Origin of the sequence: Solwaraspora sp. WMMD406, from assembly GCF_029626025.1 — a bacterium.
Classification (GTDB): domain Bacteria; phylum Actinomycetota; class Actinomycetes; order Mycobacteriales; family Micromonosporaceae; genus Micromonospora_E.
In genome coordinates, this window is the sequence record NZ_JARUBF010000001.1 from 460,946 (window position 1) to 518,616 (window position 57,671).

A 57,671-nucleotide genomic window follows, 5' to 3' on the forward strand; every position below is an offset into this window, starting at 1 on the left:
TACGGTTCGACGAAGCGCCGGTACCCGACCTGAGTGCCGTCGATCTCACCGACGCGCTCTTCCTGGGTTGCTCGTTCCCGTCCGCCGATGTCGAAGCGGACCTGGTCCGGCGCGGCGCGCACGTCGTACCGCCGTTCGCCGGGCTGCCGTACCCGACCCATCCACCCCGCCTCTACACCCCCGCCGACCTGGCCGCCGGCTTCGCCGAGCACGGCGCCGACGGCATGTACGACAACCTGGTCTACCAGCACTTCCGCGCCCACGGCGGTGCCCTGCCCGAGATCCGGGAGGCGCTCGCCCAACGGCTGCACGACCACGCCATCGACAACGCGCTCGCCGACGCCACCCGGGACTGGATCGGCGCGTACGGGGCGGCCTCGGTGATCGGGGTGATGGGCGGGCACGCCGTACGCCGCGGTACCTCCGCGTACCGGCTGGCCGCGACCCTCGGCTGGGAGCTGGCCCGCGCCGGCCGCCTGGTCGTCACCGGCGGCGGACCCGGCGTGATGGAGGCGGCCAACCTCGGTGCCTACCTGAGCGGCCACGACGCCGACGACCTGGCCGCCGCGATCGACCTGCTCGGCACCGCACCCGACTACGCCGACCAGCAGCCGTACACGGCCGCCGCGCTGACGGTCCGACAGCGGTACGCCCCGGCCGACGCCGCCGCGACTGGTGCCGACGCCGACCGCTTCGGCTGGGCGCGGGCCGGTGGGCTGGCCATCCCCACCTGGCTGTACGGGCACGAGCCAGCGAACCTGTTCGCCGGCCGGATCGCCAAGTACTTCTGCAACGCCGTCCGGGAGGACACCATCCTGCGGCTGGCCCGGGGCGGGATCGTGTTCGCTCCCGGCCGGGCCGGCACCGTGCAGGAGGTGTTCCAGGCGGCGACGAAGACCTTCTACGGCACCGACGGCGCCAGCGGCCCGTACGTCTTCCTGGACCGCTCCTTCTGGACGCAGACGCTGCCGGTGGAGACCGTCCTGGCGCCGCTGCTGGCGCTGTCCCCGGCCGGTGACCTGTCCGGGCTGATCCGGCTCACCGACGACGTCCACGAGGCGGTCTCGCTCCTCACCGCCACCCCGGTGCCGGCAGTGGTGCCGGCCCAGTCGCGACACTGACCCCGACCCGGCACGACGATCGACTATCCGGCGGTCGGTCCGATTCATTGGATAACGTCCCGTCAGCCGTGGTTGGTGTCTGGTGAGCTGACCGTGGCCAACCGTGGGCGGAATGCGAGGTTCGGCTCGCCGTCTGCCGGTCGTCGGTGCGGTTGCTGCCGAGGATTGCTTCGGTTGCGGCATGGGCAAGGATGGCTTGGGTGGTGGCGGGTAGTCCGATCCGGTTCCAGTGAAAGATCACGTGTTCGGTGATGATCGCGCGTAGTCCGCGGGTGAGTGAGCCGGTGGCGCGCAGGCCGGCAAGGGCGGTGCCGGCGTGCGCGAAGGCGGTGTGCCAGTCGCTCGTGGTGTGGGAGTGGCCGAGTAGCAGGTGGCGGATCTTGTCGGTGAACGATTCCCAGGTGGCGGAGTCGGTGCGGGTGGCTGGGTGGGGGGTGGTCGGGGCGATGTTGTGCGGCGCGGGCCCAGACGTCGGCTTGTTCGTTGATGTCGAGTCCGGCGGCGCGCATCAGTGCGGTGGTGAGGATGAGTGAGTGTTCGCGTCGGTTGGTGGGTTGGTCGTGGAGGTAGGTGAGGAGGTGGTGGCTGTCGTGGTGGAACAGGGTGTGGGCGGTGTTCATCGCGTCGGGGCCGCCGAAGGTGTGGGTTTCGGGTTCGTAGATGTCGTGGGTCCAGGGGACGTTCTGGGTGAGGAGGCGGTGTGCGGGGTCGGGGTGGTCGGTGGGTGTTGCGGGCAAGTAGCGGATGCGCCAGGGTCCTTTGCGGATGAACCACCATGCGGTGATGAGGCCGGCGGTTTCGGCGGCGGGCAGCACGCTGCGTAGGTGGGGTATGGCGTTGTGTTCGCGTTCGTGGCGGCTGCGGCCGGGGTAGTCGATGGTCACCTGTTTCCAGACGGTGTCCATGGCGGGCCTTTCGTCAGTGCAGATCAGTGCAGGAGGAGGCAGGCGTCCCACCCGGTCGTGGTGGTCGCTGCGGTGGCGAGTCGGGTGCCGCTGGTGCCCCCGAGAAGTCCGGCGGGCTCGTCGGCGTTGGTGGAGCTGGTGGTGCGCTGGTGCAGACGGGTCAGCGGCGTGACGGGTGTCGGGGTGAGCGCGTCGGCGGCGATGCGCCGGCCGACCGCGAGGAGGCCGGCGGTGCCGTGGCAGAGGCTGCGGTCGGTGAGTCGGCGGATCTGTTCGGGGTCGTTCACGCAGGTGGTGAACGCGGTGTCGGCGAGGTGGCGCCGGGGGGTGTCGTTCAGGGCGATGCCGGCCAGTTGCTGGGCGCGGGCGATGCCGGGGGTGCCGTAGCACCAGGAGGGCCGCAGTGGCTGTCGCTGCGCTGGTGTGCCCCGGTGTACGTCGTCGAGGGTGAGTGTTTGCGGCCACCAGGTAGCGCCGTCGGTGTGCTGCTGCCACCGGTCCAGCCAGTCACATATCCGCATGATCGCGGTGGTGTGTCCGTTGACGCTGATGCCGTCGCGGTGCGTGAGGGCGAGCAGTGCGAGGGCCCCGGTGATGCCATGGGCGAGGCCGTGGTTGGCGTGACCCCCACGCGGTGGCGGCTGGTGGCGGTCGGGTCCGTTGGCGCACCACCAGCCGGGAAGGCCGTCGACAGGTTCGGTGAGGCGGACCAGGTAGTCGAGGACGTGGCGGAGCAGGTCGTGATCGCCGAGGCGGCGCAGGGCGACACCGAGGCCGGTCACGCCACGGATGAGGTCGTACTCGGCGTAATGCGGCCGGCGGCGGGAATCGATACGGCGGTGGGCGGCGTCGAGCCGTCGGCGGGTCACGGTGGCGGTGCCGGACGCTGCGACGGTTCGGGCCCGCGCGAGCCGGGGGTGGTCGGCAGTGGCGAGGACGAAGGCGAGCGCGGGTGCGCCGTGGAAGAGGCTGGCGCCGTCGGCGATGCTGACGCCGTCGGCGGCGGCTTCCCGCAGGGCGGCGTACGCGGCCAGCCAGTCGCCGGTTTCCAGATGCAGCAGGGCGACCCCGGCCGCGCCGTCGGCGAGGGACTGCCCGCTGCTCATGAGGTCGCCTGGTGGGTGCGGGCGACGGCGCGGGCCAGCCGCAGGCAGTGCCGTTCGGAGGCGGGGTCGACGCCGATCATGCGGGCGTGGTGCAGGTGCAGCAGGTCAGCCAGCACCTGGTCGAGGTCGAGGCCGTCGGCGTGGGCGAGGTCCCGGTAGACGGACAGCGCCGCCGCACGATCATCGTCGCGATGTGGGGTGCGGACGAGGTCGAGTTGGGCGGGGTCGAGTCGCGGGCCGCTGCGGTGCGGGACGTGGTCGGTGAGCCAGCGTGGCCCGTCGCCGGTGAACGCGTCGGCGACGGCGATCATGCCGGCGGCGGTGACGGCCTGGCGGTCCGCACCGCAGACGCGGTCGCCGGTCAGCCGCCGTAGCGCTGTGCGGGAGTCAGCGGCGAACACGGCCTCGGCGGCGGCGAGCGTGGGTCCGGTGCCGTGGCGGGTCTCGGGCCGGTACGTATGCAAACTGTAGTCGTGCAGGACGCCGTCGTGTTCCAGGCGGTGTGTCCACTCGGCGAGGCGTCCGGCGATGCCGGCGAAGCTCGTCGCGTCGGGCAGTGGGATGCGTAGCCGCAGGTGGGGTTCGGGGTCGGGGTAGCGCAGGAACCACCAGCCCACCGGGAGCACGGGCGCGGTCTGTCGGGTGAGGTCGGTGAGGATGTCGTCGAGCCGCCCGTACAGCCGGGTTTCCAGCCACGGTGACGACGGCGCGGGCCGGTGCGCCACGGCGGTCACGGCCCGGACCGGCCTGGCGCGCTCGGTAGGGCGGGTTGCTGGTGGGGTGTCGGTGAGGGTGAGCAGGATTTCGGCGGGCCGGTCGTCGATCCAGCCGGCCGGGCCGGGCGCTTCGGTGACGACCGTCCGAGCATGTCGGTCGAGGTGGCGGCGCAGCACGACGAGGTGGGTGTCGTCGTCGAGGTTCAGGCGCAGCCGCACGTCATCGCCACCGCCGAGCAGGATCTCAGCCGGGAGCTGGTGGTGTTCGCGGTGCCGCTGCCAGGCGTCCCGCCACACCGGCCAGGGCACACCGGGTGGGAGGATGTGTCGGTCGATGACCCATCGAGCGGGGTGCAGCACGCTGCGTCCGCGCCGCACCCGGGGCAGGAACGGCAGGTCGTGTGCCTGTCCCCAGTCGAACCGGCTGCAGGGTGCCGTCCACGCCGTCGAGATCTCGGTCAGGAACCGTGTCAGCGGCTGCTGCAGGTCGGGCAGCAGCACGCTGTTGAACAGCAGCGGCTCGACCGTCCGGCCGGTGCTGCGGGAGACCAGCCACAGCCGGCGGCCATCGCCGGTCACGGCGAGATCCGCGACTGTGTACGGCGGGTCGGGGTGGAAGTCCCCGACGGGCAGGACGGGCAGCAGTTCAGGTGTCCGCGCGAGCGGGGTCAGACGCGGGTCCAGCGGCGGACCGGACAGCTGCACCGCGTCCGCGTCGGGCAGCACGGTCGGCAGACTCCGGTAGACCTGCTGGAACGACGACAGCTCGCCGGGGGTGAGCAGGTGCAGGAACCGGCCGGCAGACACCCCGGCATGGCGGGCGCCACTGGCCACGGTCAACGTGAACCTGCCCTGGTCCAGATCCCGTAGGGACGCGGCCGCGAGCGTGAACCGCAGCTCCGTGTGTGGCGTCGGCTGCCGGTCGTCGTCTCCCCGTAGCCGACCGACCAGGTCGTCGTCGAGGACGGCCTCGGCCCGGCCGTCCACCGCCGACCGCTGAGCCAGATGGGCGAGCAGCCGGTCACGGGCCGAGAACCCTGCCGGCACCCGCCGGATCGACCCCCGGTATCCGGCGGGAAAACCCAGCACGTTCACCACCTCCCGCAGCGGCACCGCCGCTCCCGGACCCCACCGCTGGATGAAGGCACCGTGATACTCCACCCACCCGGGCGTAGGAGGTGCCACCGCCGCCAACGTCGCCGCCGCCCGACCCGCCTCGCGCAGAACCCGCCGCAGGCAGCGTCACCGACACGTCCAGACGCACGTCGGCCGCGACCCTCCCGCCGGGGTCGGGAACCGTACCGTGGCGGGCCAGGTGGGCCACCGGGTCGGTGACCGTCATCGCCGGCCGCAGCGCCGACAGCAGCACCCCCGACCGCACCAGCGTGGCCAGCATCCGCTCGGCCGCAGCCACCCCCGCCGGCGACGGCCCGCCGACCCGCCCCGCCAACACCGTGAACGCGACCGGCCGGGCGGCGGCGTCGATCACCGCCCGCACCGGCCCGGTCAACCGGACCTCGACGTCCCGCCTGCGGTCACCGTCGGTACGGGCGCAGGGCACCACCCACACCCCGCCACGCCGGTACCCCACCACGTTCGTCACCACCGCGACACCCCGCAGGACGGTCACGTCCTGCTCCGCGCGGGCGGTGACCTCGGCGACGAACTCGCCGTCCGGGCGGACGACCACCCGGTGCGCCCCGCCCCACCGCACGCCCGCGTGGGCACCGAACTCGACCGGCGCCACCCCGGCGAAGACACCGAACGGCGTCGCCCGTGTCGTCCACCGCAGCAGGTACCGCACGACCGTCTCGACCAGGCGACGCCACCGGCGACCCGACATCGGCTCGCCGGCCGCCACCCGGCCGATCCGTTCGGCGAGCTCCGGCGTGGCGGAGGCGACCGCCGCCGCGAAACCCGGCAACGCCCACACCTGCACCAGCCAATCCCGCCACGGCTCCGGCTGCTCCGATGTCAGGTCGGGCCAGGCCGGCACGGTCAGCCCGTCCGGGTAGGCGGCGGCTCTGACCAGGGCCGCACCCGCCGCAGGAACCACGACACACCACCGGAAGAAGAGGGGCCCGGCGTCCGGGACGCCGGGCCCGAAACGGCGTCGAATCCGTGCTACTTGCCGCCGCCGGAGCAGGCGTTCGACCCGGTGTTACCCGAGCCGCAGTTGTCGTCGGTGTTGGTGGCGTACCCGCCCGCTGCGGGGCCGGCGTCGACCAGGGTGATGTCCAGGTCGAACTCCTCGATTTCCGTGGTCTCCACTCGCGTTTTCCCTTCTCATGCGGGGTTGAAGGTGAGGACGACACGGCTGTGCCGCTTGTCCAGCACCGTCCCGGCCGGCAGGTCACCGTCGGGAGTAGCCGCGGGCAGCACCTGCAACGCCGGGGCCGGCTCGCCGCCGTCCACCCAGTCGCGCATGTGCGCCACCATCCGCTCCGCCGCAGCGGCGGCGTCCGGCCCGTGAGCACACGCACCCACATCGAACCGGTCCCCGGTCCAGGCCAGCGCCGACCGGTAGGAGAACGTGCCCTCGTGCAACGCGGCCGGCGTACCGAACCGCCACGCGGGCGCCACCACGCCCGCGTCGACCGCTTCCTGCTGTGCCGACAGCACCACGAACTGATCCACCTCAGCGGACAGACGCACCGCCAGCCACAGATCCAGATCCGCCAGCACGGTACGGGGCGGCAGACTCACCCCGGCCCACACCTGCTCACGCGGCTGCGACAGCAACCCGGCGACCGACTCCGCCGACACCGGCTGGTCCTCGTCCAGCCGCAGATGCACCCCGTCGGCGATGTCGACATAGCGCATCTCGTGCGCACCGGCACCCTGCATCGACACGAACCCACACAGACGCTGACTGTGGCTCACCAGCCGGTCACCGACCCGACGCAACGCCCACGACCGGGTCATCCCGAACGTCCGCAACGGCACCACCAGCACCCCGTCCTCGGCGAGCTGCGCGACCCACGACTCCGGGACATCCCACGCCCCCGCCGTCACGATGATCAGGTCGAACCGGCGACCCGGCTCGATCGGCCGCTCGGCGTCGGCACACACCACCGTCACATCGCCGTAGCCCGCAGCCGCCAGACAGGCCACCGCCCGCTCCGTCACATCCGGATCGATGTCCACCGTCGTCACCGAACCCGACGGGCCCACCAACTCCCGCAGCAACGACGCGTTGTAGCCACCCGAACCGACCTCCAACACATGCCGACCGAGCAGGCCGCCATCGAAGGCATCAGCCGCCTGACCCAGCATCTCCGCGATCAACCACGGCGCCGACACCGAACTCACGGTCTCCGCACCCCGCCGCTTCGTGATGACCGCGCTGTCACCCCGATACGCCTCCTCCAACGGCACACCCGGCGTGTACAACTCACGCGGCACCACCCGCAACGCCGCCTCCACCTCCGGCCGCATCGTCAGACCCTTTGCCGCATGATCAGTGACCAACCCATCCACCATCGCCGCCCGCAGACCATCGCTGGTCACCATGTCGACACTCATCCGCTACGCCACTCCCCATCTGTCACGGCCGCCCATCCGGACGACCCGCTCGGTCGGATCGCTGCCCGGTCCTGAACACATCTTCGCGACCACCATCTGAAGCCCCACCGTTCCCAGCAGGTCGCGGTGATCGTGCGCCACAATCCCCAGACGCAGACAAGGCGCTGGATCAAAGGTTGGTCGCATCCACTCAACGCCTGAACGTCGATGTCGAACACCCTCGACACGAATCCTCGACAACGTCCCGCCACTCTGTTTGGGCCGGCCGGGATACCGCTGTGCGGGCCGGGTGTGACCCCGGTCTCGATTGTCGGCTAGTGTCGACGTGCCGTGAGGGGTACGTGGCGAATGGTGATCTGCACTGCGATGACGGTGGAGGGCTTCCTCGTGGATCCGCAGCAGCTCAGTGACGTGAAGCGGGCGCTTGGACGTCGGCTCGCCGGATGGCGTAGGACGCGCGGGCTCACCCAGGATGACGTGGCACGGCGGGTACACAGCACTCGCAGCACCGTGGGCAACGTCGAATGCGGCCGGCAGGTGGTTGACCGGGTCTTCTGGGTACAGTGCGACTCGCTCCTCGACGCCGGCAGCGAACTGATCTCCGGCTACGACGAATACCGGGCTCTCGAAGCACGGCTTAAGGAAGAGAAGGCCGAGGCGGCTCGTCAGGCGCGGTGGAAAGCTGTCGACCCCCGGGTGCTGGCGCAAGCGAGTCCAGCGGACGTGGTCCCCGGCGCTCGTGCGCTGGCGGCATCACCTGCTGGCGAGCGCCTCTCCCAGGGTGATGGTCACGACGGTGTAGGGACCGGCTCGTCGGTGGGTGGCGACGACGTTGAAGGGTTGCGTCGCTCGCTCAATGAGTTATTGAGTTCGGGATCGATGACCTCGGTCGGGCTGGACGAGTGGGAACAGGTCGTCGCCGGGCACGGCCGTGCGACGCGAGACCGCCCAACCGCTGTGCTGCTCGCCGAGTTCGTCGCTGACCTCGGCGAGTTGAGAGAGGTCATCGGACGTCATCCGTCGGCTTCCACCCTGCGTCGCGTGACCAGGATGGCCTCGCAAATGTCGGGTCTGATGTGCCTTGTTCTGTGCAGGGTCGATGACCGGTCGGCCGCCCACCGATGGGCACGCACCGCTCGGCTCGCCGCCGTCGAAGCAGGAGACCCGGTGACGCGCTCCTGGGTGCTCGCTCAGGAAGCACATGTCTACTACTATGGCGCGGACTTCCGGGAGACGATCGACCTCGCGCGGCACGCGCAGGAGATCGCCAGGCAGGCGTCGGTGGGAACTGCCTTGGCGGCGGCGGTCGAAGCACGGGCGTACGCCGCGACGGGACAGCGCGAGCAGACCCGGACCGCGTTGGGACGCGCCGAGGACATGCTGTCCCGCCTCGAAGGAGACGACCTCAATTCCTCCGCGTTCGGCTACAGCGAGGCCCAGCTGCGGTTCCATGAGCAGAACGCCTACACCCGTCTGGGCGATGTCGAGGCGGCACTCGCCGTCCAGGATCGGGCGCTGGAGCTCTGTCCACCCGCCGACTACACCGACTGGGCACTGACCCGACTGGATCGCGCCACTTGTCTGACTGTCACGGGCCATGCGTCCGACGCTCTGGACCAAATCGCGGACACGATCGGCAGCCTCGACGAGGCGAAGCGTCAGGGCATAATCGCCGAGCGGGCGCGTCATGTCCTTGACGCGCTGCCCGCGACGCAACGTTCCGCGTCGACCGCAGGCGACCTGCGAGCGCTGTTGACGACGGCCAGATAGGAAGGCTCAAGGTCCGTGACCCGCATAGCACCCGCCGATCCAGCCCACGTGGACGCGCTCGCCGCGCTCCTGCAGGAACTGGACACGTTCTACGGCGAGACCGCAGTCGAGCCGTACGAGGTGCGTATCCGCCAGATCAACGAGGCTCTGTTCGGTGACCCTCCCCTTGCCTACGCTGCACTCGCCTGGAACGCCCGGGAACTCGTCGGGCTCGCGACGTACTCCTTTCTGTGGCCGGCTGTCGGCCTAACCCGCTCCCTCTACCTCAAAGAGCTGTACGTAGCGGAAGCAGCCAGAGGCCAGGGAATCGGGAAGCAACTTATGGACCACCTCGTCAAGGTGGCGGTGGCGAACGACTGCAGCCGACTCGAGTGGACCACCGACCGGGACAACACCCACGCCCAGCGCTTCTACGCGCATCTCGGCGTCACCCGCAACGACAACAAAATCTTCTATCGACTCGAAGTCTCAACGTTGAAGACCTCGACAACCGGCTGGCCCGCCGACTACCGCCAGGACGAGGCGCTCACCTGAAACCGGCTCGCCCGGTCCTACGCCGCGACGAACCGGCTGGCCGAGGCGGGTGCCGAAGGCAGCCGCGCCCTAAATTTGGCCGCCGCGACCTCGGCTGCCAGGGCGATGACCTCCCTGCACCATCTCCACGGTCGGCTCGTAGGCGTAACGGGATCCACCGAGGTCGCCGATTTCCACAATGCCTTCTCCCTCGTCGCGTCAACGACCAGACTGTGATCATGGACCTGATCTCCACCGCGACCACCGCAGACGAGGCCAGCCGGGCCGCGAGCGTCGCCGTCCTCCCGTTGGGCAGCTTCGAACAACACGGCGCCCACCCCACTAATCACCGACACCATCGTGGCCTGCGCGATCGCGAAAGCCGCCGCGACCGTCTACGGCCTGCTGCTGCCCCCGGTGACGATCAGCTGCTCGCAGGAACACACCGGCTGGCCCGGCACCGTCAGCATCCGCTCCTCCACCCTGACCCACATCATCACCGACGTCGCCGAGTCGCTAAACCGGGACGGCGTCGACCGGTGGATTGTGGTCAACGGCCACGGCGGCAACTACGTGCTGTCCAACATCGTCCAGGAAGCCAACACCAGCGGACGGCGCATGGCCCTCTACCCGAGGAGGCAAGACTGGGAAACCGCCCGCCAGCACGCCGGCCTCGACAGCACCAGCCACGACGACATGCACGCCGGTGAGATTGAGACCTCCCTGCTCCTGCACCTGTGCCCCGAACTCGTCCGACCCGGCTACCAGACCGCCGACCACCTCACCGAACGACCCGACCTCCTAGTGCTCGGCATGCGCGGCTACACGCACACCGGCGTCATCGGCGCACCATCCACCGCCACCGCCACCAAAGGCAAGGCCGTCCTCGACAGCCTGACCACCACCTTCGCCACCAGCCTCGCCAACCTCCAGCAGCACACCCAACCCTGACCGGTCACGCCCCCAGCCCGCTGCGCCTCGCCGACCGCCGTAGCGCTCCAGCACAGAGCCGACGACACAAGACGGACCGCAGAGGGCTGGACTGGCGGGTGCAGCAAGATCACCGTGCACAACGTCCAACGATCCCGGCCGGTGTCGACCACCTGCAGCAGCTCGCCGAGCTTCCGGTCGAGCGATTGCTCCGCGCCCTGCAGCTGTCGTTGATCAACTTCGCGATGGTCTTTCGGCCGTGGCCGGTGCCGTCCAGTGGGAGCGGACACGTTCGTCCGTCGCTGTCGATGCCTCTCGACACCAAGGTCCCAGCACGACCCCGAGGCTAAGTGGTTCAGGTCGTAAGTCCTTCGGGGTTACGCGGCCTGGGCGTGTGCGGCGGGCTGGTGTTGGCAGTCGGCGTGTTGCTCGGGGTGTGGGTCTTTCCGTTCGTGTCGTTCGATCCGGGCCAGTAGGTCGGTGAGGTCGGTCGGGGTGAACTTCCATCTGAAGGGCCGGGCGGTCGCGTTGTAGCGCTGTTCGAAGGCGGCGAGGCGGTATTGCACCTGGTCGAGGCTGGTGAAGTCGTTGGGGGTGACGACTTTGCGTTGCACGATGGAGAAGTAGATCTCGATTTGGTTGAGCCAGGAGGCGTGGACCGGGGTGTGGATCATGACGGCGTTGGGGTAGCGCCTGCGCAGGCGGTCGATCGCGGTCTGGCCCCGGTGGGAGGAGCCGTTGTCGACGATCCAGAACACGCGGCGGGCGGAGGCGTACGGTTCCCGGGTCATGACCTCGTCGACGAGGTCGGTGAACGGGGTGATGCCGGTGGTGTCGTGGCAGAGTCCGATGACGTGGGCGCGGTGCACGTCGTAGGCGGCGAGGTAGGCGAGGGCGCCGCCGCGGTCGTACTCGTGGTTGACCCGCATGGCGCGGCCGGTGCCGGGGGGCAGTGTGGGGTGGCAGCGGCAGCGGGCCTGGATGGAGGTCTTCTCGTCGGCGCTGATGACGTACTCGTCGTCGCCCAGTGGCCGACCGTCGAAGACGCGCTGGTAGAGGTTCAGGACGCGGGTGGCGCGGGTGGCGAAGTCCGGGTCCCGGATGAAGATCCACGACTGGTGTCGCCAGGGTTTGATCGTGTCGGCGGCCAGGATTCTGCGGATCGTGGCCGGTGAGATCGTCTCGGCGATTCCCCGGGCGGCGACCTCTCTGGCGAGGTCGGGGCAGTTCCACTTCGACAGCGGTGTGCCGGTCTCGGCCGGTAGTTGACAGGCCAGGGCTTTGACCTCGGCGATCTGGACCGGGGTGAGACGGGGCGGTCGTCCGCTGCGGGGTCGGTCTGTCAGCCCGGCCATGCCCTCGTCGGCGTACCGACCGCGCCAGCGTCGTACCGTGTCGACGGTGACCTGATGCCGGCGGGCGATCGCCGCGTTGGAGTGGCCACGGGCGGCGTCGCGGACGATCCGGGCGCGGATGACCTGCTGGTAGCCGGCGGCATGTGAGCGGGCCAGGGTTTCGAGCCGGTGCCGGTCGGCGGCGGACACGGTGATCTGGCGGGCGTGGCAGGCGGGCACTGGAGGACTCCACGGTCGATCGACGGCCCCCGTGGCGGATCACGATCCTTGCCGGATGACGGCTCGACAGCGGCACGTGACACGCCGCGAACGGGGAGGATGAGGCCATGCCCACGATCCCCGCGTCGACCAAGGCGTCCTTGATCCAGCGGCTGAGCGGGCACGCCCGCCGGAACTGGCCACAGGTGGCGGGCGTGCACGTGCGGTACCACGGCCAGTTCGCCTACGTCACCGTCGAGCTGACCGACGGTGAACGGCTCCCCCTGATGCGACTGCGTTACGGCGGTTCCGCCCACCGGTGGGGTACCGCCATCCACACCGCCAGCACGAACGACTACGAGAACCAGGTCTGGTTCACCGGCACCACCGAGGAAGCCTTCGACCTGGTCTGCGACCTCAAGCTCAGCCCCAGGACCTCTTGATCACCAACCGCGCCAGGTCCGGACCGTCAACCCCCGAAGGACTTACGACCTGAACCACTAAGGACGTGACCTTCGCGAGATTCGAGATCTCGATTCAACATCTCGCGAGTCGACACTCGGCCGAACAGGCCAAAGCCGTGAAGCGTCCGCGGCTGTGGTAGCCCCAGCGTCGAGTGTTCGTGTCGAGGCTGTTCGACACCTACCGCCTTGCCCAGGCTGTTCGCAGCAAGTCGATCAGCGCTCGGGTCTACCGCGTGCCGCCGACCAGCGGGTACTTGCAGCGGACTTCGGCAGCCAGCCGCGTACCTAGCTCGACCGCTGGCCGCCACGCCAGACAGCCTGCCGTGCCAGTGCCCCCGTCACTGGCACGGCAGGCCCACCACACGGCCCACCAGTCGAAGGGTGAAGTTGTGTCGCCATCCAGCAGGCTGCAGGTCGCCCTCGCCGCCTCCCCGGCCTGCGTGACCAAGCCAGACGCCCACCTGTTGTCGGCCCTCGATCTGCGCCACCCCGGATGCTGGTCAGTGCCGACAGGTGGCCTGACCCGTAGCGATCTTGAAGGGTGGTCCGTATGAGCGGTACGGAATGGTTACGGCTGGAACTTCGTAGGCTGCGCGAAGCGGCAGATCTGAGCCAAGAATCGTTTGGCCAGCGCATCCACTTCTCAACATCGCACGTCGGAGCCGTCGAGCGCGGTGATCGACCGATCCTGCCTGGGTATCTCCGAGCGATAGACAATGCGCATGGCACCGCCCTGGTGACGCTCTACCGGCAGTTCATCCGAGGAGAGTGGACACCGGCTCACTACCGCCCTTTCGTCGAGTACGAGGGTCGGGCGACCCTGCTGCGCGTCTTCCATCCGGCTCTGGTCCCTGGGCTACTCCAGACGGAGGCGTACGCGCGCGCTCTGCTCCCGGCGGTCGATGTGCCGCCGGAGGAACTGGAGCAGACGCTGGCCGCGCGGCTTGATCGGCAGGAGGTGATCACCAGGGACAGCCGCCCGTGTCACTTGGCTACCGTCGTCGACGAGTCCGCGCTTCACCGACTTGTGGGCAACCCCGAGGTGATGCGCGATCAACTGAAGGCGCTTGCGTCTGCCGGTGATCGACAGCACCTCCAAGTGCACGTCATCCCGGCGGACACCCCGGTGTACGTCGGACTTCTCGGACCGATGGTGCTCGCGACAGTAGAGGGTCGCTGCGTCGGCTTCCTTGAGAGGTATCTCGATGGGCAACTGATCGAGTCCCCTAATCAGATCGAGGCCCTTGAGCGGAAGTGGGAGATAATCCGGGGGTACGCTCTATCTGCACAGCAATCCCGAGAGCTGATCATGAGGGTGGCGGAGAAATGGACCTGACCGGAGCCCGGTGGCGCAAAAGCACTAAGTCCGACACGATGAGCTGTGTGGAGGTCGCTGACAACCTGCCCGGATGCATCCACGTGCGTGACACGAAGGACCGCGACGGCGGGACCCTGACCTTCGGTCCGGCAGCCTGGTCGAGCTTCGTCGAGATGGCCCGCCAGACCCGCTGAGCTCGCCGCAGACGGCCTAGGAGCCCTGGCCCCGCCCCCTTCTTCCCTGGGACCAGGGCTTCCTGTGCGCCTGGTGACGCTGTGCGGTGCGACCACGGCTCCGGCCGATGTCAGGCGACGGAGCGGCGGCGCCAGGCGACGATCGGCAGCTCGACGTCGGGGTCGGCGGAGAGCCCGTTCTCGTCGAGGGCGTTGTGTACGGCGAGCCGGGCCCCGTCGAACAGGAACTCGACCGCGTGCAGGACGTGCGGTCGCCAGTGCGACGGCATGATCCGCTCGATCACGTTGACCGCCCGCAGCGGTCGACCGACCGCCGCCAAGGGTGCCGGGTGCCGGTCACCGCGCCAGTCCAGCCGCAGCCCCGACAGGTCCACCGGCATCGACATGTCGATCTGGTTCCAGGTGATCGCACACTCGTCGAACTTGCGGTGGGTGACTTCGACGTTGGTGTCGCCGAAGCCGAGGATCACCGGTCCGTTGGCGTACCAGGTGTCCTGGTCGAGGTCCCACATCAGCCAGGTACCGGCCAGCGGACGGCCGATCAGCCGGGCGAACCGGGCGCGATGAGCGGCGGCGAGAGTCGCGGCGTCGTGGCACCAGTGTGGCTCGTACCCATCGATGCCGAGCACGAACGACCTCCACAGCGGGCCTCATGGATCGGTCGATCCTACCGGTGCCGCCCGGCGGAGACGACGCGCGGCCGGCCCTCGGATCGAGGGCCGGCCGCGCGGTGGCCGATTCGGCTGGTGTTACTTGGCCAGGCTGGTGCCGGTGGAGCGCAGGTGCTCGCAGGCGGCGACGACCCGCTGGGCCATGCCCGCTTCGGCGGCCTTGCCCCAGGCACGGGGGTCGTACGCCTTCTTGTCGCCGACCTCACCGTCGATCTTCAGCACCCCGTCGTACTTGGTGAACATGTGGGTGACGACCGGGCGGGTGAAGGCGTACTGGGTGTCGGTGTCGATGTTCATCTTGACCACGCCGTAATCCAGCGCGGCCCGGATCTCCTCCAGCAGCGAGCCGGAGCCGCCGTGGAAGACCAGGCTCAGCGGCTTGTCCTTGCCGTACTTGGCGCCGACGGCGTCCTGGATCTCCTTGAGGATCTCCGGGCGCAGCTTGACGTTGCCCGGCTTGTAGACGCCGTGCACGTTGCCGAAGGTCAGCGCCGCCATGTAGCGGCCCTTCTCGCCCAGCCCGAGCGCCTCGACCATGGCCAGGCCGTCCTCGACGGTGGTGTACAGCTTTTCGTCGATGGCGCCGACGATGCCGTCCTCCTCGCCGCCGACGACGCCGACCTCGATCTCCAGCACGACCTTGGCGGCGGCGGCCTCGGCGAGCAGCTCGCCGGCGATCTCCAGGTTCTCCTTCAGCGGTACGGCGGACCCGTCCCACATGTGCGACTGGAACAGCGGCGCGCCACCGGCGGCGACCCGCTCCTTGGAGGCGGCCAGCAGCGGCCGGACGAAGCCGTCGAGCTTGTTCTTGGGGCAGTGGTCGGTGTGCAGCGCGATGTTGACCGGGTACTTCTTGGCCACCTCGTGGGCGAAGGCGGCGAACGCCAGCGAGCCGGTGACCATGTCCTTGACGGTCGGGCCGGAGAGGTATTCGGCACCGCCGGTGGAGACCTGGATGATGCCGTCGCTCTCGGCCTCGGCGAAGCCCTGCAGCGCGGCGTTGAGGGTCTGCGAGGAGGTGACGTTGATGGCGGGGTACGCGAACGCGCCGGCCTTGGCGCGGTCGAGCATCTCGGCGTAGACCTCGGGAGAGGCGATGGGCATCTCAAACGCTCCTTTAGTACCGATTCGGTCCGTCGACGGGCCGGATGTCGTGCTCAAACTCTGTGCGCTGGACCGCGCTGTCCTCCGTTGGCAGTATCCCGCAGCCACGGTGCGGCGGCGACATCGCCCCTGCCGGGGGAGGGCGCCGACCATCAGGCGTCGGACACTGGCGCGGGTCACCCGACGACCCGTCGCAGCCAGCGGACTTCAGGTGTTTTGTCCCGTTCAGCGCCGGTCGTACTTGTCTGGAATGACCAGGCTGATCAGCCAGCCGACGACGGCCACCACGATCGCACCCCAGAAGGCCGGCCAGAACCCGTCGATGCTGAACGGCAGGTCGAGCTGGGTTGCCAGCCAGTCGGTCAGCAGGAACAGCAGGGCGTTGACGACGAGGGCGAACAGCCCCAGGGTGAGCAGGTAGAAGACGCAGCCGACCACCTTGATGATCGGCTTGAGCACCGCGTTGACGAGGCCGAAGATCAACGCGACGATGATCAGCGTGAGGGCGTTGCGCGCCGCCGAGTCGCCGGTGACGTCGATGCCGGGCACGATCAGCGTGGTGATCCAGAGCGCGACGGCGGTGACCGCGAGTCTGATCAGGAATACCATCCCGCCATCCTGCCACCCGGAACAGGCGTCCCAGCCACAAAACCGGACAACACTCCTATTCCGCGTGCCGGTCTGCGCACCGCGGAGGATGCCCGTACGGTGGATGTCAGCGACAGCCGACCACGGAGGCGACGATGACCTATCCGGACGAAGATCTCGCGCCGGCCGACCACCTCGCCCCCGACGAGCGTGATCCGGAGGCACCACCGGCGGACGCCTACGAGCAGTCGGTGGCGGCCAACCCGGTCGAGCAGGGCGCCGAGGTCCACCGCGGCCTGGAAGTCGACGACTGGGACGCGGTCGAGCAGGCCCGGGTGGTCGACTTCGACGACGACGGCTACCGCTGACCGGCCGACCGGCCGACCAGTTGAGCGGTGACCGGTTGAGCGGCTGACCGACCCGCTGCCCGCGTAGCCCAGCCCGGAAAATGGCGGTCGCGGGTGGCGCGCGGCTGACACGATCACCGTCGTGCTGCTGACCGTTACGACCACCCACGAGCCCGCTACGGATCTCGGCTACCTGTTGGTCAAGCATCCGGACCGGATGCAGTCGTTCGACGTACCCACCGGAACCGCCCACGTGTTCTACCCGGAGGCCTCCGATCAGCGCTGCACCGCCGCGCTGCTGCTCCACGTGGATCCGGCCCGGCTGACCGCCGCCCGGGGCGCGCGGCGCGGCCGGGGATCGACGCCGATGCCGGAGAGCTTCACCCTCGGGCAGTACGTCAACGACCGGCCGTACGCGGCCTCCAGCCTGCTCGCGGCAGCCCTGGCCAAGGTGTTCCGGTCGGCGCTGCGTGGCGAGAGCCGGGATCGTCCCGAACTCGCCGGCACCGCGCTGCCGCTGATCATCCGGGTGCCGGTGCTGCGGTGTCGGGGTGGTGCCGCGCTGGCCGAACGCCTGTTCACCCCGCTGGGTTGGGCGGTGAGCGCCCGTGGCATCCCGCTCGACGAACGATTCCCGCACTGGGGCGACAGCCGCTACGTCGACCTGACCCTGACCGGGTCGCTGCGGCTCGCGGACGCGCTCAACCACCTGTACGTGCTGTTGCCGGTGCTCGACGACGCGAAACACTACTGGGTGGCCCCGGACGAGCTGGACAAACTGCTCCGCGCCGGGGAGGGGTGGCTGGCCGGTCACCCGGAGCGCCGGCTGATCACCCGGCGCTACCTGGCCCACCGCCGGCTCCTGGCCCGCCAGGCGCTCGACCGGCTCGCTGACGAACCGACCAGCGCCGACGCCGACCCGGACGCCGGACCGCCGGCCCCGGCCCACCGGCAACCCCTCGCCACGCTGCGGCGGGCCGCCGTCCTCACCGCGCTGGTCGACTCCGGCGCCCGTCGGGTCCTCGATCTCGGCTGCGGCGACGGGGCGCTGCTGACCGAACTCCTCGCCCAACGGCAGTTCACCGAGATCGTCGGCACCGACGTGTCGGCCCGTGCCCTGGAGCTGGCCGCCCGGCGGCTACGGCTGGATCGGCTCCCTGCCCGACAGCAGGAACGGGTCAAGCTCTGGCAGTCCGCGCTGACCTACCGCGACGACCGGCTCCGCGGGTTTGACGCCGCCGTACTGATGGAGGTGGTGGAGCACGTCGACCCGGCCCGGCTGCCTGCCTTCGCCGATGTCGTCTTCGGCCACGCCCGCCCCACGACGGTCGTGCTGACCACGCCCAACGTGGAGTACAACGTCCGCTACGACGACCTGCCCGCCGGCACGTTGCGCCACCCCGATCACCGGTTCGAGTGGACCCGCGCCGAGTTCGCCGACTGGACGTCACGGGTCGCCGCCGCGTACGGCTATCAGGTGGACCGGCATCCGGTCGGTGACCTCGACGACGAGGTCGGCCCACCTACCCAGCTGGCGGTGTTTCGCCGCGACGGCGTCGCGACGGGGCCGGCGACAGAGACTTCGACAGGGGTCGCCCGGTGACCGCGCTGGAGATTCCGGAACTCGCGTTGGTGGCCCTGGTCGGCCTCTCCGGATCGGGCAAGTCGACCTTTGCCCGCCGGCACTTCGCGCCGACCCAGGTGCTCTCCTCCGACGCCTTCCGGGCCATGGTCGCCGACGACGAGAACGACCAGTCGGCGTCCACCGACGCCTTCGACGCCCTGCACTACGTCGCCGGCAAACGGCTGCGCGCGGGCCGACTCACCGTGGTTGACGCCACCAACCTGCAGCAGCACGCCCGCGCGGGGCTGGTCCGGCTGGCCCGCGAGCACGACGTGTTGCCGGTCGCGGTGGTGCTCGACGTACCGGAGGAGATCTGCTGGGACCGGACCCGGGTCCGCCCGGAGCGTCGGTTCGGCCGGCACGTGCTGGCCCGGATGCAGCGTGATCTGCGCCGATCGGTCGGTCAGCTGGCTCGGGAGGGGTTCCGCAAGGTGCACGTGCTGCGGGGCACCGAGGAGATCGACGCGGCGGAGGTCGTGTTGAGCCGGCTGTTCAACGACCGCCGGGAGCTGACCGGGCCGTTCGACATCATCGGCGACGTGCACGGTTGCCGGGCCGAGCTGGAGCACCTGCTCACCGAGCTCGGCTGGACGCTCGACCGTGACGGAGCGGGCCGCCCGGTCGGCGCGCGGCACCCGCAGGCCCGTACCGCCGTTTTCGTCGGTGACCTGGTCGACCGGGGTCCGGACTCGCCCGGTGTGCTGCGCCTGGTGATGGGGATGGTCCGGGCCGGCAACGCGCTGTGTGTGCCGGGCAACCACGAGCAGAAGCTGCTCCGCAAGCTGCGGGGCCGTAAGGTGACCGTCTCGCACGGGTTGGCCGAAACCCTGGAACAGCTGGCCGCCGAGCCGGCCGGGTTCAGCGACGAGGTGGCCGAATTCATCGACGGGCTGGTCAGCCACTACCGGCTCGACGGGGGCGCGCTGGTGGTGGCGCACGCCGGGCTCAAGGCCGAATACCAGGGGCGGGCGTCCGGCCGGGTGCGCAGCTTCGCGTTGTACGGGGAGACCACCGGCGAGACCGACGAGTACGGCTTCCCGGTGCGGTATCCGTGGGCCCGTGACTACCGGGGCTCGGCCACGGTCGTCTACGGCCACACACCCACCCCGAGTCCGGAGTGGATCAACGACACCATCTGCATCGACACCGGATGTGTCTTTGGTGGCCGGCTGACCGCGCTGCGCTATCCGAGCCGGGAGCTGGTGTCGGTGCCGGCGGCCCGGGAGTACTACCCGCCGGGCCGGCCGCTGACCGCCGAGCCGGTGACACCGGCCGGTGACGCGACCCGGTCGACCGGCGCGGTCCCGGGCGGTGGCGCGGCGGTGGAGCGCGGCGGAGCGGCGGTGGAGCGCGGTGACGACGTGTTGGATCTCGGCGACGTTGCCGGCCGTCGACACATCGCCTACGGCTACGGCGCCACGACGATCGCCCCGGAGAACGCCGCCGCCGCGCTGGAGGTGATGAGCCGCTTCGCCGTCGACCCCCGCTGGCTGGTGTGGCTGCCGCCGACCATGGCCCCCTGCTCGACGTCCACCATGGACGGGTTTCTGGAGCACCCGACCCAGGCGTTCGCCGACTACCGTGGCGTCGGCGTCGATCAGGTGATCTGCCAGGAGAAACACATGGGATCCCGAGCGGTGGTGCTGGTCTGCCGCGATCCGGCCGGGGCGGCCCGTTTCGGTCCGGGTGGCGGGGTGATCCATACCCGTACCGGACGGCCGTTCTTCGCCTCCGGCGCGCAGACCGAGTCGCTGCTCGCCCGGATCCGGGCGGCGGCGACCACGGCTGGACTGTGGGACCTGCTGGCCACCGATGCCGGCCCGGCCAGCTGGCTGCTGCTCGACTGCGAGCTGCTGCCCTGGTCGGCCAAGGCGCTCGGGTTGATCCGTGAGCAGTACGCCAGCGTCGCGGCGGCCGGGGGTGCGGCGCTGCCGGCCGCGCTGCGGGTGCTCGACGCGGCCGCCGAACGTGGGCTACCGGTCGAGCCGCTGCGGGACCGGTTCGCCGGTCGCGCCGACGACCTGTCGCGGTACGCGGCGGCCTACCGCCGGTACGCCGGCGACGGGCAGCCGGTGACGCTGGCACCGTTCACGGTCCTGGCCAGCGACCAGCGCAGCCACGCCGACCGGGACCACGGTTGGCACCTCGATCACGCGGACCGGCTGGTGGCCGCCGACCCGGAGCTGTTCCGCCCGACCCGTCGGCTGGTGGTCGACCTGACCGACGACACGGCGGTGGCGGCGGGCACCGAATGGTGGCGGGAGCTGACCGCCGCCGGCGGGGAGGGGATGGTGGTCAAGCCGTACGGCGGGCTCGCCGCCACAAGCGACGCTGGCCGGTTGCTGCAACCCGGTGTGAAGTGCCGGGGCCCGGAGTATCTGCGGATCATCTACGGACCGGAGTACACCCGACCGGATCAGCTCGCCGGGCTGCGCCGACGGTCGTTGGGACGCAAGCGGTCGCTGGCGCTGCGCGAGCACGGCCTCGGCTTGGCGGCGTTGGACCTGCTGGCGGCCGACGCTCCGCTGTGGCGGCGGCACGAGCTGGTGTTCGCGATCCTCGCCTGTGAGTCCGAGCCGGTCGACCCCCGGCTGTGAGTCCGAGCCGGTCGACCCCCGGCTGTGAGTCCGGGCCGGTCGACCCCCGGCTGTGAGTCGACCCCCGAGTGTCTGCGGTGAGCCGGTAAGGTTGCGCGAATGTCGGTGCGCGAACGTGTCGCCCATGTCTTCCGAGGTGCGGCGATCGGGGTGGCGGAAGCCGTCCCAGGTGTCAGTGGCGGGACGATCGCCCTGGTCACCGGGGTCTACGAACGACTCATCGCCTCCGCCGGCCATCTGATCAGCGCCGTCCGCGCGGCGGTCAGCGACGTTCCGCGCGGGCAGGGCTGGGGCCGCAGCCGCGAGCAGTTCCGCCAGGTGCACTGGGAAGTGATCATCCCGTTGGCGCTGGGCATGCTGCCGGGTCTGCTGCTCGCCGCCCGGCTGCTGGAGCCGATGCTGCACGACTACCCGGAGCAGACCCGGGGGCTCTTCTTCGGGCTGGTGCTGGCCTCGGTGCTGGTGCCGATCTCGATGATCGGCAAGCCGTGGCGGGGTCGGGAGGTGTTCGCCGTGGTCGCCGCCGCCGTGGCGGCGTTCGTGCTGACCGGGCTGCCGGCCGCCTCGATCGACCCGAGTCCGCCGGTGGTGTTGATCGCCGCCGCCGTGGCGGTCTGCGCGCTGGTGCTGCCCGGGGTCTCCGGTTCGTTCCTGCTGCTGACCGTCGGGCTCTACGAGCCGACCATCGAGGCGGTCAACGACCGGGACTTCGGCTACCTGGCGATCTTCGCGGCCGGCATGATCATCGGTTTGACCCTGTTCGTGAAGCTGCTGCAGTGGCTGCTGGAGCACCGCCGTCGGGTCACCCTCGCGGTGATGACCGGGGTCATCGTCGGCAGTCTGCGGGCGTTGTGGCCGTGGCAGACCGAGGATCGTGGACTGCTCGCGCCGGGTGACGGCGCGCTCTGGGTGGTGCTGTTCTTCCTGTTGGGCGTCGCGATCGTCACCGCGATGGTGATCGCCGAGCAGCGTCGGCTTCGGCGGGCAGCGGTCGACGTCACCCTCGAAGAGTCCGACGACGAGGTACGCAGCCAGCCGCACCACTGACCTAAGCCTCAGATCGCGGACCGCTCCGGGTCGGACAGTTGGTCGACGAAGTGGGCCGGCAGGTCGGTCAACGCGTCGAGCCGACCGACGGCGAGCGCCCGATAGGTGAGCCGGGCCGCCTCTTCCAGGTTGACCGCGCGTTTGTGCGCCAGCTCGACGGTGCCACCCAGCACGCAACAACCGTGCCGGGACAAAATCAGGCAGTTGGTGCCGTCGGCGGCGGCGTCGGCGGCACTGGTGGCCACCTCGGCACCACCCGGCGGCGCGAACGGCACGGTGGCCACTCGGCGCAGGTAGAAGATGTGGTCGGTGGTGACCAGCCGGATCGGTACGCCGAGCGCGTCCAGCAGCAGCATGCTCTGCGGATGCAGGTGGACGATGGCGTGCACGTCCGGCCGAGCCCGGTAGATCGCCAGATGCAGCGGAAGTTCACTGGTCGGGCGGACCGGAGGTCGGCCACCTGGCACCGGACAGTCGTCATCGACCACGGGGCAACCGTCATCGACGCGAGTCCGGACGAACGATGCCCGGTCGAGCCGGTCCAGCCAGGTGCCGGAAGCGGTCACCCAGCATTCATCGCCGCCGGGCACGCGTGCCGACAGGTTGCCTCCGGAACCCACGACGAGACCGGCCCGCACCACGTCGTGGCCGACGTAGGCGAGCTGGTCACGCAGGTCGCCAGCGACATACGTCACGCAGCGCCTCCGCGCCCCTCCATGGCCTTGGGGCACCTTGCCTGGACGTCCCGCCTCCGCGATCGCACCAGGCAAGGTGCCGTCAGGTCAGCGAGCCTTCTTGGTGGCGCGCTTACGCGGCGGGGTGAGCAGATCCGCGATCGTGGCGATCGCGGACGGCACCAGCCGGTAGTAAGCCCACACTCCGCGCTTCTCCCGCTCCAGCAAGCCGGCCTCGGTGAGGATACGCAGGTGGTGGCTCACGGTCGGCTGGGACAGCCCGAGCGGAGCAGTCAGGTCGCAGACGCAGGCTTCGCCTTCCGGAGCCGACTGGATCAGGCTGAGCAGCCTGAGTCGGGCCGGGTCGGCGAGAGCCTTGAGGACTCCTGCGAGTCGCTCCGCGTCCGCGCGTTCGATCGGCTCGCCGGCAAGCGGCGAGATTTGAGGCATGGTCATTTCAGCCAACGCAGTTCCCACGAAACCCATCCTTCCACCAAACAGCATCGATCCGCCTGCATATCAGCAGATCCGAATCGGCAAACTTTTAGGCCAGAAGGCCGAGGTCAGCCAACGTATAGGCGGCACGGTAGGACAGTCCGGCTGCCCGAACCGCGTCTCCTGCCCCCCGATCGACGATCACCGCCACCCCAACCACCTCAGCCCCAGCCTCTTGTAGCGCCTCGACTGCAGTCAGTACACTGCCTCCGGTCGTCGAGGTGTCCTCCACCGCGAGCACGCGGCGACCCACCACGTCCGGCCCTTCGATCCGTCGCTGGAGTCCATGCGTCTTCTCGGCCTTACGCACCACGAAGGCATCCAGTTGCCGCTGCCGCGCCGCAGCCGCGTGCAACATGGACATGCCCACGGGGTCCGCTCCCAACGTCAGGCCGCCGACCGCGTCGAACTCCCAGTCCGCGGTGAGGTCGAGCAGCACCCGTCCCACCAGCGGTGCGGCGGCGTGATGCAGGGTCACCCGCCGCAGGTCGACGTACCAATCAGCTTCGCGACCTGACGACAACACCACCCGGCCGTGGACCACGGCCAGGTCGGTGATGAATTTACGCAGGTCGTCGTGGTCCCCCATGGCGCAAAGCGTACTGCGCGACGTCGAGTCTCCCACTGCCGGCCCGGCAAGTCGCCGATACCGGACCCACCGCCGCTACCTGCGCAAACACCGCGAAAGACCTGGTGACGGTACGGGCCCGTCAGCCATCGGAGACGCTGATAGGCTCACCGGCTCGCTCGTGACCGAGAGCCACCGGCGACCCGGCGCACCAGCCCCCGAGGCGCGTGTCGCAACGCCCCCGCCAGCACCTTGTAGCGCCAGTCCGGGACGCTGACCGCCTTGCCCCGGGCCAGATCCCGCAGGGCCTCGCGGACCACGTCCTCCGCCCGCAGCCACAGCCACGACGGGCTGCCCGAGGTGCTGATGCCGGCCCGCTGATGGAACTCGGTATGGACGTAGCCCGGGCACAGCGCCATCACCCGTACGCCGTGCCGGCGGGTGGACAGGTCGATCGACTCGCTGAAGTTGGTCACCCACGCCTTGCTCGCCGAATAGGTCGATCCGGCGGCAACCGGGCCGTATCCAGCGACCGAAGAGACGTTAATCACACGTCCCCGCCGGCGTTGGGTCATGCCGGGCAGGACCGCGTGGGTCAACCGCAGAACCGCCTCCACGTTGAGCCGCAGCAGACCCAGCTCGGCTGCCTCGGTGGTCCGCAGAAAGGACCGATCGAGGCCGATCCCCGCGTTGTTGACCAGCAGGTCTACCTCCCGGCCGGCCTCGTCGACGCGCAACCGCCCGGCGACCTCGGCACAGCCGTCCTCGGTGGCCAGATCGGCGGCGAACACCTCGACCCGTACGCCGTGGGTCTCGGTCAGCTCGTCGGCCAGGCCGGTCAACCGCTGCCGGTCGCGGGAGACCAGGACCAGGTCGTAGCGGTCGGCGGCCAGCCGGCGGGCGAACGCCGCGCCGAGACCGGCGGTCGCCCCGGTGATCAGCGCGGTACCGGGCGTGGACGGTGCCGTCATGGGGCGCGGACCTCCAGAGATACGGACGGGCGGGGCGGCCTCGTGAGGTCGCCCCGCCCGTCAGGGTAGGTCGTCGGTGTGCCGCAGCCGCGTCGCAGGTCAGACCGAGGGCGGCGGAGGCGTACCGGGGCCGGGCTTGTCCCGATCGTCGGTACCGCTCCCGCCACTCGGCGGCGGGGCCCACGGGTCCGCTCCCGGCTGGGTGCCCGGACCGGTTGCCGGCGGAGTGCCCGGGGCGGCCGGGTAGCTGCCGCCCGGAACCGGTGGGTAGCCCGGGTAGCCGCTGCCCGGGACCGGCGGCTCCCACGCCACGGCCGGCTTGCGGAAGAACTCGTTCGACGGCGGCAGGGCCAGCAGGATCAGCGCGGCCAGCAACGCCAGCAGGGCCACGACACTGATCAGGTTGTTCAGCGGCTCGTACCAGCCGGGCAACGCGGCCTGCACGTCCCGCTCGACCTGCTCCAGGTCGGGCCCGTCCGGGCTGGTGGTCGTAGTGGTCGGCAACGCGTTGCCGGCGGCGCCGAGCGCCAGCCCGCCGCCGGAGCAGCAAAGGTAGATCCCGCCGAGCACCCAGGTGACGATCCGGGCCGGGTTCTTGCCCCGGTTGTTGAGCACGGCCAGCACCACCAGCCCTGCCGCGACGACCAGCCCGAAGATCGCGGTGACGATCAGGATGATCGTGACGATGGCGCCAGTGCCCTCCATGTCGGTGCCATCGAGCGCGTCGTCGTAGGCCTCGCGCATCGGCCCCATCACAGCCAGGGCCATGATCAGGCTGACGATCTGCAGCGCGGCGATCAGGTAGAGCAGATAACTCGAAATGGTGACGGTGCTCGGCCGCGCCCTGACACCGGGCGCGGCCGGATTCGGATCCGACACGGCTCTCCTTCCTGAAGCTTCGGAGGATCACCGTAGCGGTACCCCACCAGTTACTCGACACAAACGATGCCGCGTCGACCTCAGGTTTTGCCGCTGAAACCGGCCGCACCGACCGGTCGTGGCATCGACGACGGTCAGCCGGCCCGTACCGCTAGTCCTTCCTTGTCGTCGGCGAGCTCCACCCGTACGGTGTCGCCGTCGCGGATCTCGCCAGCGAGCAGCGCCTTGGCCAACTGGTCGCCGATGGCCGACTGGATCAGCCGGCGCAGCGGCCGGGCCCCGTAGATCGGGTCGTAGCCGTGGTCGGCCAGCCAGGTCCGGGCGGCGTCGTCGACATCGAGGGTGAGCCGCCGGTCGGCCAGCCGCTGCCGCAGCCGGTTCAGTTGGATGTCCACGATCGACCGCAGCTCCTCACCGCTGAGCATGGCGAAGACCACGATGTCGTCGAGCCGGTTGAGGAACTCCGGCTTGAAGTGCGCCCGGACCACGGCGAGCACCGCCTCGCGGCGTTGCTCCTCGGTCGACGTCGGGTCGTTGACCACCGACGAGCCGAGGTTGGAGGTGAGGATCAGGATCGCGTTGCGGAAGTCGACCGTACGGCCCTGACCGTCGGTGAGCCGGCCGTCGTCGAGCACCTGCAACAGCACGTCGAAGACATCCGGGTGGGCCTTCTCCACCTCGTCGAGCAGGATCACCGAGTACGGCCGGCGGCGCACCGCCTCGGTCAACTGCCCGCCCTCCTCGTACCCGACGTAACCGGGTGGGGCACCGACCAGCCGGGCCACCGAGTGCTTCTCGGCGTACTCGCTCATGTCGATGCGGACCATGGCCCGCTCGTCGTCGAAGAGGAACTCGGCGAGTGCCTTGCCGAGTTCGGTCTTGCCGACGCCGGTCGGGCCGAGGAAGAGGAAGCCGCCGGTCGGACGGTCCGGGTCGGCGACACCGGCGCGGGCCCGGCGGACCGCGTCGGAGACGGCGGCCACCGCCTGGGCCTGCCCGACGACGCGGGCCCCCAGCGAGGTCTCCATCCGCAGCAGCTTGGCGGTCTCGCCCTCCATCAGCCGGCCGGCGGGGATGCCGGTCCAAGCGGCGACCACGGCGGCGATGTCGTCCGCGCCGATCTCCTCGGTGAGCATCGCCCCGTCGGCCTGCACGGCGGCCAGCTCGGTCTCGGCGCGGGCCAGTTCGGCCTGCAGCGCCGGGATCCGGCCGTACCGCAGCTCGGCGGCGCGTTCCAGTTCGCCGTCGCGTTCGGCCCGTTCGGCCTCGCCGCCGAGGCGTTCCAGCTCCTCGCGGGCGGTGGAGATCCGGGAGATGTGTCCCTTCTCCAGCTGCCAGCGTTCACTGAGCGCGGTGAGCTGTTCGCGCTTGTCGGCCAGTTCCTTGCGGAGCCGGTCGAGGCGCTGGGCCGAACCCGGGTCGGGCTCCTTGGCCAACGCCATCTCCTCGATCTCCAGGCGGCGGACGGCGCGTTCGATCTCGTCGACCTCGACCGGCCGAGAGTCGATCTCCATCCGCAGCCGGGAGGCAGACTCGTCGACCAGGTCGATCGCCTTGTCGGGCAGGAACCGGTCGGTGATGTAGCGGTCCGACAGGCTGGCGGCGGCGACCAGCGCGGCGTCGGTGATCCGTACGCCGTGGTGCACCTCGTAGCGTTCCTTGAGCCCGCGCAGGATGCCGATGGTGTCCTCGACGGTCGGCTCGCCGACCAGCACCGGCTGGAACCGGCGTTCCAACGCCGGGTCCTTCTCGATGTGCTCGCGGTATTCGTCGAGGGTTGTGGCGCCGACCATTCGCAGCTCGCCCCGGGCCAGCATCGGCTTGAGCATGTTGCCGGCGTCCATCGAGCCTTCGCCCTTGCCGGCACCGACCACGGTGTGCAGCTCGTCGAGGAAGGTGATCACCTGGCCGTCCGAGCCCTTGATCTCCTCCAGCACCGACTTGAGCCGCTCCTCGAACTGGCCCCGGTATTGTGCCCCGGCGACCATCGCGCCGAGGTCGAGCGAGACGAGGCGCTTGTCGCGCAGCGACTCGGGTACGTCGCCGGCGACGATCCGCTGGGCGAGGCCCTCGACGATCGCGGTCTTGCCGACGCCGGGTTCGCCGATCAGCACCGGGTTGTTCTTGGTACGCCGGGACAGCACCTGGATCACCCGGCGGATCTCGGCGTCCCGGCCGATCACCGGGTCGATCTTGCCGTCGCGTGCGCTGGCGGTCAGGTCGACGCCGTACTTCTCCAGGGCCTGGTAGGTCTGCTCGGGGTCGGCGGTGGTGACCCGGCGGTCGCCGCCGCGTACCGACGGGAACGCGGCGACCAGGTTCTCCTCGGTGGCGCCGGCGTCCTTCAGCAGCTGGGCGACCGCGCCACCGACCCGGGCCAGGCCGGCCAGCAGGTGCTCGGTGGAGGTGTATTCGTCGCCCAGCGGGCGGGCGACCTGCTCGGCCGCGCCGATCGCGTTGGCGAACTCGCGGGACACGCTCGGCTCGGCGACGCTCGATCCCCGGGCGGCGGGCAGGTTCTCGACGGTCCGTACGGCCGCCCGGCGGATCTCGACCGGGTTGGCGCCGACCGCCCGCAGCAGCCCGCCGGCGGTGGAGCCGCCGGTGTCGAGCAGCGAGAGCAGCAGGTGCCACGGCTCGACCGTGGCGTGCCCCCGCTGGTTGGCGATGGCGACCGCGGCGGTGATGACTTCGCGACTCTTGGTGGTGAGGCGTTCGGCGTTCATGAGCTCCCCTGTCCGGCGGGTTGGTCCACTCCTTCAGGACACCCGCAGACTTGAGTCTATTCCACTCAACTCCAATCGACGAGTCCCCCGCCCGAACCCGTCAGGACGGCTGCCAGGACACCTCCACCCAGCCATCACGGGTCGGCTGCTCCGGACTCAGCAACACCGCGCCATCGGCGCGTGCCGCCTGCACCGTCCCGTCCCAGGACCGGGTCAGGTAGGCATCCCGCACCGGCCAGTCGACCGGCTCGTACCGACCGTTTTTGATCACCCCGGTGCCGCCGGGTGTGGTGGCCAGCAGCCGACCGCCGTCGATCGGCAACACCGAGATCACGTCCGCCGGCAGATCGGCGACGGTGACCAGTTCCAGCTGTACACCGTTGACCCGCCACAGCACCGGCGGTTCGCCCGGCACCCGCTCACCGATCAACCACCGCTCGCCCGATGGCGCGGTCCGCACGACGTACCGACGGATCCGCTCCGGCTCGGCGATGGTGATCACCGAGGTCTGCCACTGCCAGCCACTCACCTGGCTCTCGACCGACCCGTCCGGTGCCAACCGCACCGCCACCCCCACCGCGCCGAACGCGACGTGCAGCCGACCCTCGTGCATCCCGGCGGCGGTCACCTTGTCACCGATGTGCCCGACGGTCTGCACCACCGGGATCGGCGGCTGCGGCGCCAACGGGACCATTCCCTGCTCGGTCACCTCGACGACCCGCGCCACGGGATCGGTCTGGCAGCACACCTGGTACGGCCCGTCCACACTGGCGAACTCCGGCGGCATCGACCCCTCCGGGCCGGTGGTCGACCGGGTGAAGCTCACGCCACCGTCGAGCGACCGGTACCAAGCGGCGTCGGTGGACAGCACCAGGCTGCCGTAGCCGGCCTGCATCGACGGCGACCCCTCGCCCGGCGCCGGAAGTTCCCGCTGCTCCCAGGACTCGCCGGCGTCGAAGGTGACGAAGAGCAGCGGTGGGCAGGGGACCGGATCGCCCGCGTCCAGCGACCGGGTGCAGCCGGGGAACAGCGCGTACCCCAGCCGGGCGTTGTCGAACTCGATGAGCGGCGGGTCGTAGTAGGCCGGCGCCGGCACCCGCATCGGTCGCACCTCGACGGCAATCGGCACCTCGATCGGCGCCACCTCGGTCGGGGGCGACGGACGCTCCGGTGGGGGCCGGCGGATGTCGCCGATCGAGCAGCCGGTGGTCAGCACCGCCACCACGGCTACCGCCGCGACGAGCAGCCCGGCCAGTTCGGTCCGTCCCCGCATCCGTCCCCGCATCCGTCCCCCGCCTTCCACCGCCCTGGGCCGTCCCCTCGGGTGGGACCCGGCGATTCCATCCAGTGCACCAGACGACGCCACCCGATGCTTACCGGCGTACCGTGACCGATGTGCGAGCCCGTGTGGAACAAGTGGCCCTCCCCGGCATCGGGGTACGCCACGACCTGCTGACCGAGTCCGGCCGACGGATCGGTGTGGTGAGTCACCGGTCAGGCCGACGCGACCTGGTGCTCTACGATCCCGACGATCCCGACGCGTCCGACGCCGACATTCCGCTGACCGACGCCGAGGCCGAGGCGCTCGCCGACATCCTGGGCGCGTCGCTGATGCTGGGACAGCTGGCCGGACTCCGTGACCAGGCCGCCGGGCTGCTGACCGAGCAGCTGATGATCACCGCTGGTTCGCCGTACGTCGGCCGGACCCTGGGCGACACGAAGACCCGGACCCGGACCGGTGCCTCGATCGTCGCGGTGCTGCGCGACCGCGAGGTGCTGGCATCACCGAACCCGTCGTTCCGGTTCGCCGCCGGAGACGTGGTGGTGGTCGTCGGCACCCGTGGCGGCCTTGACGGGGTCAGCGGGATCCTCGCCAACGACGATCCAGACGGCTGACCCGGCGATGCACGACAGCGCCCTGCTACTGATCGAACTCGGCGCGCTCCTGCTGCTGCTGGGCCTGCTCAGTCGGCTCAGCCGCCGCTATGGCCTGTCGCCCATTCCGCTCTATCTGCTCGCCGGCCTGATGTTCGGGCACGGCGGGCTGCTGCCGTTGCACGACATCCAGGAGTTCTTCGCCATCGGCGCGGAGATCGGCGTGGTGCTACTGCTGGTGATGCTGGGGTTGGAATACTCCGCCAGCGAACTCGTCGGCAATCTGCGCCGTGCGGCTCCGGCCGGTCTGATCGACGCGCTGCTCAACGCCCTGCCCGGGGCGGCGTTCGCGTTGCTGCTCGGCTGGGGGCCGATCGCCGCCGTGGCGCTGGCCGGGATCACCTGGATCTCGTCGTCTGGTGTGATCGCCAAGATGCTCGGTGATCTGGGCCGGCTCGGTAACCGGGAGACTCCGGTGATCCTGTCGATCCTGGTGGTCGAGGACCTGGCGATGGCGTTCTATCTGCCGGTGCTCAGCGCCGTGCTGATCGGGGCGGGACTGGCCGCCGGTGGGATCGCGGTGGCGATAGCGGTGACGGCGGTCGCCGTGGTGCTGGTGGTGGCGATCCGGTTCGGCCACGTCATCTCGGCGATGTTCTCGGTACGCGATCCGGAGGCGCTGCTGCTCGGCGTACTCGGGTTGACCCTGCTGGTCGCCGGGATCGCCGCGAAACTGCAGGTCTCCGCCGCGGTCGGCGCGTTCCTGGTCGGGATCGCGATATCCGGTCCGGTGGCGCACAACGCGACCGAGCTGCTGACCCCGTTGCGCGACGTCTTCGCCGCCGTCTTCTTCGTGTTCTTCGGGCTGGTCACCGACCCACGCGACATCCCACCGGTGCTGCTGCCGGCGTTGGGCCTGGCGGTGGCGACGATGGCGACCAAGGTGCTGACCGGTTACCTGGCCGCCCGCCGGGCCGGGATCGCCGAGCCCGGACGTTGGCGGACCGGGCTGGCGTTGACGCCGCGCGGCGAGTTCTCCATCGTGATCGCCGGTCTGGCGGTGGCCAGCTCGGCCGTGGAGCCGGCGCTCGCCCCGCTCGCCACCGCGTACGTGTTGATCACGGTCGTGACCGGGCCGGTGCTGGCCAGGATCACCGACACCGGCTGGTTCAAACGGCGGATCCGGCGTCGGCGGCCACCCGCCGGGGTCGGTCCGGTCGAGCCGGCCCGGCCGGCGACGGTCACCGATTGACGGCCGCTGCCAGCGATCATCACCGATAGGCAGAAGATCAACACGTATCGGTCTCACGAATGGCACGTCCAGGGCCTTCCGCCATCACCCTCTGACACGTTACCGTGGCGCGGCAGTAGGTAGTGAAGGCCCGGGGCCGGCAGCGGCCCGATGGCCGCGAACGGGAGGTCACCCCGTTGAGCGTGCAAGAGTCGGCGTTTCGCGGCTTCGCCAATCCGGTGGACCCGTCGCCTGCCGAACTACGCGCCTGGGCCTACCAGCCAGACTCGGTGCCGTTGCAGTCGATGCCGCAGGACTGGGATCTGCTCGTCTCCGGTGATCGCCTGATCGCCACCCTGTTCGACCTGGCCATGGACCGGTCCTGCCCGGCCCGCCGGTTCGCGCTGCACTGTCTCTACATCTACGCCGCCGACGGCATCCGGACCAACTTCCGCGCGCACCCCAAGCGCCGGCTGCGCAAACTGGTCGAGCAGGCCGAGCAGTACGGTGACGAGCTGATGGTCACCTGGGCGCACAACACCCGGGTGCTGCTCGCCAAGCCGGACCTGTTCGACTACCACGACTGGTGTGAGGGCGGCCTGGTTCGCAAGTCCCGCCGACTGGGCTGAGTCCGCACCTCCCGCCGCCGGGGCTATCGGTCGGCGCGCGGACCGCCGACGGCGGCGAGCCCGTCGACCACCACGTCCATGCCCCGACGCAGTTCGGTCAGCAGTCGGTCCCGATCGGCCAGGATCGCCTCCTGCGGCTCGGGTAGGTCGGCGAAGAGTTGCATGATCACCGCGACCAGCGCGCCGACGAAGGCACCGACCATGGCCGCTGCGGTGATCTCGTCCAGTTCGTCGGGAAATGCCTCGTGCAGTCCTCTGGCCAGCTCGGTCTGGCCGCCGAGCAGCATCCGCAGCGCGTACCCCTGCAGCCCGGGGTTGCCCAGGATCAGTCGGGTACGGAGCGGGGCCAGCCGGGTGAACAGCTCGGAGGTGAAGGTGCCGGTGGCCAGGATCCGCTGAGCGGTCCGGACCAGCACGTCCACCGGCCGGTCGTCGGGCAACCGGCGACGGATCTCCTCCTGGGCAATCCGTAGCCGTTCGGCGTTGTCGACGAACAGCACCTCCTCCTTGGTACGGAAGTAGCTGAAGAAGGTGCGGGTCGAGACGTCGGCCGCGGCGGCGATCTCGGCCACTGTGGTCTCGTCGTAGCCCTTGCGGCTGAACAGCTCCGCCGCCGCGTCGATCAACGCGGCGCGGGTGCGCTCCTTCTTTCGCTCCCGCAGTCCTGGTCCGGTCGACATGTGACCCACCATAGGCGCAAGACAGATTACTTCACTCGTTGCAATTTTACATCCGATGCAGTCATGCTAGGGACATGGAACGGACACTGGAACGGCTCGGCCGCGCCTGCGCGGCTCGGCCCTGGCACACGATCGCCGCCTGGGTGCTCTTCGCCGCCGCCCTCGCCGCCGCCGGGCAACTCGCCGGCGGCAGCTTCGCCAACGACTTCCGGGTCCCCGGCACGGAATCGCAGCGGGCCGCCGACCTGATCCAGCGACACTTCCCCGAGTACGGCGCGGAAAGCGCCGAGATCGTCTGGCACGCCGCCGACGGCGATCTGCGCCAGCCACGACGCGCCGACGCGATCGCCGAGATGGTCGCCGCCATCCGCGCCCAACCGCACGTCACCGATGTCGGCAACCCGCTGCCGGACGCCGACGCACCCGGCAGCGGTGGCCTGATCAGCCCGGACGGACGGACCGCGACCAGCACCGTGCGCTACGACCGGCACGCCGGCGACCTCGGTCCTCAGGCGTACCAGCGGCTGGACCAGGCAGCGGCCACGGCCCGGGCCGCCGGAATCGACGTCGACTTCCGTGGCCTCGTCGTCGACGTGGCCTTCGAGCCCACCACCAGCACCGCCGAACTGGTCGGACTCGGCGCCGCCGCGTTGGTCCTGCTCCTGTCGTTCGGCTCGGTGGTCGCCGCCGGCCTGCCGATCCTGGTCGCCCTGGTCGGTCTGGCCTGCGGCACCGCGCTGGTGCTGATCGCCGCGATCGCGGTCGACATCCCCACCGCCGCACCGATCGTGGCGGTGATGCTGGGGCTGGGGGCCGGGATCGACTACGCGCTGTTCGTGGTGACCCGGTTCCGGGCCGCGCTCGCCGATCAGGCCACCGAGGGCGGCCCGGCGACCGACAGCGGCCCGGCGACCGACAGCGGCCCGGCGACCGACCCGGTGCGGGCCGCCGGCCGGGCCACCGCCACCGCCGGCCACGCCGTCCTGTTCGCCGGCGGAACCGTGGTGGTGGCGATCCTCGGGCTGCTCTTCACCGGCATCCCGTTCGTCGGGGCGATGGGCCTAGCCGGGGCCTTGACCGTCGCCGCCACCATGGCCGCCGCGCTGACCCTGCTGCCGGCGGTGCTCGGCCTGCTCGGCCACCGGGTCGACCGGGGTCGGATCCGCCGCAACCGCCGAGCTCGGATCCGCCGCCACCGCCGCGCCGCCGAACCGGGTGCGGCTACCCGCGTGGGCACGGCCACTGACGCTGGCGCCGCCGAGCGCACCTGGTGGCCCCGGTGGGGACGGCACGTGGAACGGCACCGGCTCGGCTACGCGCTCGGCGCGACGCTGCTCCTGCTGGCCGTCGCCGCGCCGGTGCTCACCCTACGGCTCGGTACGCCGGACGACGGCAACCAGCCCGCCGGATGGCCCCAGCGGCAGGCGTACGACCGGATCGCCGCCGAATTCGGGCCCGGCTGGAACGGTCCGCTGGTGCTGGCCGTACCGATGCCGCCCGGCCGGTCACCGGCGGAGTCGGCGGCGATGCTCGACGAGCTGACCGGGCGACTCGCCGCCGATCCGGCGGTCGATCTGGTGACGGACCCGCAGACCAGCCCGGACCGGGCCGTCGCACTGGTCACCGTCATCCCCCGGTACGCCCCGCAGGATCAACGGGTCGCCGACCTGGTGCACCGGATCCGGGCCGACCTGGCCCCGGCGGCACTGGCCGGACACGGCACCGAGGCGCTGATCGCCGGCACCACGGCTTTCATGATCGACATCGCCGAGGCGGTCGCCGACCGACTGCCCTGGGTGGTGCTGGCGGTGATCCTGGCCGCCGGGCTGCTCCTGGTCGCCATGTTCCGGGCACCGGTGATCGCGGTGAAGGCGGCGGTGATGTCGCTGCTCTCCGTCGCCACCGCGTACGGGGTGCTGGTCGTGGTCTTCCAGTGGGGTTGGGGACTCGGGCTGATCGGCGTCGACCAACCGGTCCCGATCATGTCGGTGGTGCCGATGCTGCTGTTCGCCATCCTCTTCGGACTGTCGATGGACTACGAGGTGTTTCTGCTCTCCGCCATCCGGGAGCACTACCTGCGGACGGGTCGGGCCGGCGACGCGGTGGTGGCAGGACTGGCCGGCACCGGCCGGGTGATCACCGCGGCGGCGACGATCATGGCGGTGGTGTTCCTGAGCTTCGTGTGGATCGACGACACGCTCGTCAAGATGATCGGCATCGGGTTGGCGACCGCCGTGATCATCGACGCCACGGTGATCCGGGTGGTGCTCGCTCCGGCGGTGCTCAGCCTGTTGGGCAGACGCGCCTGGTGGCCGGCACCGGCCCCGGAAGTGACGCCGAGGGACCCCCAGTCGACGGACGTGACGTCGGTTGTTCGGCTGTGACGTCGGCTATTCGGCGGTGACGTCGGCTATTCGGCGGTGCGGCCGGTCGGCTCGGCCGGTCCTGCGGACCGGCCGGGTCGCTCACCGCGCTGCGGCCGCTCGCCACGCTGCGGCCGCCATACCACCAAAGCGGTCGACGTCCGGGTGGTCGGCACCAGGTCCCGACGCGGGTACGGGCCGATCGCCTCCAACTCGGCGATCCGCTGGTACGCGGCGGTCAGCTCGGCCTCCAGCGCGTCGACCCGACGCTGCAGATCACCGACGAACTGTTCCAGGCCGATGATCCGCTTGATCCCCGCGAGGTTGACCCCGTCGTCCTGGCTGAGCCGCTGCACCTCGCGCAGCAACACCACGTCCCGCACGCTGTACCGCCGACCGCCACCAGCGGCCCGTCCGGCCTGCACCAGGCCCAACCGGTCGTACTGGCGCAGCGTCTGCGGGTGCATGCCGGCCATCCGCGCGGCCACCGAGATGATCAGGACCTTGGCGTCGGAGGCGGCCTCGAAGGAGATCGTCAGCTCTTCGTCCACCCTCGCTCACCTCCTGTCGGTTCCTCGTTACGACGCAGTCGACTGTCGATCCGTTCCCGGTCGGCGCCGGGGGTGTGTTCCGCGAAGGTCCGCAACGCGGCCTGGGCGGCCTCATCCACAGTAGCCGGTATCACGACCTCGACGGTGACCAGAAGATCACCGTTGGTCCCGTCCCGACGGGTCACGCCCTTGCCCCGGGCCCGCAACGTACGGCCACTCGGCGTACCGGGCTGAACCCGCAACGTAACCGAGCCGTCCAGCGTGGGAACCTTGAGGTCGGTACCGAGCACGGCCTCGGCGAAGGTGATCGGCACGGTCAGCGTCAGGTCGTCGCCGACCCGGCCGAACAGCTCGTCGTTGCGGACCTTGACCAGGACGTACAGGTCACCCGCCGGGCCGCCCCGGTCACCTGGCTCACCCCGGCCGGCCAGCCGGATCCGCTGCCCGTCGGAGACGCCGGCGGGAAACCGTACGTTGAGCGTCCTGGTCTTGGTGACGCCGCCGGAGCCGAGGCACTCGGGGCACTTCTCGTCGACGATGGTGCCCACGCCCTGGCAGTCCCGGCACGGCTCGGAAAAGCTGAACGAACCCTGGTTGCGGGTGGTCAGCCCGGATCCCGAGCACGTCGGGCAGGTACGCGGGGTGGTGCCTGGTTTGGCCCCGTTTCCGTGGCAGGTGTCGCAAACGCCGGGTGCCCGCAGGCTCAGCGGCAGCGTGGTGCCCCGGACGGCCGAGCCGAAGTCCAGCACGACCTCGGCTTCGACGTCGCGCCCCCGGGCCGGCCCCCGGGTACGCGTACCTCCGGCGCCTCCGGAGAAGATCGAGCTGAAGATGTCGGAGAAGCCGGCACCGCCGAAGCGCCGGTCTCCGGCCGTCTGGCCACCCGCGCCGCTGAAGCCGCCGCCGAACAGGTCGGACGGGTCGAAGCCAGGACCGCCCGCGCGGGCCCCCCGACGGAACGCTCCCGAGCCGAACAGCGAGCGCATCTCGTCGTACTCTTTGCGCTTGCGGTCGTCGGCCAGCACGTTGTACGCCTCGGAGACGGCCTTGAACCGCTCCTCCGACGCCGAGTTGCCGGGGTTGTGGTCGGGGTGCAGCTCGCGGGCGAGTTTGCGGTAAGCCTTTTTGATCTCGTCGGCGGAGGCCGACTTGGACACCCCGAGTACGGCGTAGAAGTCCTTTTCCAGCCAGTCCTTCGAACTCACCCGGTCCTCCTCCCGTACGTACCCGCTGTGCCGCTGTCCCGGCGGCCGGTGCCGCTGTCCCGGCGGCCGGTGCCACCACCGCAGCGGCGGAACGCGTCGTGCGTTCCGCCGCTGGGCGTGCCGATCGATGCCCGGACGGTCGTCGTGCCGACAGCCGGGGTCATTCCGGGTCGGCGACGGCGACCAGGGCCGCCCGGAGCAGCCGGTCCCCGAGCAGGTAGCCCCGCCGCATCACGTCGACGCAGGTGGGCTCGGAGACGTCAGCGGAGGTGAGATGCGCGACCGCTTCGTGCCGGGTCGGATCGAACGCGTCGCCCTTGTCGCCGAACGGCGTCAGCCCGAACTTGCCAAGGGCCGCGCTGAGCTGCTCGGCCACGGTGCCGAACGGCCCGACCAGGTCGCCGTGTTCGCGGGCCCGGTCCAGGTCGTCGAGGATCGGCAGCAGGGCGGCGAGGACGGCGGCGGTGGCCTGCTCGGTCGCCAGACCCTTGTCCCGGTCGACCCGTTTGCGATAGTTGGCGTACTCGGCGCTGACCCGCTGCAGATCCCGGGTCCGTTCGTCGAGTTCGCCGCGCAGCGCCTGCAGTTCGGCTCCGAGCGCCCCGGGCGCGGCGGTCGGCTCGGCCGCCGACGCCGCGTCCGGTTCCGCCGCCGGTTCCAGCACCTCGCCGTCGAGGACCGGCTCGTCGACCACCGCGTCGTCCGAGGCGGCGGGCTCGGTCGCCGCCCGTGGGGCCTCGGGTTGGCCGCTGTCGACCGCGCCGGTGTCGGCGGTGTCGGTCCGGCCGGCCGGCGCGGTCTGGCCGGCGTCGGTCTGACCAGCCTGGTCGGGCTGGTCGGCCGGGCCGGCCGACGCGGCGGACGGGCTGCTCCCGTTCTCCGCCTTGACCTGCTCGTCGGCGTGGCTGCCGTTGGCTTGCGCGCTCACACGCTCCTCCTCCGGGCTCGTCCGGGCGTGCCGCCCGGCGGGCCGATGGTCGGTGGAAGCCGCCCCGTCCACCGGTTCCGCCGCCGCGTGCCGGGCGTTGCGGGTGCGGGTCCCGGTCGGGTCGATCCGACGTCGGTCCCGGATGACCAGGCGTTCGGCGGCCGACCCCTCGGCCGGACCGTCCGGTGCCGCGCCATCCGGTGCCGACCCGGAGCTGCCCACCGGGCGGCCCGGGCCGGCGACTCGCGGCTTGTCTGTCATGTGGCCACCTCGCTCCGTCCGGTGGAGCGAGGGCAGATCGCGTCCGGGAGCGTCGTCCCGGTCGGGTGATCGCCCCGCGGGTGGGATCCTCGATTCACTTCTTGTCGTCCTCGACGATCTCCGCGTCGACCACGTCGTCGGGACCACCGGTGGAACCGGCCGCGCCAGCACCGGTCGCCCCGGCTCCGGCCGCACCCGGACCGGCGGCACCCGGACCACCCGCACCACCCGGCTGACCCTGGTCGGCGGCCTGCTGCGCGTAGAGCGCCGAACCAGCCTGCTGGGAAACCTGGGCCAACTTCTCGTGCGCCGACTTGATCTTCTCGATGTCGCTGCCGGCCAGCGCACCGCGCAGCTCGCCGAGGGCCTCGTTCATCTGGTCGCGCGAGTCCGACGACAGCTTGTCGCCGCTCTCGGCCAGGAACTTCTCGGTCTGCCACTGCAGCTGCTCGGCCAGGTTGCGGGTCTCCGCCTCTTCCCGGCGCCGCTTGTCCTCGTCGGCGTGGTCCTGGGCGTCGCGCATCATCCGCTCGATGTCGTCCTTCGGCAGCGCCGAGCCGCCGGTGATCGTCATCGACTGCTCCTTGCCGGTGCCCAGGTCCTTGGCGTTGACGTGGACGATGCCGTTGGCGTCGATGTCGAAGGTGACCTCGACCTGCGGCACGCCGCGCGGCGCTGGCGGCAGCCCGGTCAGCTCGAAGGTGCCGAGCTTCTTGTTGTAGGCGGCGATGTCCCGCTCGCCCTGGAAGACCTGGATCAGCACGGACGGCTGGTTGTCGTCGGCCGTGGTGAAGACTTCGGAGCGCTTGGTCGGGATAGTGGTGTTGCGTTCGATCAGCTTGGTGAAGATGCCGCCCTTGGTCTCGATGCCCAGGCTCAGCGGGGTCACGTCGAGCAGCAGGACGTCCTTGACCTCGCCCTTGAGCACGCCGGCCTGCAGCGCCGCGCCGACCGCTACGACCTCGTCGGGGTTGACGCCCTTGTTGGGCTCTCGGCCGGTGAGCTGCTTGACCAGCTCGGAGACGGCCGGCATCCGGGTGGAGCCGCCGACCAGGATCACGTGGTCGACGTCGGCGAGCTTGACCCCGGCGTCCTTGATGGCCTGCTCGAACGGACCCTTGCAGCGGTCCAGCAGGTCCTGGGTCATCCGCTGGAACTCGGCCCGGGTCAGGGTCACGTCCAGGTGCAGCGGCGCCGACGGCGCCCCGTCGGAGCCGGCCGGGCCGGCCGTGATGTACGGCAGGTTGATGCTGGTCGTGGTGGCCGCCGACAGCTCGATCTTGGCCTTTTCGGCGGCCTCGCGCAGCCGCTGCATGGCCATCTTGTCCTGGGCCAGGTCGACGCCGTGCTGGCCCCGGAAGGTCTTCACCAGGTGGTCGATGATCCGCTGGTCCCAGTCGTCGCCACCGAGCAGGTTGTCACCGCTGGTGGACTTGACTTCGATCACGCCTTCGCCGAGCTCGAGCAGGGAGACGTCGAAGGTGCCGCCGCCGAGGTCGAAGACCAGGACGGTCTGCTCCTTGGAGCCCTTGTCCAGGCCGTACGCCAGGGCTGCGGCGGTCGGCTCGTTGACGATCCGCAGCACGTTGAACCCGGCGATCTCGCCGGCCTCCTTGGTGGCCTGGCGCTGGGCGTCGTTGAAGTACGCCGGAACGGTGATCACCGCGTCGGTGATCCGCTCGCCGAGGTAGGCCTCGGCGTCGCGCTTGAGCTTCATCAGGGTACGGGCGGAGATCTCCTGCGGCGTGTACTTCTTGCCGTCGATGTCGACGGTCCAATTGGTGCCGACCTCCCGCTTGACCGACCGGATGGTCCGGTCCGGGTTGGTCACCGCCTGCCGCTTGGCGACCTCACCGACGAGCACCTCGCCGTTACGGGCGAACGCGACGATGGAAGGAGTGGTCCGGGAACCTTCCGCGTTGGCGATGACGGTAGGCTCACCACCCTCCAGCACACTGACGCAGGAGTTCGTCGTGCCCAGGTCGATACCGACCGCACGTGCCATAGTCGCTTCCTCGCTTCGTTCCTAGAGCAGGTGCCGGGGCACCGCCCCGCCGTACACCCACCTCAAGTTGAGTGGACTTGACTCAATACTGCCACGATCGCGCACGTCGTCAAGTCAGGTTGAGTCTCGCTGACGCAACCACCCCTTCCAACAGCACCGATACTCACTGTCGAACCAACCGTCACCAGCCACGCCGGGCCGGTTCAGGTTGTTTGTCATGCATAGATCAGGCACGCTTTACCCGTGACCACGCAGGGCGGACCGGCCGCGCCCAGCTCCGGCGCACCGGGACTTCCCGCTGCGCTCCTTCAACTACGCTCCGCAATCGCGGGCATGACATATCCATTGGTCCTACCCTCCGCCGAGGAGGCCCGCGAGGTGGGAGCCGGCCTGGTCACCCAACTCGACGACTACCTGCTGCCCCGGCTGACCCGACTCGACGCGCCCCTGCTGGTGGTGGTCGGCGGCTCCACCGGCGCCGGCAAGTCGACCCTGGTCAACAGCCTGGTCCAGGCGCGGGTCAGCGCGACCGGCGTACTGCGACCGACCACCCGGTCCCCGGTGCTGGTCAGCCACCCAGCGGACGCCGCCTGGTTCCGGCAGGGCGACCTGCTACCCGGGCTTACCCGCACCACCGGTCCGACCACCGCACCGGACGCCCTGCAGTTGGTCGCCGCGCCCGCCCTGCCACCCGGACTCGCGTTCCTCGACGCGCCGGACATCGACTCAGTCGTCGACGCCAACCGGGCGCTCGCCGTACAGCTGCTCGCCGCCGCCGACCTGTGGCTGTTCGTGACCACGGCGGCCCGCTACGCCGACGCCGTCCCCTGGCAGCTGCTGCAGACCGCACAACTGCGCGGCACCATGCTCGCGCTCGTACTCGACCGCGTCCCTCCGGACGCGATCGACGAGATCGTCGCCCACCTGCGCGAGATGCTCGCCGAACACGACCTCGCCGAGGTGCCGATCTTCGTCGTACCCGAGACCGCCGTCGACGGGCAGGGACTGCTGCCGGAACCGGCGACCGCGCCGCTGCGGGAGTGGTTCGGCCAGCTGGCCGGCGACGCGGCGGCCCGCGCGGCGGTCGTCCGGCAGACTCTCGACGGCGCGCTCGCCGCGCTCGCCCCGGCGGTGGCCGGTCTGGCCGCCGCCACCGACGACCAGCTCGACGCGGCCCGAGCTCTCGCCGACCGGGCACGCGCGGCGTACCGCAGCGCCGCCCGCAACGCCGAACAGGCCGTCGGAGACGGCCGGTTGCTGCGCGGCGAGGTCCTCGGCCGCTGGCAGGACTTCGTCGGTACGGGTGACCTGTTCCGCTCGCTGGAGGCCCGGGTCGGGCGGATCCGGGACCGGATCGTCAGCACCGTCACCGGCCGCCCCGCCCCCGCCAACCAACTCCGCTCGGCGATCGAATCCCAACTGGTCACCCTGATCCGGGGCACCGCCGTCGAAGCCGCCGAGGCGGCGTACCTGGGCTGGCAGGCCCACCCGGCCGGTGCCGCGCTGCTCACCTCCGAGCTCAACCGACCCGCCGACGACCTACCCGAACGGGCCGAACGACTGGTCCGCGACTGGCAACGCGACGTACTCGACCTGGTCCGGACCGAAGCCGGCGACAAACGGTTCGTCGCCCGCACCGCCGCGTACGCGGTGAACGCCACCGGACTCGCGGTCATGATCGCCGTCTTCGCGTCGACCGCCTTCATCCCCACCGGCCTGGAGGTCGCCGCCGCCGGCGGCACCACCGTCGCCGCCCAGAAGGTCCTCGAAGCGATCTTCGGTGACCAGGCCATCCGCAGCCTGGCCAACCGCTCCCGCGACGGTCTGCTGCAGCGGATCCGAGCGCTGCTCGACGAGGAAGCCGGCCGCTATCTGCAGCGGATCAGCGCGGCCGGCATCGCCCCGGAAGCGATCAGCAGCGGCCTCACCGACCCCGGCGACCGGCTACGGGCCGCCGCCGAGCAGGTCGAACAGGCGCGCACCGCCGCCGGCCTGACCAGCGGTACGCCGTACCGGCTGCCGGGCACCATGCCGGGAGCCGTCGCGTGACCGGGTTCCTGGGCCGGCTACGCGACGCGGTCCGCCACCGGGACCGGGTCGACGCCGACCGGTTGGCCGCCCGCCTCGACGCGCTCGGTCAGTTCCTGCGGGCGGTCGACGGGCGGGTCCCCGACGACCGGCTCGGTGCGGCCCGCACCCTGGTGGAACGGGCCGGGGTACGGCTCAAGCTGTCCCGGGAACACACAGTGGTGGCGTTGGCCGGCGCCACCGGCAGCGGCAAGTCGAGCATCTTCAACGCCCTCGCCCGGATGGATCTCTCCCCGGTCGGGGTACGCCGGCCGACGACCGGGGCCGCGCATGCCTGCGTGTGGGGACCGATCGACGGGGCGGCCGACCTGCTGGACTGGGTCGGGGTGCTGCCCCGGCACCGGTTCGTCCGGGAGAGTGCCCTGGACGGTCCCGACGAGGCTGCCCTGCACGGGCTGGTGCTGCTGGACCTGCCGGACTTCGACTCGGTCGAACACTCCCACCGGTTGGAGGTCGACCGGCTGCTCGGCCTGGTCGACCTGGTCGTCTGGGTGGTCGATCCGCAGAAGTACGCCGACCGGGTGGTGCACCGCGGCTACCTGCGTGAGTTCCACCGCAACCGGGAGGTGACCGTGGTGGTGCTCAACCAGGCCGACCGGCTGACCGCCACTGAACTGCCCCGGCTGGTGGCGGACCTGCGGCGGCTGCTCGACGACGACGGGCTCGGCGGCGTCCCGGTGCTACCCACCTCGGCGCTGGTCCCGGCCGCCCTGGCCGACCTGCGGACGTTGCTGGAGCAGACGGTGACCGAGCGGCAGGCGGCGCTGCGGCGGCTCGCCGGCGACCTGGACGCCGTCGCCGACGGACTGGCCGACGTGATCGGTCCGGCGGTCCGGGCCGAGGAGGAGATCAGCCGGAGCGGTCTGCGACGGCTCACCGCCGCGCTGGCCGGCGCGGCCGGGGTGCCGACCGTCGCCGAAGCGGTCGAATCGGCCTACCGGCACCGGGCCGTGAGCGCCACCGGCTGGCCGCTGACCCGGGCCTGGCGCAAGCTGCGCCCGGACCCGCTGCACCAACTCCATCTGCTCGGCGGTCGGCACCGCCGCGACGAACTCCCCGGCACGGCTGGCGAGACGACCTCACCACCGATGACATCGCTGCCGGAGCCGACCGCCGCGCAACGCGCGGCGGTCGACCTCGCCGTCCGAGGACTCGCCGAGCAGGCCGGTAGCCGGCTGCCGACCCCGTGGCCGGTGGCGGTCGCGGCGGCCGCCCGGTCGCAGGCCGGCGAGTTGCCCGACGCCCTGGACCGGGTGGTCGGCGGGACGGATCTCGGGTTGGCCGACCGGCCGTTGTGGTGGCGGGTGGTGGGGGCGCTGCAGTGGCTGGTCACCGTGACCGCCGCCGTCGGATTGGGCTGGCTGGTCGTCGGATTCGTGATCCGCTTGCTGGGGCTGCCGGCGCTGGACTATCCGACGGTCGGCGTCGTCCCGGTGCCGACCGTACTGCTGGTCGGCGGGCTGCTCGGCGGGGTGCTGCTGGCGGGGTTGACGCGGCCGGTGACCGGCTGGGCGGCCCGACGCGCCCGGCGTCGGGCCGAGGAGCGGTTGAACGCCGCCGTCGCCGCCGTCGCCGGCCGGCACGTGGTGGAACCGGTCCGGGCGGTGCTCGATTCGTACACCGAGGCACGAACCGCGATGGGCCACATCCGGGCGGATGACTGACCGGCGGCTGACCGGCGGACCGGCAAGCCCGGTAGGCGTGGCCGACATGTAACGCGCTGGTGATGCCGCTCGGGGTCCGGCGGCGTAGGGTCGATTCATGGCCACGCCTGAGACCCCCTACGACGCGGTGCTCGCCGCCGCCCGTGACGTGACCAAGCTGGAATGCGCCCTCGATGCCGAGATGCTCGGCGCCGCTTTGCTGGGCAGCGTCTACGCCGTCGCCGAGACCGATCGGACAGTTGCCGTCCGGGAGTTCGTCACCGGCTTCCTCTCGGCCACCTCACGGCGACGCAGCGCGGCCGCCACCACCATCCGTACCATCTTCTCCCGGCTGGTGCCGGATGCCGCCGGCGCCGCCGGCATCAAGATCGGAACCACCGCGCCGCCGTGGTCCCGGCTGCTGGGTCAGGTGCGGTTGACCGGCAGCTACGCCTACGGCGACGTGTACGGCGACCAGACCTCCTACCTGGCGACCTTCGCCTACGACGACGCTGTCGTCGGAGGGCCGGAACACGCCGTCGTCGCGCTGGTCGACCACAACATCGGCATCGCCAAGGACGTCTTCGTCGGCGGCCCGGCCGAGCGGATTCTGGGACAGGTTCGCCAGATGTGCGCCAACGACGAGCTGACCTGGTTCCGGGAGGAGGATCCCGGTACCTTGCGCGGCGAGGTGACCCGCCATCTGGCCATCACCGACGGACTCGGGCAACTCCCCAGCGAGGGATCGTTGGCGACCGACCGTGCCCTGGTGGGCGTACGGTTGGCGATCCTGCCCCAGCCGGCGACAACCGTGTCGGAACCGGCGGTCGAGCCGCTGCCGGCCGAGGAGCGGACAGTCCTGGTCCGGGAGTTTCTGGCCTCGCCGGAGGCGGCCCGGTTCGGGCTCGACCCGGCCAGCGCCACGGATCTGGCGTCGTTGCATTTCTGTCTGAGTTTGGTGCTCGACCACTCAGCGAGCCTCCTGGACCCGGATCCGATGCGGTGGAGCCCTGCCGTGGCCGGCATGTTCCTGCTCGACTGGGTGCACCGTCGCGCCGTGCTGGACATCGACGACGCGGCGATGTTGCCGGGGGTGGTCCGGGGATGGGCAGCGTACGCCGGTCGTCGACGCGGCCTGCCGACGGCCGCCATCGAGCAGACCGACACCGCCATCGACGAAATGGTGCCGGAGTTCGTCCGTCTCTACACCACCGGTGAACGACGCAGCCCGGCCACCGCGGCCGTGGCCCAGCTCCTCGCCGACGGCGTCGACGTCAACGACCCGCAGGCGCTGGACGCCTGGATCGAGGCCAACCGGCAGCGGCTGGCCGACGACCAGAGCTGACCTCGCTCATACCAGGCCGCCCGCCGCCCGCCGAATCCCGCATCGGCCTGCGCGGCGCTGCGCCGCCCGGCAGCACCGCCGGGCGGCGTCGTCGGACGGACGGCGATGCGGGCGCCGTCTGACCCGGCCGTGCCGGGGTCAGACCGCCGGGCGGACCAGCGCGGGGTGCGGCGTCGGAGCGGGCCGTGACCAGCTGGTGCGGTCCGGGATCGGAGTCGGAGTCGGGCACACGGTGGGATCGGTACCGACCTCAGGATCGGCCACCTCCGGGTCCGCCACCTCCGGGTCCGCCACCTCCGGGTCCGCCACCTCCGGGTCCGCCACCTCAGGATCGGTGCTGGGCGGTGGGGCATCCGGCGACGGGGTGGTGTCAGGAATCGGAGATGTGGTGTCCGGGGACGTCGGCCCGGGGCTCGGTACGGAGGGGTGCACGTCCGTGGGTGACGATGGCGCCGGCCGCCCGACGCGGGGTGGCGTGGCGTGATCCGGACTGCTCGGTCCGCCCGCCCGTACCGGGTGCGGGTCGCCCGACCACGACGGATCGTCGCCGTCGATGTCGCCAGCGGCGGGAGATCCGGGACCAGCGGTCGGTGTCGGATCGTCAGGGAGCACGATGACCGGCCCGCCGTACGGCTGGCTGAGGAACGGTATGGAGCCTCGGGCGCGCCCGTTCTCGGCGACGGTGGCCGAACCGGCGCCAATGGTGGCGAGCATCGGGAGCGAGGCGGTGAGGACGAGCAGCGCGACGATCAGCGCGAAACGTCGACTCGGTCCACTCACCCCGGCGAACCGGGCTGATCCGTCCTGCGGCAGCGGCACGGCTCGACTCCTCGTCGTCGCAGCGATCCGATCCCGGACGGGGCCGACATGGCAGGCGGCTCGAGCCGGACACTACATATCGTGGATCAGTGACAGTTAGTTTTCCAGTCCGGCACGAATTGTGACCAGAACCGGACGGATGAAGTGGACTCGGCCAATCGCAGCGGCAGGTTACAACTTCCGCGTAACGCGGACATCGCGGCAGCTTGTCCAGACCGACCTATGACGCCCCTCACCTCCTCTGCGAATATGGACCAGACGGCGCCGTCGGCGCGCCTCCGCCTCCACCGCGGCGGGCGGGTCCCGACGTCGTACCTCCCGGTCCGGGTCCAGCCAGAATCCGGCCCGTGCCGCGCGGCAACCCTGACCCGGGCCAGGCGCGGCGAGAGGACCTGCTCCGGCAGCAGCCGGCAGGCAGGACGAGCTGCGCGGTCGGGACACCCCCGCTGCCACGCACACACGATGGGAGAGACGGATGGCGAAAGGTGACCGCGGGACCACGACCCGCGGCAGACCGGCCACGGCCCGGCGGCGGACCGCGAGCGGTGCCGCCGACCCGGCGCTGGTGCAGCTGCTCACCCCGGACGGGGAACGCATCGAACGGGTCACCGGACCGGACGGTACGGAGTACACCGTCGACTTCACCGACGAGGACTACCGCGGCCTCTACCGTGACCTCGTGGTCGTGCGGAAGCTGGACGCCGAAGCCACCGCCCTGCAACGCCAGGGCGAGCTGGGCATCTGGGCGAGCCTGCTCGGCCAGGAGGCGGCCCAGGTCGGTTCCGGCCGGGCGCTCCGGCCACAGGACATGGCCTTCCCCACCTATCGTGAACATGGCGTGCTCTACTGCCGGGGGATCGACCCGATCATGCCGCTGGGCCTGTTCCGCGGCGTCGACCAGGGTGGTTGGGATCCCAACGAGTTCAAGTTCAACATGTACACGATCGTCATCGGCGCCCAGACCCTGCACGCCACCGGCTACGCCATGGGCATCACGATGGACGGCAAGACCGGCGGCGACGACGGCGAGGCGGTGATCGCCTACTTCGGCGACGGCGCGTCGGCCCAGGGCGACGTCAACGAGGCGTTCGTGTGGTCCAGCGTGTTCAACGCGCCGGTGGTCTTCTTCTGCCAGAACAACCAGTACGCGATCTCCGAGCCGCTCGAGCGGCAGACCCGGATCCCGCTCTACCAGCGCTCGGCCGGCTTCGGCTTCCCCGGCGTACGGGTAGACGGCAACGACGTACTGGCGACCTACGCGGTGACCCGCGCGGCGCTGGACAACGCCCGGCACGGCCAGGGTCCGACACTGATCGAGGCCTATACGTACCGGATGGGCGCGCACACCACCTCGGACGATCCGACTCGTTACCGGATCGCCAGCGAAGTGGAGGCCTGGCAGGCCAAGGATCCGATCGCCCGGGTCCGCGCCTTCCTGACCAAGCAGCAGATCGCCGACTCCGACTTCTTCGCAGAGGTCGACGCGCAGGCCCAGCGGGACGCGGTACACCTGCGGGAGCGGGTGCTCGACATGCCCGATCCGCAGCCGAGCACCCTGTTCGACCACGTCTACGCGCACGGTTCACCGCTGTTGGACGCCGAACGTGTCCAGTTCGAGCGCTACCAGGCGTCGTTCGAGGGAGGGGCGCACTGATGGCCGAGACACTGACCCTGGGCAAGGCGTTGAACGTCGGGCTGCGCCGCGCGTTGGACGACGACGGCAAGGTCATCATCATGGGCGAGGACGTCGGCAAGCTCGGCGGCGTCTTCCGGATCACCGACGGACTGCAGAAGGACTTCGGCGAGGACCGGGTCATCGACACCCCGCTGGCCGAGTCGGGCATCATCGGTACGGCGGTCGGGTTGGCCATCCGTGGCTACCGTCCGGTCTGCGAGATCCAGTTCGACGGCTTCGTCTACCCCGCGTACGACCAGATCGTCTCGCAGGTGGCGAAGATGCACTACCGGTCACGCGGCAAGGTGAAGCTGCCGATCGTGATCCGGATCCCGTTCGGCGGCGGGATCGGCGCGGTGGAGCACCACTCGGAGTCGCCGGAGGCCTACTTTTCGCACACCGCCGGTCTGAAGGTCGTCGCCTGCGCGTCGCCTCAGGACGCCTACACGATGATCCAGCAGGCGATCATTTCCGACGATCCGATCATCTTCCTGGAGCCCAAGCGGCGGTACTGGGAGAAGGCTCCGGTCGAACTGGAGGCCCCGCTGGGTACGGCGTACCCGCTGCACGCCGCCCGTACGGTCCGAGCCGGCAGTGACGCGACGGTGCTGGCGTACGGCCCGATGGTGCGCACCGCGTTGGACGCGGCGACCGCTGCCGCCGAGGAGGGCCGGGAGCTGGAGGTGATCGACCTTCGCTCGTTGTCGCCGCTCGATCTGGACCCGGCCTACGAGTCGGTACGGCGTACCGGTCGCTGTGTGGTCGTGCACGAGGCACCGTCCAACCTCGGGCTCGGTTCGGAGATCGCCGCGCGGATCACCGAGGAGTGCTTCTACTCGTTGGAGGCACCGGTGCTGCGGGTGGCCGGGTTCAACACGCCGTACCCGGCGGCCCGGTTGGAGGAGGAGTACCTGCCGGACCTGGATCGGGTGCTCGACGCCGTCGATCGTGCGTTCGGTTGGTGAGCGCGATGTCACGGATCAAGCAGTTCGACCTGCCGGACCTGGGGGAAGGGCTGACCGAGGGCGAGATCCTGAAGTGGCTCGTCTCGGTCGGCGAGACGATCGAGTTGAACCAGCCGATCGTCGAGGTGGAGACCGCGAAGGCGGCGGTGGAGATTCCCGCCAAATGGGGTGGCCAGGTACAGGCGATCTTCCATCCGGAGGGCGCGACGGTCGAGGTGGGCACCGCGATCATCGCCATCGACACCGACCCGGGGGCGGGAGCGCTGCCACCGGCCGACTCGGCACCGGGGACCGAATCAACGGGCGATCGAGAGATTCCGCCCGCCGACGGTGCGATCGAGCCCGGACTGATCGGCGGCCCTGCCCCGGGCGGGCGGACGGCGGTGCTGGTCGGCTACGGTCCGCGCACGACGGTGGCGAAACGTCGTCCACGCCGTACCGAAGGCGCAGGCTCAGGCCCGGGGCCGGCGTCCGGACCGTCCATGGCCACGCCGCCGGGACCACGGGTTCCGGCGTCCGCCGGCGTACCGGAGCCGGTGGATCCACGTGGAGAATCCAGCACGGCGTCCCCTGTCCCGGTCACCGCTAACCCAACGCCCGCGCCGTCGGTCGGGGCGAAGGTGCTGGCCAAGCCGCCGGTCCGCAAGCTCGCCCGGGATCTCGGCGTCGACCTGGTCGCGGTCACCGGCACCGGCCCGCTCGGCGCGATCACCCGCGACGACGTACTGCGCGCGAGTCAGGACGAGACGGTCGCGGCCTCGCCATCGGCGGGACCGGACGACGGTACGGCCGGCGTCGGAGTCTCGTCGTTCGGGCCGGATCGGGAACGACGCGTCCCGGTCAAGGGCGTGCGGAAGTTGACCGCCGAGAACATGGTGGCCTCGGCGTTCAGCGCGCCGCACGTGACCGAGTTCCTGACCGTCGACCTGACCCGGTCGGTCAAGGCGTTGGATCGGTTGCGGGCTCAGCCGCAATGGCGTGAGCTGCGGGTTTCGCCCCTGTTGATGGTCGCCAAGGCAGTACTGCTCGCGGTACACCGGCATCCGATGGTCAATTCGACGTGGGCCGGCGACGAGATCGTCGTCAAGGACTACGTCAATCTCGGTATCGCGGCGGCCACCGAGCGTGGGCTCATCGTGCCGAACATCAAGGACGCCGGACGGCTGTCGCTGCTCCAGCTGGCCGAAGCCATGACGGAGTTGGTCCGTACCGCGAAGGCTGGTCGGACCGCGCCGGCGGACATGACCGGCGGCACCATCACGATCACCAACGTCGGCGTGTTCGGAGTGGACACTGGTACGCCGATCCTGCCGCCCGGCGAGTCGGCGATCCTGGCCGTCGGCGCCATCCGGAAGGCACCCTGGGTGCACAAAGAGAAGATTCGGGTACGCCAGGTCGCCACGCTGGCGCTCTCGTTCGATCACCGGATCATCGATGGCGAGCTCGGCTCGGCGTTCCTGCGCGACATCGGTGCCTTCCTGACCGATCCCGAGGCGACGTTGCTCGCCTGGACCTGACGACATCCCACCGTTGTTGACCGCGTCCCGCGACGGACACCCGGCAACAGCGACCGACGGCGTCGCTCCGATGACTCGGAGCGACGCCGTTCTGCGTGGTGACCTAATAAACCCCGGCCCTAGTGGATCGCAACCGTTTTTTCTTCAGACAGTGTCGGGTCTCACCTTCGAATCGTTGGCAATCCGGCTCGTGGGTGGGCTTCAATAAATGCGGAGACACGAGGCCGCCCCGGCCTGCCACCAGATCCACAGGAGATCCCGCTATGTCTATGATCAACCGAATTCGCCGACACCGGGAAGCCGCCCGCCGTACCCGCGCCCTCGAACGGGCGCTGCGGTCGACCGACTCGCCCGCCGTCCGCGACGAGATCCGCGCCATCGCCCAGCGTTACTACCGCTGACCGCGTACGTCTGACGGCGGCCGGCCGGCCCGTCGGCCCGGCGACCGCCCGCCTTCGCCCATCCATGTCCCCCAGACACCACCGCCACTTCATCGGCACCGGGATTCCTCGGTTCCCGCGCGGCCCGGTACGGTGGTTCGGTCGCCGTTCAGTCGACTCGACGCGTTGCGGACCAGACTTGGTCAGCAGGCGGCCGGTCGCCGGGCCGGCGTCCTACGCTGCCCGGCCAGACGACAACCGATCATCGAGGTCGGGGAGTTCGCCCGGTCGGATCAGCTGGCGTCACTGGTCACCAGACCAATGGCACCGGCCCGCACCGGCACAGCTGACATGTCATGGAGGAGGCGCACATGACGTCCGAGGGCACGCAGCATCCCGGCCAGGAGCCGGAGGAGGCGGGCGTCGGCGGACCGGCGCCCTACGGTAGCCAGCGGCAACGCGGCGAGCAGGTGCCCGGCGACGACCACGGCCCGGGCCACCCAGTCGGCCAGTGGGCCCCGCCGGTCGGCGGCGGCTGGAATCCAGGATCGAGTGATCACCCGGCCCAACCGGGCCGGCCCGGCCACCAGAGCCACCACGCGGCCCCGCCTCCGTACCCGCCGCCGCCCGGCGGCGGATTCCCGGCTGGCCCACCGGCGGAGCCGACCCACCGGGCCCCTGGTGAACTCGGCTGGAGCCCACCTCCGGCGATCCCGCCGGCCGAGCCGTGGTCGCCCCAGCAGGCATGGCGGACCGAGCCGGATCGGCCCACACCACCCAGCCAGCCCGAGCCAGCGTCATTCCCGCCCGGTCCCCCGCCGCCACGCTTCGGACCGGCGGGCGGATTCGAGCCGGCCAACCGTTTCGGCACCACACCGCCGGAACCCCAGCAGCCGGCCGCGCCGGCGGACGCTCCCCGCCACGGGGCCGCCGAGACCCCGCGACCCGGTGCCGCCCTGCCGTTCAACCCCGCCGGGCCGACCCCACTGCCACCGCAAGAGGTACGCGTGCCCGGAGCCTCGCTCGCGGCCGCCCTCGGCGGTTCACCGGTGCCGCCACCACCGCAGCAACCGCCACCACCCGCCGCAGCGCAGCTGCCTCCGTCGGCACAGCGGCACGTGCCACCGCCGCACCAGCAACCCGCGCCCGTGCCCGTGCCACAGCAGCCTTCGGCCGTACCGCAACAGCGGACGCCGGCCCGCGACGAGCCGCCGGCCGACCAACGGGCCTCGTTCCCGGCGGCGCAGCGGGCAGCCGGAGACGGCCCTGGCGGAGAGGCCGCCGGCGGGCCGGTGCGGCCGGTCACCGCGATCGCCTCCGTTCCCACCGGCAACCGCGTCTCCCCACCGCCGGACCAAGCCGCGGTGGCGGCCGGTCGTCCGCCAGCGCGCCCCCGGGTGTACGGCCGACCGGTCGACCCGGAAGCCGCCGAGCCGGCCGCGCCAGCCGGCCCGGCCGGACCCGACCGGCAAGGGAGTGGTTTCCCACCCAACGGCGTCGCCTTCACCCCGCCCGGCTCGCCGGTCTCCCCGGCCGAGCACGGCAGGCCGGACCCCCTGCCGGCCCGCCCCGGCCAGACCGGACAGGCACCGCCAGCCGCCACCGGGCCGTTCGGACCCCGCCCGCCGGCCGACGCCGGACGGCAGGCACCCGGTCCGGACGCCGCGCAACTCGCACTACCGCACCTGAGCGCCGGCGCGCACATCCAGCCGACCAGTCCGGCTGACGCCGTTCGCGGTTACCGCCAGTCCGGTGCCGCACCCTACGGCGACCTGTTGGACGAGGGCGCGCCTGACGCGCCACACCGGCACAACGGCTCTGACCTGGGCATGTCCGGTCGGACCGCCGGCTTCCCGCCGCCGGAGCCACCAGCCCAGCAACCGACCAGCCATCCGGGCGTGGGGTACTCTCCGGCAGCCGCGCCGCGCCCAGCCGGTGTCCCACACGCCGCCGCCAGTGCCGCTCCGGCGGATGCCGGCCAATGGGCCCCGGACGAGCAGGAGCAGAACCGGTTCGACGCGTTCCGGCCGGACGCGCCCGCACCGGCGGAGGCGGAGGCCAAACCCGAACCGACGCCTCAGGTCCGCAACGGACGGGTGCTGCTCGCGGTCCTCGGTGCCGCCGTGCTCCTGGTAGCGATCCCGTTGTCCCTGGTCTGGCTGATCACCCGCCCGCCGGGGGAGCCGGCCTTCAACCCGGCCGTCGGGGAGTGTGTCAAGCAGTCCGGCAACACGGCGCAGCCGGCGGACTGCGCCGAGCCGAACGCGTTCGAGGTCATCGCAAAGGTCCAGCAGGTCGATCAGTGCGCGGATCCCGCCGCGCCACACATCGAGATGCCGGGCGAGTCCGGTCGGGAACAGGTACTCTGCCTGCGAGCCGCAGCCGGCGCGAATCCCGCTGGCGATCCCGAGGCCGAACCGAGCGCGGAGGCCAGCACCGAAACCACCGGCTAGGACACGCCTGCCGAGCCTGCCGGCTTTCGGGCCTGCCGGCTATCGGGCCTGTACGGTCTCGAGTCGGCCGCCATGGCAGGGTGATCAAATGGCCTCATCGCCGCGCGTTCGTGCGCCCCAGCTGAAGGGCCGCCAGTGGTTGAACACTGGCGGCCGGTTGATCACCCTCGCCGATCTGCGGGGCAAGATCGTTCTGCTCGATTTCTGGACCTTTTGCTGCGTCAACTGCCTGCACGTCATCGACGAGCTGCGTCCGCTGGAGGAAAAGCTCGGCGACGTACTCGTGGTGATCGGCGTGCACTCGCCCAAGTTCGCTCACGAGCGGGACCCGGCGGCGGTGGCGGCCGCGGTCGAACGGTACGGCGTGACCCACCCGGTGCTCGACGATCCGGACCTGGACATGTGGCAGCAGTACGCCGCCCGGGCCTGGCCGACGCTGGTGCTGGTCGACCCGGAGGGTTACGTGGTGGCCACCATGGCAGGTGAGGGGCACGCCGACGGGCTCGCCCGGGAGATCGATGAGTTGATCGGCATCCACCAGGCCAAGGGGACGCTGCACCGGGGAGACGGGCCCTACGTACCGCCGGAGCCGGTCGAGGGCACTCTCCGGTTCCCCGGCAAGGCGATCACGCTCGACAACGGCGGATTCCTGGTTTCCGACTCGGCCCGACACAGTCTGGCCGAGCTGGCACCGGACGGCGAGAGCCTGGTCCGACGAATCGGTTCCGGCGAGCGTGGCCGGACCGACGGCGACGCCGCGACCGCACGGTTCAGCGAGCCGCAAGGGCTGCTGCGTCTGCCGCGGGAGGTCGCCGTCCGCGTCGGCTACGACATCGTGGTCGCCGACACCGTCAACCACCTGCTGCGCGGTCTGAGACACGGCACCGGTGAGGTCCGTACGATCGCCGGTTCCGGACGGCAGTGGCGCTCTACCGTGGATCACGACCCGCACGACGCGCTCGCCGCCGACCTGTCCTCCCCCTGGGACCTGGCCTGGTACGACGGTCGGATCATCGTGGCGATGGCCGGGATTCACCAGCTGTGGTGGTTCGACCCGATCAAGCGGACCACCGGCGTCTACGCCGGGACCACGGTGGAGTCGTTGCGCGACGGTCCGATCCCCGACGTCTGGATGGCCCAGCCGTCCGGTCTGGCGGTCAGCCCGGACGGTCGGCAACTGTGGATAGCCGACAGCGAGACCAGCGCGCTGCGCTGCCTCACCGCCGGTGAGCTGCGGACGGTCGTCGGGCAGGGGCTGTTCGACTTCGGCCGGATGGACGGCGCGGCCTCGCAGGCGCTGCTCCAGCACCCCCTCGGTGTCGGTGTCCTGGCCGACGGGTCGGTGCTGGTCGCGGACACCTACAACGGCGCGGTTCGGCGCTACGACCCGGTGACCGACCGGGTCGGCACGGTGGTCGACGGCCTGGCCGAACCGAGCGACGTCGTCGTGGCAGACGACGGCGCGGTGCTCGTGGTCGAATCCGGCGCGCACCGGTTGACCCGGATCGCGCCGGGTGCGCTCGCCGCCGCCGGCGCGATGTCGGCCGGCTCGGCATCAACCGGCTCGGCATCAACCGGCTCGGCGTCGGCCGGCTCGGCGTCGGCCGGCGCGATGTCGGCGGCGGGTTCGACGGGGGTCGCCGGCGAACGGTACCGCGCGGAGCGCCCCGCGACCCTGCTCGCTCCCGGGTCGGTGTCCTTGGAGGTGATCTTCACTCCGGCTCCCGGCCAGAAGCTGGATTCCACGTTCGGGCCGGCCACCCGGCTGGAGGTGTCGGCCAACCCGCCGGAACTGCTGGCGGCCGGTTCCGGTGTCGGTACCGAGTTGAGCCGACAGTTGATCATCGATGCGGCCGCAGGCCCGGGCGTACTGCAGGTGGTGGCCCAGGCGGCGACCTGCGACGCCGACGCAGAACACGCCGCGTGTCACCTGACCCGACAGGACTGGGGGGTACCGGTACGGGTCGGCTCCGCCGGAGCCCACCGGCTGCCACTGATCCTGCGCGGCGTCGACCGACCGGACGCAGCGGCCGACACCGACACCGACAGGCATCTACCGGACTGAGCCGACACCAGGTCGCTCACACGAACGCGACGACCGGCCCGTCGGCGGACTCCAACGCGGCTCGGATCCGGCGGGCCAACGCGACCGCGGCCAGGGAGTCCCCGTGCACGCAGATCGACTCCACCGGGCAGGCTACCCGGCTGCCGTCGACGGCGGTCGCCTCGCCACGCGACGCGAGCGTCAGCGCCTGGGCGGTCGCCGCGTCGATGTCGTCGAGCAGCGCGCCCGGCGCCGATCGGGGCACCAGCCGCCCGTCGGGCAGGTATCCCCGGTCGGCGAAGCCCTCGCCGACCGGACGCAGCCCGGCCCCGGTGGCGATCTGCGCGAGCACCGATCCGGGCAGGCAGAGCAGCGGCAGCGCCGGGTCGAAGTCGACGACCGCCGCGACGACCGCCGCTGCCTGCTCCTCGTCGACCGAGGCCGCGTTGTACAGCGCCCCGTGCGGTTTGACGTACCGCACCCGGCTGCCGACGACCCGGCAGAAGCCGTCCAACGCGGCGATCTGGTACAGCACGTCGTCGCGGAGTTCGGCGAAGTCGTAGTCGATCCGGCGGCGCCCGAAGCCGGCGAGGTCGCGGTAGCCGACCTGGGCACCGACCACGACGCCACGGGCGGCCGCAGCCGTACAGACCCGCCGCATCGTGGCCGGATCACCGGCATGGAATCCACATGCCACGTTGGCGGAGGTCACCACGTCGAGCAGGGCGTCGTCGTCGCCGAGGCGCCACACGCCGAAGCCCTCACCGAGGTCTGCGTTGAGGTCCATGGAACCGCACGGTAGTACCTGGCCGCGCCTGCGCGAGCGGGGTGACCTCGTCGACGACGCCGACGACGGGATATCCGCCGGTGCTCGGATGATCCGCGAGGAAGATCAACGGTTGACCGTCGGCGGGCACCTGGATGGCGCCGAGCACCAGACCTTCGCTGGGTAGTTCGCCGTCGACGGCCCGCGCCAGGGAGGTGCCGGACAGTCGGACACCGACCCGGTTGCTGACCGCGCTGACCGTGTACGGCGTACCGAACAGGCACTCGAGCGCCTCCCGGGTGAACCAGTCGTCGCGTGGGCCGAGCCGGACGGCGAGGCGGATCGGATCGGCCGGCACCGACCAGGGAACGGCGTCGGCGCCGACCGACGTGCCACCTTCGGCACCTACCGACGTTCCGTTCGCGTCGCCGACCGGCAGCAGGTCACCGTCGCGCACCGGCGGCGGACCGATCCCCGCCAGGGTGTCGGTGGATCGGCTGCCCAACACCAGGGGTACGGCGATTCCGCCCGCCACGGCCAGATAGCTGCGTACGCCGTACCGGGCCGGGCCGATCTCGACCAAGGCGCCGGCCGGCACCGCCACGGCCACGCGGAGACTCGCCGGGCGGCCGGCGACCCGCAGCGCGGCGGGCGCGCCGGTCAGTGCGAGCAGTTGTGCGGTACGGGTCCGAAGTGTGCACCCGGCAAGAGTGATCTCCAGTCCGGCGGCGGTGGGCGGGTTGCCGACCAACCGGTTGGCCAGAGCCAGCGCGGGTTGGTCCAGGGCCCCGGCTCGGGGCACGCCGAGATGCGCCCAGCCAGGGCGGCCACGGTCCTGGACGGTGGTCAGCGGGCCGGCCCGAACGACCTGGATCATCGGAGTGCCAGTCGGACCCGGGTGCCGGGTGTCAGGGTGGCGGGTGGATCCCGGTCCAGGTCGAACAGCACGGCGTCGGTGTGTCCGACCAGCTGCCAACCGCCGGGCGACGCGGTCGGGTAGATGCCGGCGTATTCGCCGGCCAAGGCCACCGAACCGGCCGGCACCGCTGGTCGTGGCGTGGGTCGGCGGGGCACGGCCCAAGCGGCGGGTAGGCCGGCGAGGTAGGCGAATCCGGGCGCGAATCCGCAGAACGCCACCCGGAACTCGGTGTCGACCAGCCGGTCGACGACCGCCGCCGCCGAGACGCCCCAGTGATCAGCGACCGCCGGTAGGTCAGGGCCGTCGTACCGGGTGGGGATGGTCACCGACGGGCCGTGCTGGTCGGCGACGGCGATCGGAGCCGGCGACCAGGCGGCGATCTCGCGGGCGGTGGCGGTCACGTCCACGAGGCCGTCGAGCAGGATGGTACGGGCACCAGGGACGATGTCGACGGCGTCGAGGTCGCCGAGATCACGGCGGCGGAAAAGCTCGGCCCGCCAGACTTCGCGGTCTGCACCGGCGGCGGCCCATTCGAGGAGCAGCGCGTGTCGACCGACGGTACGGATCCGCATGTGCCCATGGTGCCGTAGCGAGTCACCTCTGACGTGAGCCGTCTCACTACCTACGGGTAACCTACGCAGGCGTAACCTGGCCGGGTGACCACCGAAGCCCCGTTGCGCCTCAAGCCGGTCGACATCGGAAAACCACGGATGCGTGGCTGGCTGCACACGTACGCGTTCTTCGTCGCGCTGGTCAGCGGGATCGTGCTCTGCGCGCTGGCCGCCACCCGACCAGGTTGGGCTCCGCTGCTGAGTTGCCTGGTCTACAGCCTCACCGTCTGCGGCCTGTTCGCCACCAGTGCTCTCTACCATCGCCGGGTCTGGTCGGAACGCGCCTACCAGGTGATGCGCCGTCTCGACCAT

The 57,671-nt window shown here is 70.9% G+C and carries 45 protein-coding genes and 5 pseudogenes (2 of these 50 running past the window's edge); 25 read left to right on the forward strand and 25 right to left on the reverse strand.

Annotation, left to right across the window (positions count from 1 at the left end; all coding sequences use genetic code 11):
* Positions 1-1,121, forward strand: the 3' portion of a protein-coding gene (locus O7632_RS01970; RefSeq protein WP_278110912.1) for a hypothetical protein. 142 nt of this gene lie to the left of the window's left edge; only the last 1,121 of its 1,263 coding nucleotides appear in the window; its start codon lies beyond the left edge, outside the window; its stop codon occupies positions 1,119-1,121.
* On the opposite strand, the pseudogene O7632_RS01975 reads toward O7632_RS01970, so the two are convergent.
* The 5 genes and pseudogenes from O7632_RS01975 to fxlM all read right to left on the reverse strand — a co-directional run bounded on the left by O7632_RS01975 (position 1,072) and on the right by fxlM (position 7,373).
* Positions 1,072-2,026: pseudogene (locus O7632_RS01975) on the reverse strand (thiopeptide-type bacteriocin biosynthesis protein). The gene O7632_RS01970 and the pseudogene O7632_RS01975 overlap by 50 nt on opposite strands.
* Positions 2,027-2,049: 23 nt before the next feature.
* Positions 2,050-3,132 (reverse strand): lanthionine synthetase C family protein, encoded by a 1,083-nt coding sequence (locus O7632_RS01980; protein ID WP_278110914.1) that lies wholly within the window; start codon positions 3,130-3,132, stop codon positions 2,050-2,052.
* Positions 3,129-5,904: pseudogene (locus O7632_RS01985) on the reverse strand (lantibiotic dehydratase). Before O7632_RS01985 ends, O7632_RS01980 begins: the two are co-directional and overlap by 4 nt.
* A 68-nt stretch (positions 5,905-5,972) precedes the next feature.
* On the reverse strand, positions 5,973-6,119 hold the full coding sequence (locus O7632_RS01990; RefSeq protein WP_278110917.1) for an FxLD family lanthipeptide: 147 nt from the start codon (positions 6,117-6,119) through the stop codon (positions 5,973-5,975).
* 15 nt (positions 6,120-6,134) lie between these two features.
* Positions 6,135-7,373 carry a methyltransferase, FxLD system gene (gene fxlM / locus O7632_RS01995; RefSeq protein WP_278110918.1) on the reverse strand — a complete coding sequence of 413 codons (1,239 nt, stop codon included), beginning with the start codon at positions 7,371-7,373 and terminating at the stop codon, positions 6,135-6,137.
* A gap of 348 nt (positions 7,374-7,721) precedes the next feature.
* Here fxlM and O7632_RS02000 point away from each other — a divergent pair, with 348 nt between their 5' ends.
* The 3 genes and pseudogenes from O7632_RS02000 (at position 7,722) to O7632_RS02010 (ending at position 10,607) form a co-directional block, all read left to right on the forward strand.
* Positions 7,722-9,143 carry a helix-turn-helix transcriptional regulator gene (locus O7632_RS02000; protein WP_278110919.1) on the forward strand — a complete coding sequence of 474 codons (1,422 nt, stop codon included), beginning with the start codon at positions 7,722-7,724 and terminating at the stop codon, positions 9,141-9,143.
* A 48-nt stretch (positions 9,144-9,191) separates the two neighbouring features.
* Positions 9,192-9,677 (forward strand): GNAT family N-acetyltransferase, encoded by a 486-nt coding sequence (locus O7632_RS02005; RefSeq protein ID WP_278110920.1) that lies wholly within the window; start codon positions 9,192-9,194, stop codon positions 9,675-9,677.
* 218 nt (positions 9,678-9,895) lie between these two features.
* A pseudogene (locus tag O7632_RS02010) lies at positions 9,896-10,607 on the forward strand (creatininase family protein).
* Positions 10,608-10,963: 356 nt separating this feature from the next.
* On the opposite strand, the gene O7632_RS02015 reads toward O7632_RS02010, so the two are convergent.
* Positions 10,964-12,160, reverse strand: a complete 1,197-nt coding sequence (locus O7632_RS02015; RefSeq protein ID WP_278110295.1) for an IS630 family transposase — start codon at positions 12,158-12,160, stop codon at positions 10,964-10,966.
* A 107-nt stretch (positions 12,161-12,267) separates the two neighbouring features.
* Here O7632_RS02015 and O7632_RS02020 point away from each other — a divergent pair, with 107 nt between their 5' ends.
* The 3 genes from O7632_RS02020 (at position 12,268) to O7632_RS02030 (ending at position 14,115) form a co-directional block, all read left to right on the forward strand.
* Positions 12,268-12,582, forward strand: a complete 315-nt coding sequence (locus O7632_RS02020; protein WP_278110294.1) for a PH domain-containing protein — start codon at positions 12,268-12,270, stop codon at positions 12,580-12,582.
* Between the two features lie 571 nt (positions 12,583-13,153).
* Positions 13,154-13,939: a helix-turn-helix transcriptional regulator gene (locus tag O7632_RS02025; RefSeq protein WP_278110924.1), complete on the forward strand. Its 786-nt coding sequence runs from the start codon at positions 13,154-13,156 to the stop codon at positions 13,937-13,939.
* On the forward strand, positions 13,930-14,115 hold the full coding sequence (locus O7632_RS02030) for a DUF397 domain-containing protein (RefSeq protein WP_278110926.1): 186 nt from the start codon (positions 13,930-13,932) through the stop codon (positions 14,113-14,115). Before O7632_RS02025 ends, O7632_RS02030 begins: the two co-directional genes overlap by 10 nt.
* Before the next feature lie 110 nt (positions 14,116-14,225).
* On the opposite strand, the gene O7632_RS02035 is transcribed toward O7632_RS02030, so the two are convergent.
* The 3 genes from O7632_RS02035 to O7632_RS02045 all read right to left on the reverse strand — a co-directional run bounded on the left by O7632_RS02035 (position 14,226) and on the right by O7632_RS02045 (position 16,499).
* Positions 14,226-14,744 carry a hypothetical protein gene (locus tag O7632_RS02035; RefSeq protein WP_278110929.1) on the reverse strand — a complete coding sequence of 173 codons (519 nt, stop codon included), beginning with the start codon at positions 14,742-14,744 and terminating at the stop codon, positions 14,226-14,228.
* Positions 14,745-14,864: 120 nt separating this feature from the next.
* The gene (fbaA, locus tag O7632_RS02040; RefSeq protein WP_278110931.1) at positions 14,865-15,890 is read right to left on the reverse strand and encodes a class II fructose-bisphosphate aldolase; all 1,026 of its coding nucleotides are present in this window, start codon (positions 15,888-15,890) and stop codon (positions 14,865-14,867) included.
* A 225-nt stretch (positions 15,891-16,115) separates the two neighbouring features.
* Positions 16,116-16,499 carry a phage holin family protein gene (locus O7632_RS02045; protein WP_278110933.1) on the reverse strand — a complete coding sequence of 128 codons (384 nt, stop codon included), beginning with the start codon at positions 16,497-16,499 and terminating at the stop codon, positions 16,116-16,118.
* A 134-nt stretch (positions 16,500-16,633) separates the two neighbouring features.
* Here O7632_RS02045 and O7632_RS02050 point away from each other — a divergent pair, with 134 nt between their 5' ends.
* The 4 genes from O7632_RS02050 (at position 16,634) to O7632_RS02065 (ending at position 22,093) form a co-directional block, all read left to right on the forward strand.
* Entirely contained in the window at positions 16,634-16,846 is a 213-nt protein-coding gene (locus O7632_RS02050; protein WP_278110935.1) for a hypothetical protein, read from the forward strand.
* A gap of 121 nt (positions 16,847-16,967) precedes the next feature.
* Positions 16,968-18,428: a 3' terminal RNA ribose 2'-O-methyltransferase Hen1 gene (locus O7632_RS02055; RefSeq protein WP_278110937.1), complete on the forward strand. Its 1,461-nt coding sequence runs from the start codon at positions 16,968-16,970 to the stop codon at positions 18,426-18,428.
* On the forward strand, positions 18,425-21,046 hold the full coding sequence (locus O7632_RS02060; protein ID WP_278110939.1) for a polynucleotide kinase-phosphatase: 2,622 nt from the start codon (positions 18,425-18,427) through the stop codon (positions 21,044-21,046). Before O7632_RS02055 ends, O7632_RS02060 begins: the two co-directional genes overlap by 4 nt.
* 99 nt (positions 21,047-21,145) lie before the next feature.
* Entirely contained in the window at positions 21,146-22,093 is a 948-nt protein-coding gene (locus O7632_RS02065) for a DUF368 domain-containing protein (RefSeq protein WP_278110941.1), read from the forward strand.
* An 8-nt stretch (positions 22,094-22,101) separates the two neighbouring features.
* Here O7632_RS02065 and O7632_RS02070 read toward each other — a convergent pair whose 3' ends face one another.
* The 7 genes from O7632_RS02070 to O7632_RS02100 all read right to left on the reverse strand — a co-directional run bounded on the left by O7632_RS02070 (position 22,102) and on the right by O7632_RS02100 (position 29,679).
* Positions 22,102-22,788, reverse strand: a complete 687-nt coding sequence (locus O7632_RS02070; RefSeq protein ID WP_278110943.1) for a class II aldolase/adducin family protein — start codon at positions 22,786-22,788, stop codon at positions 22,102-22,104.
* A gap of 87 nt (positions 22,789-22,875) precedes the next feature.
* On the reverse strand, positions 22,876-23,253 hold the full coding sequence (locus O7632_RS02075; RefSeq protein WP_278110946.1) for a metalloregulator ArsR/SmtB family transcription factor: 378 nt from the start codon (positions 23,251-23,253) through the stop codon (positions 22,876-22,878).
* Positions 23,254-23,311: 58 nt separating this feature from the next.
* On the reverse strand, positions 23,312-23,851 hold the full coding sequence (gene pyrE, locus O7632_RS02080) for an orotate phosphoribosyltransferase (RefSeq protein WP_278110947.1): 540 nt from the start codon (positions 23,849-23,851) through the stop codon (positions 23,312-23,314).
* Positions 23,852-23,997: 146 nt separating this feature from the next.
* Positions 23,998-24,801 carry an SDR family oxidoreductase gene (locus O7632_RS02085; protein WP_278110948.1) on the reverse strand — a complete coding sequence of 268 codons (804 nt, stop codon included), beginning with the start codon at positions 24,799-24,801 and terminating at the stop codon, positions 23,998-24,000.
* Between the two features lie 99 nt (positions 24,802-24,900).
* On the reverse strand, positions 24,901-25,680 hold the full coding sequence (locus O7632_RS02090) for a hypothetical protein (RefSeq protein ID WP_278110949.1): 780 nt from the start codon (positions 25,678-25,680) through the stop codon (positions 24,901-24,903).
* 134 nt (positions 25,681-25,814) lie between these two features.
* Positions 25,815-28,406: an ATP-dependent chaperone ClpB gene (gene clpB / locus O7632_RS02095; RefSeq protein ID WP_278110951.1), complete on the reverse strand. Its 2,592-nt coding sequence runs from the start codon at positions 28,404-28,406 to the stop codon at positions 25,815-25,817.
* 100 nt (positions 28,407-28,506) lie between these two features.
* Positions 28,507-29,679, reverse strand: coding sequence for a hypothetical protein (locus O7632_RS02100; RefSeq protein ID WP_278110953.1), 1,173 nt, complete (start codon positions 29,677-29,679; stop codon positions 28,507-28,509).
* A gap of 122 nt (positions 29,680-29,801) precedes the next feature.
* Here O7632_RS02100 and O7632_RS02105 point away from each other — a divergent pair, with 122 nt between their 5' ends.
* The 3 genes from O7632_RS02105 to O7632_RS02115 all read left to right on the forward strand — a co-directional run bounded on the left by O7632_RS02105 (position 29,802) and on the right by O7632_RS02115 (position 32,141).
* A complete protein-coding gene (locus O7632_RS02105; protein ID WP_278110955.1) occupies positions 29,802-30,302 on the forward strand; it encodes a TrkA C-terminal domain-containing protein in 501 nt (166 codons plus the stop codon).
* Between the two features lie 7 nt (positions 30,303-30,309).
* Positions 30,310-31,533 carry a cation:proton antiporter gene (locus O7632_RS02110; protein WP_278110956.1) on the forward strand — a complete coding sequence of 408 codons (1,224 nt, stop codon included), beginning with the start codon at positions 30,310-30,312 and terminating at the stop codon, positions 31,531-31,533.
* Between the two features lie 176 nt (positions 31,534-31,709).
* Positions 31,710-32,141, forward strand: a complete 432-nt coding sequence (locus O7632_RS02115; protein ID WP_278110957.1) for a hypothetical protein — start codon at positions 31,710-31,712, stop codon at positions 32,139-32,141.
* 23 nt (positions 32,142-32,164) lie between these two features.
* On the opposite strand, the gene O7632_RS02120 is transcribed toward O7632_RS02115, so the two are convergent.
* Positions 32,165-32,821: a TetR/AcrR family transcriptional regulator gene (locus O7632_RS02120; protein WP_278110959.1), complete on the reverse strand. Its 657-nt coding sequence runs from the start codon at positions 32,819-32,821 to the stop codon at positions 32,165-32,167.
* 74 nt (positions 32,822-32,895) lie between these two features.
* On the opposite strand from O7632_RS02120, the gene O7632_RS02125 reads away from it, so the two are divergent.
* On the forward strand, positions 32,896-35,205 hold the full coding sequence (locus O7632_RS02125) for an MMPL family transporter (RefSeq protein ID WP_278110961.1): 2,310 nt from the start codon (positions 32,896-32,898) through the stop codon (positions 35,203-35,205).
* An 86-nt stretch (positions 35,206-35,291) separates the two neighbouring features.
* Here O7632_RS02125 and O7632_RS02130 read toward each other — a convergent pair.
* The 4 genes and pseudogenes from O7632_RS02130 to dnaK all read right to left on the reverse strand — a co-directional run.
* Positions 35,292-35,735: pseudogene (locus tag O7632_RS02130) on the reverse strand (MerR family transcriptional regulator); the annotation flags it as partial.
* Entirely contained in the window at positions 35,720-36,940 is a 1,221-nt protein-coding gene (gene dnaJ / locus O7632_RS02135; protein WP_278110965.1) for a molecular chaperone DnaJ, read from the reverse strand. The pseudogene O7632_RS02130 and the gene dnaJ, both read right to left, overlap by 16 nt.
* 160 nt (positions 36,941-37,100) lie before the next feature.
* Complete coding sequence (grpE, locus tag O7632_RS02140) at positions 37,101-38,129, reverse strand: nucleotide exchange factor GrpE (protein WP_278110968.1); 1,029 nt, start codon at positions 38,127-38,129, stop codon at positions 37,101-37,103.
* Positions 38,130-38,223: 94 nt separating this feature from the next.
* A complete protein-coding gene (gene dnaK / locus O7632_RS02145; protein WP_278110970.1) occupies positions 38,224-40,134 on the reverse strand; it encodes a molecular chaperone DnaK in 1,911 nt (636 codons plus the stop codon).
* 333 nt (positions 40,135-40,467) lie between these two features.
* On the opposite strand from dnaK, the gene O7632_RS02150 reads away from it, so the two are divergent.
* From O7632_RS02150 to O7632_RS02160, 3 genes are all read left to right on the forward strand, one after another.
* A complete protein-coding gene (locus O7632_RS02150) occupies positions 40,468-42,183 on the forward strand; it encodes an ABC transporter (RefSeq protein ID WP_278110972.1) in 1,716 nt (571 codons plus the stop codon).
* Positions 42,180-43,886 (forward strand): GTPase, encoded by a 1,707-nt coding sequence (locus O7632_RS02155; protein ID WP_278110974.1) that lies wholly within the window; start codon positions 42,180-42,182, stop codon positions 43,884-43,886. Before O7632_RS02150 ends, O7632_RS02155 begins: the two co-directional genes overlap by 4 nt.
* Before the next feature lie 97 nt (positions 43,887-43,983).
* A complete protein-coding gene (locus O7632_RS02160; protein ID WP_278110976.1) occupies positions 43,984-45,210 on the forward strand; it encodes a hypothetical protein in 1,227 nt (408 codons plus the stop codon).
* Positions 45,211-45,348: 138 nt separating this feature from the next.
* Here O7632_RS02160 and O7632_RS02165 read toward each other — a convergent pair whose 3' ends face one another.
* Complete coding sequence (locus tag O7632_RS02165) at positions 45,349-46,029, reverse strand: hypothetical protein (protein ID WP_278110978.1); 681 nt, start codon at positions 46,027-46,029, stop codon at positions 45,349-45,351.
* Between the two features lie 475 nt (positions 46,030-46,504).
* Between O7632_RS02165 and pdhA the strand changes: the two genes are divergently transcribed.
* The 6 genes and pseudogenes from pdhA to O7632_RS02195 all read left to right on the forward strand — a co-directional run.
* A complete protein-coding gene (pdhA, locus tag O7632_RS02170; protein ID WP_278110980.1) occupies positions 46,505-47,683 on the forward strand; it encodes a pyruvate dehydrogenase (acetyl-transferring) E1 component subunit alpha in 1,179 nt (392 codons plus the stop codon).
* Positions 47,680-48,669 carry an alpha-ketoacid dehydrogenase subunit beta gene (locus O7632_RS02175; protein ID WP_278119773.1) on the forward strand — a complete coding sequence of 330 codons (990 nt, stop codon included), beginning with the start codon at positions 47,680-47,682 and terminating at the stop codon, positions 48,667-48,669. The genes pdhA and O7632_RS02175 overlap by 4 nt, the downstream gene beginning before the upstream one ends.
* A gap of 5 nt (positions 48,670-48,674) precedes the next feature.
* A complete protein-coding gene (locus O7632_RS02180) occupies positions 48,675-50,186 on the forward strand; it encodes a 2-oxo acid dehydrogenase subunit E2 (RefSeq protein ID WP_278110982.1) in 1,512 nt (503 codons plus the stop codon).
* A 263-nt stretch (positions 50,187-50,449) separates the two neighbouring features.
* On the forward strand, positions 50,450-50,587 hold the full coding sequence (locus tag O7632_RS02185) for a hypothetical protein (RefSeq protein WP_278110984.1): 138 nt from the start codon (positions 50,450-50,452) through the stop codon (positions 50,585-50,587).
* A 350-nt stretch (positions 50,588-50,937) separates the two neighbouring features.
* Positions 50,938-53,019, forward strand: a complete 2,082-nt coding sequence (locus O7632_RS02190; RefSeq protein ID WP_278110986.1) for a hypothetical protein — start codon at positions 50,938-50,940, stop codon at positions 53,017-53,019.
* A gap of 88 nt (positions 53,020-53,107) precedes the next feature.
* Positions 53,108-54,562, forward strand: a pseudogene (locus tag O7632_RS02195) (redoxin domain-containing protein); the annotation flags it as partial.
* Positions 54,563-55,100: 538 nt separating this feature from the next.
* Here the strand turns inward: O7632_RS02195 and O7632_RS02200 are convergent.
* The 3 genes from O7632_RS02200 to O7632_RS02210 are packed head-to-tail and all read right to left on the reverse strand — an operon-like array spanning position 55,101 to position 57,320.
* A complete protein-coding gene (locus O7632_RS02200) occupies positions 55,101-55,850 on the reverse strand; it encodes a 5-oxoprolinase subunit PxpA (RefSeq protein ID WP_278110988.1) in 750 nt (249 codons plus the stop codon).
* Entirely contained in the window at positions 55,825-56,706 is an 882-nt protein-coding gene (locus tag O7632_RS02205; protein WP_278110990.1) for a biotin-dependent carboxyltransferase family protein, read from the reverse strand. The genes O7632_RS02200 and O7632_RS02205 overlap by 26 nt, the downstream gene beginning before the upstream one ends.
* Positions 56,703-57,320, reverse strand: a complete 618-nt coding sequence (locus tag O7632_RS02210) for an allophanate hydrolase subunit 1 (RefSeq protein WP_278110992.1) — start codon at positions 57,318-57,320, stop codon at positions 56,703-56,705. Before O7632_RS02210 ends, O7632_RS02205 begins: the two co-directional genes overlap by 4 nt.
* Before the next feature lie 84 nt (positions 57,321-57,404).
* On the opposite strand from O7632_RS02210, the gene O7632_RS02215 reads away from it, so the two are divergent.
* Positions 57,405-57,671, forward strand: partial view of a hemolysin III family protein gene (locus O7632_RS02215; RefSeq protein ID WP_278110995.1) — the start only. The gene runs 411 nt beyond the window's last position; the window shows 267 of its 678 coding nt (coding positions 1-267); the start codon lies at positions 57,405-57,407; its stop codon lies beyond the right edge, outside the window.

What these genes read in the sequence shown, in the direction of transcription:
- O7632_RS01980 (WP_278110914.1), bottom strand. Translation starts at nt 3,132, where the DNA reads ATGAGCAGCGGGCAGTCCCTCGCCGACGGCGCGGCCGGGGTCGCCCTG.
- O7632_RS02205 (WP_278110990.1), bottom strand. Translation starts at nt 56,706, where the DNA reads ATGATCCAGGTCGTTCGGGCCGGCCCGCTGACCACCGTCCAGGACCGT.
- pyrE (WP_278110947.1), bottom strand. Translation starts at nt 23,851, where the DNA reads ATGGGGGACCACGACGACCTGCGTAAATTCATCACCGACCTGGCCGTG.
- O7632_RS02000 (WP_278110919.1), top strand. Translation starts at nt 7,722, where the DNA reads ATGGTGATCTGCACTGCGATGACGGTGGAGGGCTTCCTCGTGGATCCG.
- O7632_RS02120 (WP_278110959.1), bottom strand. Translation starts at nt 32,821, where the DNA reads ATGTCGACCGGACCAGGACTGCGGGAGCGAAAGAAGGAGCGCACCCGC.
- O7632_RS02075 (WP_278110946.1), bottom strand. Translation starts at nt 23,253, where the DNA reads ATGGGTTTCGTGGGAACTGCGTTGGCTGAAATGACCATGCCTCAAATC.
- O7632_RS02110 (WP_278110956.1), top strand. Translation starts at nt 30,310, where the DNA reads ATGCACGACAGCGCCCTGCTACTGATCGAACTCGGCGCGCTCCTGCTG.
- O7632_RS02125 (WP_278110961.1), top strand. Translation starts at nt 32,896, where the DNA reads ATGGAACGGACACTGGAACGGCTCGGCCGCGCCTGCGCGGCTCGGCCC.
- O7632_RS02200 (WP_278110988.1), bottom strand. Translation starts at nt 55,850, where the DNA reads ATGGACCTCAACGCAGACCTCGGTGAGGGCTTCGGCGTGTGGCGCCTC.
- O7632_RS02185 (WP_278110984.1), top strand. Translation starts at nt 50,450, where the DNA reads ATGTCTATGATCAACCGAATTCGCCGACACCGGGAAGCCGCCCGCCGT.
- O7632_RS02030 (WP_278110926.1), top strand. Translation starts at nt 13,930, where the DNA reads ATGGACCTGACCGGAGCCCGGTGGCGCAAAAGCACTAAGTCCGACACG.
- clpB (WP_278110951.1), bottom strand. Translation starts at nt 28,406, where the DNA reads ATGAACGCCGAACGCCTCACCACCAAGAGTCGCGAAGTCATCACCGCC.
- O7632_RS02045 (WP_278110933.1), bottom strand. Translation starts at nt 16,499, where the DNA reads ATGGTATTCCTGATCAGACTCGCGGTCACCGCCGTCGCGCTCTGGATC.
- fbaA (WP_278110931.1), bottom strand. Translation starts at nt 15,890, where the DNA reads ATGCCCATCGCCTCTCCCGAGGTCTACGCCGAGATGCTCGACCGCGCC.
- grpE (WP_278110968.1), bottom strand. Translation starts at nt 38,129, where the DNA reads ATGACAGACAAGCCGCGAGTCGCCGGCCCGGGCCGCCCGGTGGGCAGC.
- fxlM (WP_278110918.1), bottom strand. Translation starts at nt 7,373, where the DNA reads ATGAGTGTCGACATGGTGACCAGCGATGGTCTGCGGGCGGCGATGGTG.
- O7632_RS02160 (WP_278110976.1), top strand. Translation starts at nt 43,984, where the DNA reads ATGGCCACGCCTGAGACCCCCTACGACGCGGTGCTCGCCGCCGCCCGT.
- dnaK (WP_278110970.1), bottom strand. Translation starts at nt 40,134, where the DNA reads ATGGCACGTGCGGTCGGTATCGACCTGGGCACGACGAACTCCTGCGTC.
- O7632_RS02100 (WP_278110953.1), bottom strand. Translation starts at nt 29,679, where the DNA reads ATGCGGGGACGGACCGAACTGGCCGGGCTGCTCGTCGCGGCGGTAGCC.
- O7632_RS02065 (WP_278110941.1), top strand. Translation starts at nt 21,146, where the DNA reads ATGTCGGTGCGCGAACGTGTCGCCCATGTCTTCCGAGGTGCGGCGATC.
- pdhA (WP_278110980.1), top strand. Translation starts at nt 46,505, where the DNA reads ATGGCGAAAGGTGACCGCGGGACCACGACCCGCGGCAGACCGGCCACG.
- O7632_RS02210 (WP_278110992.1), bottom strand. Translation starts at nt 57,320, where the DNA reads ATGCGGATCCGTACCGTCGGTCGACACGCGCTGCTCCTCGAATGGGCC.
- O7632_RS02180 (WP_278110982.1), top strand. Translation starts at nt 48,675, where the DNA reads ATGTCACGGATCAAGCAGTTCGACCTGCCGGACCTGGGGGAAGGGCTG.
- O7632_RS02085 (WP_278110948.1), bottom strand. Translation starts at nt 24,801, where the DNA reads ATGACGGCACCGTCCACGCCCGGTACCGCGCTGATCACCGGGGCGACC.
- O7632_RS02150 (WP_278110972.1), top strand. Translation starts at nt 40,468, where the DNA reads ATGACATATCCATTGGTCCTACCCTCCGCCGAGGAGGCCCGCGAGGTG.
- O7632_RS02050 (WP_278110935.1), top strand. Translation starts at nt 16,634, where the DNA reads ATGACCTATCCGGACGAAGATCTCGCGCCGGCCGACCACCTCGCCCCC.
- O7632_RS02020 (WP_278110294.1), top strand. Translation starts at nt 12,268, where the DNA reads ATGCCCACGATCCCCGCGTCGACCAAGGCGTCCTTGATCCAGCGGCTG.
- O7632_RS02025 (WP_278110924.1), top strand. Translation starts at nt 13,154, where the DNA reads ATGAGCGGTACGGAATGGTTACGGCTGGAACTTCGTAGGCTGCGCGAA.
- O7632_RS02190 (WP_278110986.1), top strand. Translation starts at nt 50,938, where the DNA reads ATGACGTCCGAGGGCACGCAGCATCCCGGCCAGGAGCCGGAGGAGGCG.